60 protein-coding genes and 1 pseudogene (1 of these 61 running past the window's edge) are annotated in these 55313 nt (G+C 67.8%); 26 read left to right on the forward strand and 35 right to left on the reverse strand.

Going from position 1 to position 55313, the window contains the following annotated elements:
• The 4 genes and pseudogenes from GU927_RS04245 to GU927_RS04260 all read right to left on the reverse strand — a co-directional run.
• A pseudogene (locus tag GU927_RS04245) lies at positions 1–407 on the reverse strand (efflux RND transporter periplasmic adaptor subunit); the annotation flags it as partial.
• 145 nt (positions 408–552) lie between these two features.
• The gene (moaB, locus tag GU927_RS04250; protein WP_161761131.1) at positions 553–1095 is read right to left on the reverse strand and encodes a molybdenum cofactor biosynthesis protein B; all 543 of its coding nucleotides are present in this window, start codon (positions 1093–1095) and stop codon (positions 553–555) included.
• 5 nt (positions 1096–1100) lie between these two features.
• On the reverse strand, positions 1101–1730 hold the full coding sequence (locus GU927_RS04255) for a LysE family translocator (RefSeq protein ID WP_161761132.1): 630 nt from the start codon (positions 1728–1730) through the stop codon (positions 1101–1103).
• Positions 1730–2587, reverse strand: coding sequence for a uracil-DNA glycosylase (locus GU927_RS04260; RefSeq protein WP_161761133.1), 858 nt, complete (start codon positions 2585–2587; stop codon positions 1730–1732). The genes GU927_RS04255 and GU927_RS04260 overlap by 1 nt, the downstream gene beginning before the upstream one ends.
• Positions 2588–2909: 322 nt before the next feature.
• On the opposite strand from GU927_RS04260, the gene GU927_RS04265 reads away from it, so the two are divergent.
• The 6 genes from GU927_RS04265 to GU927_RS04290 all read left to right on the forward strand — a co-directional run bounded on the left by GU927_RS04265 (position 2910) and on the right by GU927_RS04290 (position 7290).
• On the forward strand, positions 2910–3872 hold the full coding sequence (locus GU927_RS04265; RefSeq protein ID WP_161761134.1) for an aspartate carbamoyltransferase catalytic subunit: 963 nt from the start codon (positions 2910–2912) through the stop codon (positions 3870–3872).
• Positions 3869–4381, forward strand: a complete 513-nt coding sequence (locus GU927_RS04270) for a hypothetical protein (RefSeq protein WP_161761135.1) — start codon at positions 3869–3871, stop codon at positions 4379–4381. Before GU927_RS04265 ends, GU927_RS04270 begins: the two co-directional genes overlap by 4 nt.
• Positions 4382–4493: 112 nt before the next feature.
• Positions 4494–4877, forward strand: coding sequence for a hypothetical protein (locus tag GU927_RS04275; protein WP_161761136.1), 384 nt, complete (start codon positions 4494–4496; stop codon positions 4875–4877).
• Entirely contained in the window at positions 4874–6145 is a 1272-nt protein-coding gene (pyrC, locus tag GU927_RS04280) for a dihydroorotase (RefSeq protein WP_161761137.1), read from the forward strand. Before GU927_RS04275 ends, pyrC begins: the two co-directional genes overlap by 4 nt.
• On the forward strand, positions 6142–6768 hold the full coding sequence (gene plsY, locus GU927_RS04285; protein ID WP_394357657.1) for a glycerol-3-phosphate 1-O-acyltransferase PlsY: 627 nt from the start codon (positions 6142–6144) through the stop codon (positions 6766–6768). The genes pyrC and plsY overlap by 4 nt, the downstream gene beginning before the upstream one ends.
• A 156-nt stretch (positions 6769–6924) precedes the next feature.
• Positions 6925–7290, forward strand: a complete 366-nt coding sequence (locus GU927_RS04290) for a DUF805 domain-containing protein (protein ID WP_161761138.1) — start codon at positions 6925–6927, stop codon at positions 7288–7290.
• A 92-nt stretch (positions 7291–7382) separates the two neighbouring features.
• On the opposite strand, the gene GU927_RS04295 is transcribed toward GU927_RS04290, so the two are convergent.
• The 3 genes from GU927_RS04295 to GU927_RS04305 all read right to left on the reverse strand — a co-directional run bounded on the left by GU927_RS04295 (position 7383) and on the right by GU927_RS04305 (position 10085).
• Entirely contained in the window at positions 7383–8729 is a 1347-nt protein-coding gene (locus GU927_RS04295) for a glutamate--cysteine ligase (RefSeq protein WP_161761139.1), read from the reverse strand.
• Between the two features lie 91 nt (positions 8730–8820).
• Entirely contained in the window at positions 8821–9390 is a 570-nt protein-coding gene (locus GU927_RS04300; protein ID WP_161761140.1) for a hypothetical protein, read from the reverse strand.
• Positions 9360–10085, reverse strand: coding sequence for a 16S rRNA (uracil(1498)-N(3))-methyltransferase (locus GU927_RS04305; protein WP_161761443.1), 726 nt, complete (start codon positions 10083–10085; stop codon positions 9360–9362). The genes GU927_RS04300 and GU927_RS04305 overlap by 31 nt, the downstream gene beginning before the upstream one ends.
• Positions 10086–10094: 9 nt before the next feature.
• On the opposite strand from GU927_RS04305, the gene ubiA reads away from it, so the two are divergent.
• The 3 genes from ubiA to GU927_RS04320 all read left to right on the forward strand — a co-directional run bounded on the left by ubiA (position 10095) and on the right by GU927_RS04320 (position 14070).
• Positions 10095–11072 carry a 4-hydroxybenzoate octaprenyltransferase gene (gene ubiA / locus GU927_RS04310; RefSeq protein ID WP_161761141.1) on the forward strand — a complete coding sequence of 326 codons (978 nt, stop codon included), beginning with the start codon at positions 10095–10097 and terminating at the stop codon, positions 11070–11072.
• 107 nt (positions 11073–11179) lie between these two features.
• Complete coding sequence (locus GU927_RS04315; protein ID WP_161761142.1) at positions 11180–13717, forward strand: OmpA family protein; 2538 nt, start codon at positions 11180–11182, stop codon at positions 13715–13717.
• Positions 13718–13740: 23 nt separating this feature from the next.
• Positions 13741–14070 (forward strand): hypothetical protein, encoded by a 330-nt coding sequence (locus GU927_RS04320; RefSeq protein ID WP_161761143.1) that lies wholly within the window; start codon positions 13741–13743, stop codon positions 14068–14070.
• Between the two features lie 156 nt (positions 14071–14226).
• Here GU927_RS04320 and GU927_RS04325 read toward each other — a convergent pair whose 3' ends face one another.
• Entirely contained in the window at positions 14227–15036 is an 810-nt protein-coding gene (locus tag GU927_RS04325) for an alpha/beta hydrolase (protein ID WP_161761144.1), read from the reverse strand.
• 120 nt (positions 15037–15156) lie between these two features.
• On the opposite strand from GU927_RS04325, the gene GU927_RS04330 reads away from it, so the two are divergent.
• On the forward strand, positions 15157–16635 hold the full coding sequence (locus GU927_RS04330; protein ID WP_161761145.1) for an NAD-dependent succinate-semialdehyde dehydrogenase: 1479 nt from the start codon (positions 15157–15159) through the stop codon (positions 16633–16635).
• 530 nt (positions 16636–17165) lie between these two features.
• A complete protein-coding gene (locus GU927_RS04335) occupies positions 17166–17672 on the forward strand; it encodes a peptidoglycan-binding protein (protein ID WP_161761146.1) in 507 nt (168 codons plus the stop codon).
• 80 nt (positions 17673–17752) lie between these two features.
• On the opposite strand, the gene GU927_RS04340 is transcribed toward GU927_RS04335, so the two are convergent.
• The 6 genes from GU927_RS04340 to GU927_RS04365 form a co-directional block, all read right to left on the reverse strand.
• Positions 17753–18229, reverse strand: coding sequence for an Hsp20 family protein (locus tag GU927_RS04340; RefSeq protein WP_161761147.1), 477 nt, complete (start codon positions 18227–18229; stop codon positions 17753–17755).
• A gap of 137 nt (positions 18230–18366) precedes the next feature.
• Positions 18367–19158 carry a trypsin-like serine peptidase gene (locus tag GU927_RS04345; protein ID WP_161761148.1) on the reverse strand — a complete coding sequence of 264 codons (792 nt, stop codon included), beginning with the start codon at positions 19156–19158 and terminating at the stop codon, positions 18367–18369.
• An 89-nt stretch (positions 19159–19247) separates the two neighbouring features.
• A complete protein-coding gene (glcF, locus tag GU927_RS04350; RefSeq protein WP_161761149.1) occupies positions 19248–20534 on the reverse strand; it encodes a glycolate oxidase subunit GlcF in 1287 nt (428 codons plus the stop codon).
• Between the two features lie 9 nt (positions 20535–20543).
• Complete coding sequence (locus GU927_RS04355; RefSeq protein ID WP_161761150.1) at positions 20544–20855, reverse strand: hypothetical protein; 312 nt, start codon at positions 20853–20855, stop codon at positions 20544–20546.
• A 28-nt stretch (positions 20856–20883) separates the two neighbouring features.
• A complete protein-coding gene (locus tag GU927_RS04360; protein ID WP_161761151.1) occupies positions 20884–21975 on the reverse strand; it encodes an FAD-binding protein in 1092 nt (363 codons plus the stop codon).
• A 96-nt stretch (positions 21976–22071) separates the two neighbouring features.
• The gene (locus GU927_RS04365) at positions 22072–23505 is read right to left on the reverse strand and encodes an FAD-linked oxidase C-terminal domain-containing protein (RefSeq protein ID WP_161761152.1); all 1434 of its coding nucleotides are present in this window, start codon (positions 23503–23505) and stop codon (positions 22072–22074) included.
• Between the two features lie 89 nt (positions 23506–23594).
• Here GU927_RS04365 and GU927_RS04370 point away from each other — a divergent pair, with 89 nt between their 5' ends.
• Positions 23595–24278: a DUF599 domain-containing protein gene (locus GU927_RS04370; protein WP_161761153.1), complete on the forward strand. Its 684-nt coding sequence runs from the start codon at positions 23595–23597 to the stop codon at positions 24276–24278.
• On the opposite strand, the gene GU927_RS04375 is transcribed toward GU927_RS04370, so the two are convergent.
• The 4 genes from GU927_RS04375 to GU927_RS04390 are packed head-to-tail and all read right to left on the reverse strand — an operon-like array spanning position 24262 to position 31008.
• Entirely contained in the window at positions 24262–26340 is a 2079-nt protein-coding gene (locus GU927_RS04375; RefSeq protein ID WP_161761154.1) for a DUF7408 domain-containing protein, read from the reverse strand. The genes GU927_RS04370 and GU927_RS04375 overlap by 17 nt on opposite strands.
• A complete protein-coding gene (locus GU927_RS04380; protein WP_161761155.1) occupies positions 26337–29138 on the reverse strand; it encodes a DUF4159 domain-containing protein in 2802 nt (933 codons plus the stop codon). The genes GU927_RS04375 and GU927_RS04380 overlap by 4 nt, the downstream gene beginning before the upstream one ends.
• A complete protein-coding gene (locus GU927_RS04385) occupies positions 29138–30007 on the reverse strand; it encodes a DUF58 domain-containing protein (protein ID WP_161761156.1) in 870 nt (289 codons plus the stop codon). Before GU927_RS04385 ends, GU927_RS04380 begins: the two co-directional genes overlap by 1 nt.
• On the reverse strand, positions 30004–31008 hold the full coding sequence (locus GU927_RS04390; RefSeq protein ID WP_161761157.1) for an AAA family ATPase: 1005 nt from the start codon (positions 31006–31008) through the stop codon (positions 30004–30006). Before GU927_RS04390 ends, GU927_RS04385 begins: the two co-directional genes overlap by 4 nt.
• Positions 31009–31091: 83 nt before the next feature.
• On the opposite strand from GU927_RS04390, the gene GU927_RS04395 reads away from it, so the two are divergent.
• The 6 genes from GU927_RS04395 to GU927_RS04420 all read left to right on the forward strand — a co-directional run bounded on the left by GU927_RS04395 (position 31092) and on the right by GU927_RS04420 (position 36883).
• Positions 31092–31667, forward strand: a complete 576-nt coding sequence (locus GU927_RS04395) for a DUF1285 domain-containing protein (protein WP_161761158.1) — start codon at positions 31092–31094, stop codon at positions 31665–31667.
• Positions 31668–32444, forward strand: coding sequence for a hydroxypyruvate isomerase family protein (locus GU927_RS04400; RefSeq protein WP_161761159.1), 777 nt, complete (start codon positions 31668–31670; stop codon positions 32442–32444). It begins immediately after the preceding gene.
• Positions 32445–32518: 74 nt separating this feature from the next.
• Positions 32519–32704: a zinc-finger domain-containing protein gene (locus GU927_RS04405; RefSeq protein WP_161761160.1), complete on the forward strand. Its 186-nt coding sequence runs from the start codon at positions 32519–32521 to the stop codon at positions 32702–32704.
• 300 nt (positions 32705–33004) lie between these two features.
• Entirely contained in the window at positions 33005–33430 is a 426-nt protein-coding gene (locus GU927_RS04410; protein ID WP_161761161.1) for a GNAT family N-acetyltransferase, read from the forward strand.
• A gap of 55 nt (positions 33431–33485) precedes the next feature.
• Complete coding sequence (polA, locus tag GU927_RS04415) at positions 33486–36323, forward strand: DNA polymerase I (RefSeq protein WP_161761162.1); 2838 nt, start codon at positions 33486–33488, stop codon at positions 36321–36323.
• A complete protein-coding gene (locus tag GU927_RS04420; protein WP_161761163.1) occupies positions 36320–36883 on the forward strand; it encodes a YdeI/OmpD-associated family protein in 564 nt (187 codons plus the stop codon). The genes polA and GU927_RS04420 overlap by 4 nt, the downstream gene beginning before the upstream one ends.
• A gap of 43 nt (positions 36884–36926) precedes the next feature.
• Here GU927_RS04420 and GU927_RS04425 read toward each other — a convergent pair whose 3' ends face one another.
• Positions 36927–37745, reverse strand: coding sequence for a sulfotransferase family protein (locus tag GU927_RS04425; protein ID WP_161761164.1), 819 nt, complete (start codon positions 37743–37745; stop codon positions 36927–36929).
• Positions 37746–37890: 145 nt separating this feature from the next.
• Between GU927_RS04425 and GU927_RS04430 the strand changes: the two genes are divergently transcribed.
• On the forward strand, positions 37891–39468 hold the full coding sequence (locus GU927_RS04430; RefSeq protein WP_161761165.1) for a DUF5928 domain-containing protein: 1578 nt from the start codon (positions 37891–37893) through the stop codon (positions 39466–39468).
• 5 nt (positions 39469–39473) lie between these two features.
• Positions 39474–39854 carry an HIT domain-containing protein gene (locus GU927_RS04435; protein WP_161761166.1) on the forward strand — a complete coding sequence of 127 codons (381 nt, stop codon included), beginning with the start codon at positions 39474–39476 and terminating at the stop codon, positions 39852–39854.
• Positions 39855–39933: 79 nt separating this feature from the next.
• Here the strand turns inward: GU927_RS04435 and GU927_RS04440 are convergent, their stop codons facing one another.
• Together GU927_RS04440 and nth are read right to left on the reverse strand one after the other, a co-directional pair.
• The gene (locus tag GU927_RS04440; protein ID WP_161761167.1) at positions 39934–40917 is read right to left on the reverse strand and encodes an adenosine kinase; all 984 of its coding nucleotides are present in this window, start codon (positions 40915–40917) and stop codon (positions 39934–39936) included.
• Positions 40914–41558, reverse strand: a complete 645-nt coding sequence (gene nth / locus GU927_RS04445) for an endonuclease III (RefSeq protein ID WP_161761168.1) — start codon at positions 41556–41558, stop codon at positions 40914–40916. The genes GU927_RS04440 and nth overlap by 4 nt, the downstream gene beginning before the upstream one ends.
• A gap of 105 nt (positions 41559–41663) precedes the next feature.
• On the opposite strand from nth, the gene GU927_RS04450 reads away from it, so the two are divergent.
• From GU927_RS04450 to GU927_RS04460, 3 genes are all read left to right on the forward strand, one after another.
• Positions 41664–42497, forward strand: coding sequence for a methylated-DNA--[protein]-cysteine S-methyltransferase (locus GU927_RS04450; RefSeq protein ID WP_161761169.1), 834 nt, complete (start codon positions 41664–41666; stop codon positions 42495–42497).
• Positions 42498–42606: 109 nt separating this feature from the next.
• Positions 42607–43269, forward strand: a complete 663-nt coding sequence (locus GU927_RS04455; protein ID WP_161761170.1) for an OmpA family protein — start codon at positions 42607–42609, stop codon at positions 43267–43269.
• Positions 43270–43373: 104 nt separating this feature from the next.
• Entirely contained in the window at positions 43374–44141 is a 768-nt protein-coding gene (locus GU927_RS04460) for an FCD domain-containing protein (protein WP_161761171.1), read from the forward strand.
• A 59-nt stretch (positions 44142–44200) separates the two neighbouring features.
• Here GU927_RS04460 and GU927_RS04465 read toward each other — a convergent pair whose 3' ends face one another.
• From GU927_RS04465 to GU927_RS04485, 5 genes are all read right to left on the reverse strand, one after another.
• The gene (locus tag GU927_RS04465) at positions 44201–44755 is read right to left on the reverse strand and encodes a F0F1 ATP synthase subunit B (protein ID WP_161761172.1); all 555 of its coding nucleotides are present in this window, start codon (positions 44753–44755) and stop codon (positions 44201–44203) included.
• 4 nt (positions 44756–44759) lie between these two features.
• The gene (locus GU927_RS04470; protein ID WP_161761173.1) at positions 44760–45326 is read right to left on the reverse strand and encodes a F0F1 ATP synthase subunit B'; all 567 of its coding nucleotides are present in this window, start codon (positions 45324–45326) and stop codon (positions 44760–44762) included.
• Between the two features lie 83 nt (positions 45327–45409).
• A complete protein-coding gene (locus GU927_RS04475; protein ID WP_161761174.1) occupies positions 45410–45646 on the reverse strand; it encodes a F0F1 ATP synthase subunit C in 237 nt (78 codons plus the stop codon).
• A gap of 47 nt (positions 45647–45693) precedes the next feature.
• On the reverse strand, positions 45694–46446 hold the full coding sequence (locus GU927_RS04480; RefSeq protein ID WP_232489124.1) for a F0F1 ATP synthase subunit A: 753 nt from the start codon (positions 46444–46446) through the stop codon (positions 45694–45696).
• Between the two features lies 1 nt (position 46447).
• On the reverse strand, positions 46448–46780 hold the full coding sequence (locus GU927_RS04485; RefSeq protein ID WP_161761175.1) for an AtpZ/AtpI family protein: 333 nt from the start codon (positions 46778–46780) through the stop codon (positions 46448–46450).
• 218 nt (positions 46781–46998) lie between these two features.
• Between GU927_RS04485 and GU927_RS04490 the strand changes: the two genes are divergently transcribed.
• Positions 46999–47346, forward strand: coding sequence for an ArsR/SmtB family transcription factor (locus GU927_RS04490; RefSeq protein WP_161761176.1), 348 nt, complete (start codon positions 46999–47001; stop codon positions 47344–47346).
• A 74-nt stretch (positions 47347–47420) separates the two neighbouring features.
• Here GU927_RS04490 and GU927_RS04495 read toward each other — a convergent pair whose 3' ends face one another.
• Positions 47421–48941, reverse strand: coding sequence for a malonate--CoA ligase (locus GU927_RS04495; protein ID WP_161761177.1), 1521 nt, complete (start codon positions 48939–48941; stop codon positions 47421–47423).
• A gap of 166 nt (positions 48942–49107) precedes the next feature.
• Here GU927_RS04495 and GU927_RS04500 point away from each other — a divergent pair, with 166 nt between their 5' ends.
• Positions 49108–49299, forward strand: a complete 192-nt coding sequence (locus tag GU927_RS04500) for a hypothetical protein (protein ID WP_161761178.1) — start codon at positions 49108–49110, stop codon at positions 49297–49299.
• Here GU927_RS04500 and GU927_RS04505 read toward each other — a convergent pair.
• From GU927_RS04505 to ffh, 8 genes are all read right to left on the reverse strand, one after another.
• Positions 49268–50077, reverse strand: coding sequence for a division plane positioning ATPase MipZ (locus GU927_RS04505; RefSeq protein WP_161761179.1), 810 nt, complete (start codon positions 50075–50077; stop codon positions 49268–49270). The genes GU927_RS04500 and GU927_RS04505 overlap by 32 nt on opposite strands.
• Positions 50078–50246: 169 nt before the next feature.
• The gene (gene rpmE / locus GU927_RS04510) at positions 50247–50468 is read right to left on the reverse strand and encodes a 50S ribosomal protein L31 (protein ID WP_161761180.1); all 222 of its coding nucleotides are present in this window, start codon (positions 50466–50468) and stop codon (positions 50247–50249) included.
• Positions 50469–50480: 12 nt separating this feature from the next.
• Entirely contained in the window at positions 50481–50855 is a 375-nt protein-coding gene (gene rplS / locus GU927_RS04515; RefSeq protein ID WP_161761181.1) for a 50S ribosomal protein L19, read from the reverse strand.
• 299 nt (positions 50856–51154) lie between these two features.
• Complete coding sequence (gene trmD, locus GU927_RS04520) at positions 51155–51949, reverse strand: tRNA (guanosine(37)-N1)-methyltransferase TrmD (RefSeq protein WP_161761182.1); 795 nt, start codon at positions 51947–51949, stop codon at positions 51155–51157.
• Positions 51946–52452 carry a ribosome maturation factor RimM gene (gene rimM / locus GU927_RS04525; protein ID WP_161761183.1) on the reverse strand — a complete coding sequence of 169 codons (507 nt, stop codon included), beginning with the start codon at positions 52450–52452 and terminating at the stop codon, positions 51946–51948. Before rimM ends, trmD begins: the two co-directional genes overlap by 4 nt.
• A gap of 98 nt (positions 52453–52550) precedes the next feature.
• Complete coding sequence (rpsP, locus tag GU927_RS04530; protein WP_161761184.1) at positions 52551–52904, reverse strand: 30S ribosomal protein S16; 354 nt, start codon at positions 52902–52904, stop codon at positions 52551–52553.
• A 46-nt stretch (positions 52905–52950) separates the two neighbouring features.
• The gene (locus GU927_RS04535; protein WP_161761185.1) at positions 52951–53250 is read right to left on the reverse strand and encodes a chorismate mutase; all 300 of its coding nucleotides are present in this window, start codon (positions 53248–53250) and stop codon (positions 52951–52953) included.
• Positions 53251–53257: 7 nt separating this feature from the next.
• Positions 53258–54754 carry a signal recognition particle protein gene (gene ffh / locus GU927_RS04540; protein WP_161761186.1) on the reverse strand — a complete coding sequence of 499 codons (1497 nt, stop codon included), beginning with the start codon at positions 54752–54754 and terminating at the stop codon, positions 53258–53260.
• A gap of 331 nt (positions 54755–55085) precedes the next feature.
• Between ffh and GU927_RS04545 the strand changes: the two genes are divergently transcribed.
• Positions 55086–55313: the 5' portion of a LysR family transcriptional regulator gene (locus GU927_RS04545; RefSeq protein ID WP_161761187.1), read on the forward strand. Its footprint extends 657 nt past the window's final position; the window shows 228 of its 885 coding nt (coding positions 1–228); its start codon is at positions 55086–55088; its stop codon lies off the right edge, out of view.

Raw genomic sequence — 55313 nt, forward strand, 5'->3', positions numbered from 1 at the left:
GCCTCGCGCGCGCCCGCCTCGGCCTCGGCCAGCGCCGCCGCCGCCAGATCGCGCGCCGCCGTCGCCTCGGCAGGGTCCAGACGGACCAGCACCTCGCCCGCCGCCACCTCGGCCCCGTCGGCAAAACCGGGCGACAGCTCCGCCACACGCCCCCCCACCGGCGCGCGCAGCTCCAGCCGCCGCACCGCCCGCACCTCGCCATAGGCGACCAGTTCGGGCACCACGCGGCCCGCCGTGACGGTGACGACATTGGCCGAGATGACGCGCTCTTCCGCGGGCATCGCCGGACCGCCACCCGCCATCCGCGCCTGCAGCGCCGCCACGATCACCCAGACCGCCGCCGCCAGCAGCGCCAGCGTCAGGGCCGCAAGGAACAGCCCGCCCATCGCGCGCCCGAAAAACCGCATCAAGACTCCTTCCGCCCGCAAGGCTGCACCAAACCTAGCCCTGCGCGGCCCGTCCGCCAATGACGGCTGCGTGAAACCGCGCCAGAGCATATCGAGAGGGTGGCGACCGCCCCGCCCCTGCGCGCCGACCGGACCGCCGCCCCCGCTACTTCCGCCGCTTGTGCTCTTCCAGCCGCGGGAAGATCTCCACGAAATTGCAGGGCCGGTGCCGGTAATCCAGCTGCCACACCAGTATCTCGTCCCACGCATCCCGGCAGGCCCCCGGACTGCCCGGCAGCGCGAAAAGATACGTCCCCCCCGCCACGCCGCCACAGGCCCGCGATTGCACCGCACTCGTCCCGATCTTCTGCATCGACACGATGGTGAACACTGTCCCGAAGGCCTCGATCTCTTTTTCGTAGACGTCGCGATGCGCCTCCACCGTCACGTCCCGCCCCGTCAGCCCCGTGCCCCCCGTGGTCAGGATCACGTCCACCTCCGGGTCTGCGATCCACGCCCGCAGCCGCGCCGCGATCTCGGCCCGTTCGTCCCGCACGATCCCGCGGGCGGCCAGCACATGCCCCGCCGCCGTCAACCGCTCCACCAGCGTATCCCCCGACCTGTCCTCTGCCGCCGTCCGCGTATCGCTGACCGTCAGCACCGCGACCCTGACCGGGATGAAGTCCTTCGTCTCGTCGATCCGCCCCATCTGCCTCACCCCTTCGACATCAGCGCCAGCCGCACCGCCAGCCCCGCAAAGATCACCGCGCCCACGCGCCCCAGCCAGCGCGCAAAGACCGCCGATCCCGCCAGCCGCTGCCCCGCCCCGCCCGCAAAGACCGCCACCACGCCATTCACCACGAACCCGCCCAGCGAAAACACCAGCCCCAGCACAAGGAACTGCGGCAGCACCGCGCGCGACGGGTCTACGAACTGCGGCAGGAAAGCCAGGATGAACAGGATCACCTTCGGGTTCAGCAGGTTCACCATCAACCCGTCGACGAACACCCGCCCCAGCGACCGCGCCGCCACATCCCCCCGCGCCGCCATCGGCCCCGCGCGCAGCGACTGCACCGCCAGCCACAAAAGATAGGCCACGCCGCCCCAGCGGATCACGTCGAAGGCCACCGGATGCGCCGCGACCAGCGCCCCCAGCCCCAGCCCCGCGATCACCGTATGGACCATACCCCCCACGGCGATCCCCGCATTGGCCGCCATCCCCGCCCGCGGCCCGCCCTTCAACCCCTGCGCCAGCGTGAACATCATGTCCGCCCCCGGCGTCAGGTTCAGCGCCAGCCCCGCAGGGATGAACGCCAGAAGGACCCAAGGATCGACCGGAAACATCACCCGAGCCTCGCCCTGATCTCCAAGAGGTCCGCCCAGGCCTCGCGCTTGGCCGCCGGATTGCGCAGCAGATAGGCCGGATGCGTCATCGGCATCACGGGCCGCCCCAGCGCCTGCGCCCACGTCCCCCGCAACCGCAGGATGCCCTTCGCCCCCAGCAGCGCCGAACAGGGCGTATTGCCCATCAGGACGATCACCTCGGGCGCGGCCAGTTCGATATGCCGCTCCACGAAGGGCCGCATCATCGCGATCTCCTCGGGCGAGGGGTCACGGTTCCCCGGCGGCCGCCACGGCATGACATTGGTGATGTAAAGTGCGCGCTCCAGATCGGGGCTTTCCCGCGACAGCCCGATCGCCGCGAACATCCGGTCCAGAAGCTGCCCCGCCGCGCCCACGAAGGGTCGCCCCTCCAGATCCTCGTCCCGCCCCGGCGCCTCGCCCAGAACCAGAACCCGCGCGCCCGCCCGCCCGTCGGCAAAGACAAGGTTGCGCGCCCCGCGCTTCAATTCGCAATGCTCGTAGCCCGCCATCGCCTCGCGCAGCGCCTCGAGCGTGCCCGCCCCCGCCGCCCGCGCCACCGCCTCGGCCACGGCGGCATCGGCCATGGCCGCCGCCCGCTCTGCCGCGCTGATCTGGGGGACATAGGGCGCAGGTTCGGCCCGCGCCCCCCGCTGCGGCTCGGCCCCCGCAGGGGCAACCTGCGCCACCCCCTGCCATGCCGCCCGCTCGGGCAGGTCATAGGCGTTGACCGGCTCCTCGCCGATCACCTCGGCCAGCCCCATCTCGACCTGCCACTGCAACGCCGCCAGCGCGGCCTGCCATCCCTCGGGGGTCGAAGTGTCGAACGCGATTCCCATACCCGCCAAACTAGGCCGCAGGGCAACCCCGTGCCACAGGCAATTTGCGCGCGGGTCGCCCTTCCCTTTTCCCCCACGCAACGGTCAGGTCAGGCCCGTGGCCCCAAGCCACGGGCCGCGCACGACCCGCCCCCTCGGGTCGTGCGCCACGGGCGCCCGCCCCGGCGGATCATGCGCGCCCCTACCGGCGGTCACGCGAAACGCTCCACAGGAGCCTTTCGCGCGCCCTCGCACCCAGAGACGCGCGCAAGCCCCCACCCCGCCGCTTGCCCGAACCCCCGCCCCCCGCTACAAGCCCTCCAAACCCCGAAGGAGGAACCCGATGACCTTCCGCGCCCGCCACCTCCTCGGCATCGAACATCTGGCACCGCTGGAAATCACCACCGTCCTCGACCTTGCCGACCGCTATGTCGACCTCAACCGCCGGACCGTGAAACAGTCCGACGTGCTTGCGGGCATGACGCAGATCAACATGTTCTTCGAAAACTCCACCCGCACGCAGGCCAGCTTCGAACTCGCGGGCAAACGGCTCGGCGCGGATGTGATGAACATGTCCGTCGCCCAGTCCTCGGTGAAAAAGGGCGAGACGCTGATCGACACCGCCATGACGCTGAACGCCATGCACCCCGACCTTCTGGTCGTCCGCCACGGCGCATCGGGTGCGGTCAACCTGCTCGCCTCCAAGGTCAACTGCGCCGTCCTGAACGCGGGCGACGGCCGCCACGAACACCCCACGCAGGCGCTGCTCGACGCGCTGACCATCCGCCGCGCCAAGGGCCGCATCCAGCGCCTGACCGTCGCCATCTGCGGCGACATCGCCCATTCCCGCGTCGCGCGGTCGAACCTCATCCTTCTGGGCAAGATGGAAAACCGCATCCGCCTGATCGGCCCGCCGACGCTCATGCCCGCAGGCATCGGGGAATTCGGGGTCGAGGTCTATGACGACATGAAAAAGGGCCTCGAAGGCGCGGATGTCGTCATGATGCTCCGGCTGCAGAAGGAACGCATGGACGGCGGCTTCATCCCGTCCGAACGCGAATACTACCACCGCTACGGGCTGGACGCCGACAAGCTCTCGCACGCCAAGCCCGATGCCATCGTCATGCATCCCGGCCCCATGAACCGCGGCGTGGAAATCGACGGCGACCTTGCCGACGACATCAACCGTTCGGTGATCCAGGACCAGGTCGAAATGGGCGTCGCCGTCCGCATGGCCTGCATGGACCTTCTGGCCCGCAACCTGCGCGCCGAACGCGGCCGCAAGATCGCCGGAGAGATGGTGTGACCCCCACCCCCTTCGCCGATATCCTCCACCCCGGCGAAACCCTGCTCTGGCAGGGGCGGATCGGCTTCAACCTCACCTCCTCCCCCCTCCTCACCGCCCTCCTCCTCGCGCTGACCGCCTATGTCACCGCCTCGCTCTGGATCCTCCAGTCCGAGGCCGCCTTCTGCGCCACGGCCCCCGGTCAGGCGGGCTGCGGCTTCCTCTACCGCCTGCTGCCGCCCACCGCCCTGATCCTGACCGCCTTCCAGTGCTTCGACATGCTGGAACGCCGCGCCCTGACCTCGGGCCGCGCGCAGGGTGCGATCCTGCTGACCGACCGCCGCCTGATCCGCGTCTCCGACTGGCCCCGCCGCCGCCTCCGCAGCTTCGACCACGGCGCCACCGCCCCGCGCCGCGGCATCGGCGGCGTCATCCGCTTCGGCACCTTCGGCGGCAGCGTGATCCTGTCGCCCGAAGACGCGGCCACCCTCCGCGACCTGATGCGCACCCCCCGAAAGCGCCCCGCATGACCCCCGATCCCGACCGCAAACCCACCAAGGACGAGATGCGCGCAGGCGGCAAGGTCGCGGCGCTGGTCCTCATCTTCCTCGCCCTCTTCACCATCCTCTTCGTGGTGACGGCATGACGGTCGACTTCCGCCCCGACCCCGCCACCTACTGGCGCGCCCATGCCATCATGGCCCTCGTGGGCGGCGTCGCTGCCGGGATCGTCCTGATCCTGCTCGGCAATCCCGACCCTTGGGTGGGGCCCGTCGCGGCGCTCCTCGCCATTGCCATCCGCGCCGCCTATGTCAAATCCGAAGCCATGGCCGAGGTGTGGACGCTGACCCCCACCCACCTCACCGGCCCCGCAGGCCGTTCCATCCCCCGCGCGCAGATCGCCCTCGTCCGCCCCTTCCTCGGCGCGGTGCAGATCGTCACCACCACGGGCGACAAGCACCTCATCCGCTACCTCCCCGATCCCGCCGCCGCCGCGCGCGCGATCCATACCGGACCCCGCACATGACCACGCTGCACCTGACCAACGCCCGCCTCATCGACCCCGAGGCAGGCACCATCACCCAAGGCTCCGTCACGCTGGCCAAAGGCGTCATCGCCGCCATCAACGGGCCAAAGCCAAAAGCCGCAACAGAGATCGACTGCGGCAACCACCACCTCGCCCCCGGCATCGTGGACATCGGCGTCAAGATCGGCGAACCCGGCGAACGCCACCGCGAATCCTTCCGCTCCGCGGGCCTCGCGGCGGCGGCAGGCGGCGTCACCACCCTCATCGCCCGCCCCGACACCGCCCCCGCCATCGACACGCCCGAAACGCTGGAATTCGTCACCCGCCGCGCGGCCGAGGCGTCGCCCGTCCGCATCCGCCACATGGCCGCCCTGACCAAGGGCCGCGAAGGGCGCGAGATGACGGAAATCGGCTTCCTCCTCGACGCGGGCGCCATCGCCTTCACCGATGCCTTCGCCGTGACACAGGACGCCAAGGTGCTCTCCCGCGCCTTCACCTATGCCCGCTCCTTAGGTGCCCTCGTGATCGGCCACCCGCAAGACCCCGGCCTCTCCAAAGGCGCCGCCGCCACCTCCGGCAAATTCGCCTCGCTGCGCGGCCTGCCCGCCGTGTCGCCCATCGCCGAACGCATGGGGCTGGAACGCGACCTCGCCCTCGTCGAAATGACCGGCGTGCGCTACCACGCCGACCAGATCACCACCGCCCGCAGCCTCCCCGCCCTCCAAAGCGCCAAATCCGCAGGCCTCGACGTCACCGCCGGCACCTCCATCCACCACCTCACGCTGAACGAGATCGACCTCGGCGATTACCGCACCTTCTTCAAGCTGACCCCGCCGCTCCGCTCCGAGGAAGACCGCCTCGCCATGGTCGAAGCCGTCGCCAACGGCACCATCGACTGCATCTCCTCAATGCACACCCCCGCCGACGAGGAATCCAAACGCCTGCCCTTCGAGGACGCCGCCGCAGGCGCGGTCGCGCTGGAAACCCTCCTCCCCGCCGCGATGCGCCTTTACCATGCAGGCCATATCGACCTGCCCACCCTCTTCCGCGCCCTCTCCACCAACCCCGCGAAACGCCTCGGCCTGCCGCAGGGCCGCTTGGCCCAAGGCGCCCCCGCCGACCTCGTCCTCTTCGATCCCGATGCGCCCTTCCTGATGGACCGCTTCAAGCTGCGCTCGAAATCCAAGAACACCCCGTTTGACGGGCAGCGGATGGAAGGTAAGGTCCTCGCCACCTTCGTGAACGGAACACAGGTCCACAGCGCATGACGATCTTCCTGCCCGAATTCACCTCGCCGCCCCTGATGCTCGCCCTCGTGGCCGCGCTGGCCTATCTTCTGGGCTCCATCCCCTTCGGCGTGGTCATCACCCGCGCCATGGGCCTTGGCGATTTGCGGCAGATCGGGTCGGGCAATATCGGCGCGACCAACGTCCTGCGGACGGGCAACAAACCCGCCGCCGCCGCCACCCTGATCCTCGACGCAGGCAAGGGCGGCATCGCCGTCCTCATCGCCCGCGCCACGCTGGGCGAGGATGCGGCACAGGTCGCCGCGCTCGCCTCCTTCCTCGGCCACCTCTACCCCGTCTGGCTGGGGTTCAAGGGCGGCAAGGGCGTTGCCACCTTCCTCGGCATCCTTCTGGCGCTGGTCTGGCCCGTGGGCCTGATCGCCTGCGCCACATGGGCCGTCACGGCGGCCATCACCCGCATCTCCTCGGCCTCGGCCCTTGCCGCCGCGGCCCTGACGCCCGGCTATCTGGCCTTTCTCGACCATTCCGATGCGGTCCTTCTGACGCTGCTTCTGGCCATCCTCGTCTGGGTCCGCCACGCCGCGAATATCCGCCGCCTGCGCGACGGCACCGAACCGCGGATCGGCCGGAAAAAGGGCGTCTGAGCGCCCATCCTCCCCTTTGCGCCGCACGCCGCGGATGGGCGGCGGCCTGCGCCCTCACTCGACGGTTGATCTCTGCGGCAAGGTGATTCACCCTGCTACCGCCGCCTTCCCCCATATTCGGAAGGGCAGGCCAACAATGGAACAGAGGGAACCGGAATGAACATGATCGAGGCCGTCAAGGCCGTCTTCTCGAAATACGCCACCTTCGAAGGCCGCGCGCAGCGGTCGGAATACTGGTGGTTCGTGCTGTTCAACCTGATCGTCAGCATCCTCCTGAACATCCTCGCCCCCGGCCATGGGCAGGGCATGGGCGGCGGTCTGCTCGGCATGATCTGGTCGCTCGCGACGCTGCTGCCCTCGCTCGCCGTCGGCGCGCGGCGCCTGCATGACACCGACCGCTCGGGCTGGTGGCTGCTGATCGGGCTGGTGCCTCTGGTCGGGCTGATCGTGCTGATCGTCTTCTTCGCCTCGCGCGGGACCACGGGTTCCAACCGCTTCGGTCCCGACCCGCTGGCCGCCTGACCAACGCGTAGGGCGGGGTTTACCCCGCCTTACCCGCCCGTGCGCGGCGTATGTACAGCTGTCTGCACAGCCTGCGGTACAACCGGCGGCCCTTACAGACTCGCCGCCTCGTAGATGCGGCCCAGCTCCCCGCCCCATTCGCCGCGATACAGCGACAGCCAGCGATCGGCCTGCGTGACACCGGTCTCCACCGTCTCGACCAGCGGCGCGAGATAGCGCTCCTCGCCCAGTCCCCGCCCCGCCAGCCCCGCCTGCGACAGCGCCACGGCAGCCCGCGCAAGGTCGGAAATCCGCACCCCCCCCGCACGCCCCGCCATCCCCTCGACCGAGGCCGCGACCCGCAGCCCCTCGCGCGTCTCGGCATCCAGACCCTTGACCAGATCCCATGCCGCATCCAGCACCGTCTGGTCATACATCAGCCCGACCCAGAACGCAGGCAGCGCCTGGATATGCGCGGCATCCCCGCAATCGGCCCCGCGCATCTCGATATAGCGCTTCACGCGGGCCTCGGGGAAAACGGTCGTCATATGGTCCGCCCAGTCCGAAAGCGTCGGCTTCTCGCCGGGCAGCGCGGGCAGCTCGCCCTTCAGGAAATCGCGGAAGGACTGGCCCAAGGCATTGATATACTTGCCGTCCCGATAGACGAAATACATCGGCACATCCAGAACCCAGTCGACATAGCGCTGGAAGCCGAACCCGTCCTCGAAGGCGAAGGGCAGCATCCCCGTCCGGCTGGCATCCAGATCGCGCCAGATCCGCGACCGCCACGACCGGTGCCCGTTCACCTTGCCCTCGAAGAAGGGCGACGAGGCAAAGAGCGCCGTCGCAACAGGCTGCAACGCCAGCGCCACCCGCATCTTCTTCACCATGTCCGCTTCGGACGCATAGTCCAGATTCACCTGCACCGTGCAGGTGCGGTACATCATCTGCGTGCCATGCGTGCCCACGCGGCCCATGTAATCGGTCATCAGCCGGTAGCGCCCCTTGGGCATCACCGGCATCTCGGCATGGCTCCATTCCGGCGCGGCCCCGATCCCCATGAACCCGATGCCCAGCGGCTCGGCCAGACGGCGCACCTCGTCCAGATGGTTGTAAAGCTCGGCCTCGCCCGCCTTCAGGTCGGCGACCACCGCCCCCGACAATTCGAACTGCCCGCCCGGTTCAAGGCTGATATTCGCCCCGTTCCGCGTCATCCCGATGACATTGCCACCCTCGCGCACGGGCGCCCATCCGAACCGCGATTCCAGTCCCGCGAAAAGCGCGCTGATCGACCGCTCTCCGGCATAGGGCAGGGGCTGGCGGCTGTCGGTCAGATAGCCGAACTTCTCGTGCTCGGTCCCGATGCGCCAGTCGGACTTGGGCTTGCAGCCGGATTCCATGAAGGCCGCAAGCTGGTCGAAGCTCTCGATCGGCCCGCCGCCGGACTGGGGAATGGACATCGCAAGGGGCTCCGGTTCACGTTCGTCAAGGCCACGACTCGTGCTTTGACTGCACGGTCAAGTCAAGGGGCCGAAACCGTCCGGACGGCGGTCATACAGCCGAAACGCCCCGCCCCGCACGCCGCCAGATCACCTGCACCGCCCCGCCCAAGGCCACCGCGCGCCCCGTTGCGGCCCCCTGCGGCTCCAGCGCGGCCAGCAGCGCGGCGACATCCATCCCCGGCAGCGCGGCAAAGACATCGAACAGCGCCTCGGCCCCCGCCGCATCGACGGGGACCAGCAGCGCCTGACCGTCCGCCTGCTTCATCCGCCACAACCGCCGCCCCCGCAGGGTGACTAGCCGCAGCTCCACCAGTTCCGGCCCGCTGACGAAACCGCCAAGCTCGGGCCCCATGTAGGAAATTTGCCCCTCGTCCACCTCGACGATCCCCGGCGCGTCGGCCCCTTGGGCAAAGCGCAGCCGCCGCCACGCCTGCACGCCAAGCCCCGCCCCCACCGCAGCGATGCACAGGCCCACGGGAACCAGCAGATAGCCCCCCTGCGCCGCGACCCAGAGGCCCAGAGCCGCGACCAGCCCCGCCGCGATCCCCTCGCGGCCCCGCCACAGCGCCGCCCGCGCGCCCTCGCGGATCACCGCCAATCCCCCAAGCTCGCCTGCCACAGCGCCAGCGCCGCCACCGCCGCAGTATCCGCCCGCAGGATGCGCGGCCCAAGGCTGACGGGCAGCACCGCAGGCATCGCCCGCAACTTCGCCTTCTCGCCCTCCGAAAACCCGCCCTCGGGTCCGATCAGGATGGCCCAAGGCCCCGCCTCCGCGCCGGAAAGCCCCGCCTGCGCGCCCACCAGCGACTCGTCGCACCACAGGATGCGCCGCCCCGCGGGCCAGCCCACCAGCAACCGGTCCAGCGCCATCAGATCGGCCACCTCGGGCACGAAGGTGCCGCCGCATTGCTCGGCCGCCTCCACTGCATGGGCCTGCAGCCGGTCCTGCCGGATGCGCTCGGAATTGGTGTGGCGCGTCTGGACCGGCACGATCCGCCGCGCCCCCATCTCCACCGCCTTTTCCACGATGAAATCGGTCCGCGCCTTCTTGATCGGCGCGAAGAGCAGCCACAGGTCCGGCGGCATCAACAGCGCCCGCGTCTGCACGTCACAGACCAGCACGCCGCCGCGCTTGCCCGCCTCGGCCACTTCGGCCCGCCATTCCCCGTCGCGCCCGTTGAACAGCGCGACAGGCGCGCCCTTGCCAAGACGCATCACCGAAAACAGGTAATGCGCCTGATCGGCGGTCAGGGCCACGGCTTGCCCCGGGGCAAGCGGCTGATCTACATACAGTCGAACCTTCGCTTCCATGATCGGCACCCTATGACCCAAGCGCCCCGAATTCCAGAGGCACCGCCCGCCTCGGGCACCGTCGCGGACGCCCCGCGCGGCAACTGGGTCGACACGCTCGCCCCCGCCGCCACGCGGCCCTATCTGCGCCTGTCGCGGGCCGACCGGCCCATAGGGACGTGGCTCCTGCTCATCCCCTGCCTCTGGGCCATCGCGCTGGCCGCCGCCGCGACGGGCGGCTTCACCCTGCTGGACCTGTGGCTGGCCACGTCCTCGGCGCTGGGGGCCTTCCTGATGCGGGGCGCGGGCTGCACATGGAACGACATCACTGACCGCGACTTCGACGCTGCAGTGGCGCGCACCCGTTCGCGCCCCATCCCCTCGGGTCAGGTCACGGTCAGGCAGGCGCTGGTCTGGATGGTGACACAGGCGCTCATCGCCGCGCTGATCCTGTTCACCTACCACCCGCTTGCCATCGCCTTGGGCGTGGGCTCGCTGGCGCTGGTCGCGCTCTACCCCTTTGCCAAACGATTCACATGGTGGCCGCAGGCCTTTCTCGGCCTTGCCTTCAACTGGGGCGCGCTGCTCCTCTGGGCCGCGCATTCCGGCAGCCTGACAGCTGCGCCGGTCTTCCTCTATGCGGCGGGTTTTGTCTGGACGCTCTTCTACGACACGATCTACGCCCATCAGGACAAGGAGGACGACGCCCTGATCGGCGTGCGCTCCACCGCGCGGCTCTTCGGGCGCAACACCGCGCGCTGGCTTGCGGGCTTCCTCGTCGCCACCGTCACGCTGATGGCCGCCGCCGTGATCGCGGCCCTTCTGCCGCTGGAAAATCCCCTGCCGCTGCTGATCGGGCTGGCGGGCACATGGGCGATGGGCTGGCACATGCTCTGGCAGATGCGCCGCCTCGACATCGACGATCCCGCCAATTGCCTCCGCCTCTTCCGCTCCAACCGCGACGCGGGGCTGATTGCTGCGCTGTTTCTTGCCGCAGCGGCGCTGGTTTGATTGATCCCTGCCCCACCGGGCCGTAAGAGGCTGGGGCGCATGGCACGGGCGCGGGATTCCCCCCGCCCGCCCGGCCATGTACGGACTGCAACGACGAAAGCCCCAGAATGCGTCTGCCCACGCTGCACCTGCCTGCCCTTCGCCTGCCCGCACTGCGCCTGCCCTTCCGCACGGGCGGCGGGACGGGCGGACCGGCGGGTCCGCGCCTGCCGAACGGCGCGCTGATGCTGCTGGCCTTCACCGCCGCGGGCTGTCTTGCCGTCTTCATCGCCTGGACCGCCGTGCAGGTGATCGAACGCCGCTCGCTCAAGGCCGTGAACTACGTTCTGGCCAATGCCGGCATCACCTGGGTCGAACCCGCCGCCGACGGGATGCTGGTCACCCTGCGCGGCACCGCCCCGAACGAGGCCGCCCGCTTCCGCGCCGTCAACCTTGCCGGATCGGTGATCGACAGCGGCCGCGTCCGTGACGAGCTTGACGTCACCCCCGTCCGCCAGATCGAAGCCCCCCGCTTCTCGGTCGAGATGCTTCGCAATGACGATGGCATCCAGCTCATCGGCCTTCTGCCCGAGGGCACGGACGAGACCGCGCTCACCACACTCGCCCAAACCCTAGCCACCGAAGGGCAAGGCGGCGCCACCATCCCCGTGGCCGACATGCTGGAGACCGCCGCCTACACGCCCCCGGCCGCATGGCAACCGGCCTTCGACTTCGGCCTTGCCGCGCTGAAACTGCTGCCGCGCTCGAAGATTTCCGTCGCCGCCGACCGCGTCACCGTCACCGCCATCGCCACGGGCGAGGCCGAAAAGCGCAGCCTTGAATCCGAACTGTCCCGCCTGCGCCCGCAGGGCCTTGCGGTCGCCATCGACATTTCGGCCCCGCGCCCCGTGCTGACCCCCTTCACCCTGCGTTTCGTCAAGGATGCCGAAGGCGCGCGCTTCGACGCCTGCTCGGCCGATACCGATACCGCCCGGAACCGCATCCTTGCGGCTGCCGTGGCCGCAGGGGTCGAAGGCAAGGCTGGCTGCACCGTCGGTCTGGGTGTCCCCACCCCCCGCTGGGCCGAAGCGGTCGAGGCCGGCATCCGTGCCGTGGCCGCAATCGGCGCGGGCACGATCACCTTTTCGGATGCCGATATCTCGTTCATCGCCGCCGAAGGCACCGATCAGGCCGCCTTCGACCGCGCGGTGGGCGAACTCAAGGCCGCGCTCCCGCCCGTCTTCTCGCTCGACGCCATCCTGACCCGCTCTGCGGCCTCGGCCGCCGCCGGCCCTGCGGAATTCACTGCCCGCCTCTCTGCCGAAGGCAAGGTCGAACTGCGCGGCCGCATCACCGACGACATGCAGCGCGCCGCCGTCGACAGCTTCTCCAAGGCCTATTTCGGCGTGGGCAAGGTCTACAACGCCACCCGCCTCGACCCCGAACTGCCCGACGGTTGGCCCGTCCGCGTCTTGGCCGGACTCGAGGCGCTGGCGCAGCTCGACGAAGGCGCGCTTCTGGTGCGCGAGGATACGGTGGAAATCTCGGGCACAACCGGATCGCAGAACGCGCGCGGCCGGATCAGCCAGATCCTGTCGGACAAGCTGGGACAGGGCCAGACCTTCAAGGTCGCCGTCCGCTATGACGAGGCGCTCGATCCCCTCGCCGCCCTGCCCACGCCCGAGGAATGCCTTGCCACGCTCGATGCGATCCTTGCCGAACAGAAGATCACCTTCCCCCCCGGCTCGGCGGAAATCGACGCAGCCACCAGCCAGCTGATGACCCGCATCGCGGATGCGCTGAACGAATGCACCGCGCTGCCGCTGGAAATTTCCGGCCATACCGACGCGCAGGGCTCGGAAGAGGGCAACCGCGCCCTCTCGCAGGCACGGGCCGAGGCGGTGCTGCTCGCCCTGCAGGGTCGCAGGGTCGAGGTATCCCTGATGCGCGCCGTGGGCTATGGCGAAACCCGCCCCATCGCCGACAACGAAACCGAGGAAGGGCGCGAGGCAAACCGCCGGATCGAATTCACCCTGATCGGCGCACCTGCCGCGACGGCCGCTTCCGGCACGGCCACGGCCGTGGCCCCTGCGGATGCCGCCGCCACTCCGGCCGCAGGGTCCGGCACCACCCTCGCCGCACCCGCCGCTCCCGCCGACGGGGCGGCCTGCATCGGCCGGATCACCGATCTGCTCAAGGGCGACAAGATCACCTTCGACCCCGGCTCGGACGATATCGCCTCCGGCTCCTCCGGCCTGATCGACGCTCTCGCCGCCCTCTTGAAACAATGCCCCGGCACCCCGATCGAGGTCGCAGGCCATACCGACAGCCAGGGCACCTCGCGCAACAACACCACCCTTTCCGAAGACCGTGCCAAGGCAGTGCTCGTCGCGCTGGCCGAACGCGGGGTGGATGTCTCCACGCTCAAGGCCACAGGCTATGGCGAGGACAAGCCCATCGCCGACAATGACAGCGAAGAGGGCCGCGAATCGAACCGGCGGATCGAATTCACCCTGATCGGCGCACCCGCAGCGGCCACCGCCGCCCCCGCCACCAGCGGTACGACGGCAACGGACGGCCCCGATTTCTCCTCCGACACCAGCCCGTCCATCGCGCCGCAGGAAAAGACCTTGCGTCCGCAGCGCCGCCCCGCGAATAACGGCTAGCGCATCCTTACCGACTCAGGGCCATGAACCGTCAGGAATTCATCACCGCCACCGCGATCATCCTGCTTCTGGCCTTCGCGCTGGGTTGGTTCACCTACTGGCTTCTGCACCGCTTCACCCGCGTCGCGGGCGGCGACGTGTCCGAGATGGACAACCTCGCCCAGGCCCTGCACGAGGCCGAGGAGACCCGCGATCAGGCCCTGATCTATCTGGAAGAGCGCGAGGCGGAACTGATGAACCAGATCGCCCAGACCGAGGCCGAGTTGCGCGCCGCCATGGAAGGCCTGCGCGACGCGCGCCACGAGGCCGAAGAGATGCGCGCCTATATCGAACGGATGCACGCCGCGAACTGACGGGGCGGTCTCGCCCCCCATGCCCTCGCGCAACGGCAAGTGTCGGCCCATGGCCCATGCCACGGGCCGCGCACGACACTCCCGGCGCGGCCACGGGCCGCGCGTTCGGCGGGGAAATCGTCCGCTGGACGATTTCTTGTCCCGCCTCACCCCGCCTCACCCCAACCCGCCCAGACAGGCCTCCACCAGACCAGACCCCGCCTCTGCCAGACCCTCGACCACATCGAAATGGTGCCGCCCCGCCTCAACGGTCCACGGAGAATCCCATTCCTCCGACAGCACCCGCGCCTGCCACAGGAAGGCAGGCCGCTCCTGCCCGCCCACCCAGACATGGCACCCCACCCCCTCGCGCCGCGCCAACCGCGCGGGGCTTTCCGCCGCACACTCCGCCGGATCCAGCCGCAGCGCATCCTGCATCTCCGTCTCCATCAACGGGGCCAACTCGGCCAAGGGTGACACCGGCACCACCCGCCGCAGGCGCGGCACCGCCATATCCGCACAGGCCATCCGCGCCGCCAGATGCCCCCCCGCCGAATGGCCCGTCACCACCACGGGCACATCCGGCACCGCCTCGGCCGCCGCCGCACAGGCCCGCGCGATTTCCGCCGTGATCGCCGAAATCCGCGCCTCAGGGGCCAGCGTGTAGGACGGCACCGCACAGGCCCATCCCCGCGCCACCGCGCCTCCCGCCAGATGCGACCACGTCCCGCGCCCGAAGGCCATCCAATAGCCGCCATGCACAAAGACCAGCAGTCCCCGCGCCGCCCCTTCGGGCAGGAACAGGTCGAACCGTTGGCGCTCCCCGCCGCCATAGGCCAGCCCCAGCCGCGCCCGTGGCCCCAGCGACTCGCGGAACGCCGCCGCAGCCGCCTCCCATCGCGGCGGGAACCCCTCCGCCCCCGCGATGAAGGCCCCGTTGGCATAGGCCCGATCCGTCGCGTTGCGCCATTCCCGCCCTGCCGCCATTAGAAACTACCCCGATTTGATCAAAATTCTTCCGCCGCAGCCGGAATCTGCCCTGCCGGAACTGGACAAGAACCCCCTCGCGGATGCATCCATCCTTAACCCGTTTTCCCGGAGGCCCACATGCTCGATTCCGTCACCAATCTCGCGTCGCTCCTGAAGGACCCGACGCTTCTGGCAACCAAGGCCTATGTCGCCGGCCAATGGATCGACGCCGACGATGGCACCACCTTCGAGGTGACGAACCCCGCCCGCGGCGACGTGATCTGCACGCTCCCCAACCTTGGCCGCGCCGAAACCGCCCGCGCCATCGCCGCCGCCGAAGTGGCGATGAAGGACTGGGCCGCCCGCACCGGCAAGGAACGCGCCGCCGTCCTGCGCAAATGGTTCGACCTGATGATGGCCAATCAGGACGATCTGGGCAAAATCCTGACCGCCGAAATGGGCAAGCCGCTGGCCGAGGCGAAGGGCGAGGTCGCCTATGGCGCCTCCTTCATCGAATGGTTCGCCGAAGAGGCCAAGCGCGTCTATGGCGAAACCATCCCCGGCCACCAGCGCGACAAGCGCATCACGGTGATCAAGCAGCCCATCGGTGTCGTCGGCTCCATCACCCCGTGGAACTTCCCCAACGCGATGATCGCGCGCAAGGTCGGCCCGGCGCTGGCCGCAGGCTGCGGCTTCGTCGCGCGCCCTGCCGCGGAAACGCCGCTCTCGGCGCTGGCCATGGCCGTGCTGGGCGAACGCGCGGGGCTGCCTGCAGGCATCTTCTCGGTCATCACCTCCATCCGCTCCTCCGACATCGGCAAGGAATTCTGCGAAAACCACGCCGTGCGGAAACTGACCTTCACGGGGTCCACCGAAGTGGGCCGCATCCTGCTGCGTCAGGCGGCGGATCAGGTGATGAAATGCTCGATGGAACTGGGCGGCAACGCGCCCTTCATCGTCTTCGACGACGCCGATCTGGATGCCGCCGTGGCCGGTGCCATGGTGTCCAAATTCCGCAACAACGGCCAGACCTGCGTCTGCGCCAACCGCATCTATGTGCAGGCGGGCGTCTATGACGCCTTCGCCAAGAAACTGGCCGAGGCGGTGGCAAAGACCAAGGTGGGCGATGGCCTGTCCGAAGACGTGACCTTCGGCCCGCTCATCAACGACAAGGCGGTCGCCAAGGTCGAGGAACATATCGCCGACGCGCTGGCCAAGGGCGCGCGCATCGAAACCGGCGGCAAGCGCCACGCGCTGGGCGGGTCGTTCTTCGAACCCACGATCATGACGGGCGTCACCACCGACATGCTGGTGACGAACGAGGAAACCTTCGGCCCCCTCGCGCCCCTCTTCAAGTTCGAGACGGAAGAAGAAGTGATCGCGCTGGCCAATGCCACAATCTTCGGCCTTGCCTCCTATTTCTACGCCCGCGACATCGGCCGCATCACCCGCGTGCAAGAGGCGCTGGAATACGGCATGGTCGGCGTGAACACGGGCCTCATCTCGACCGAGGTCGCGCCCTTCGGCGGGGTCAAACAGTCCGGCCTTGGCCGCGAAGGCTCGCGCCACGGGATGGAGGACTATCTGGAGATGAAATACATCTGCCTGAGCGTCTGACGCCCCCCGACACCGTCACGAAGCGCGCCCGTGGCCCCCGCTGCGGGCGCGTTTTCCATTCCGGAACCAGAGCGCAACGGCAGACCATCGCCCGTGGCCAAAGCCACGGGCGGCGGCCGTCCCGCCCCCCCGGGGCGGCCGCACGGGGTCCGTGCAGCCACCCCGGCGTGACGGCCACCACCCTACCGTTGCACGCCACCCCTTGAACTTGCCTGCAATCATGCGACGGTTGTTCCGGCACAAACCGGACATCTTGCGTCATGCTGAAACGAACCACCCTCCTCCTCGCAGCCCTCGCCACCCTCACCGCCTGCGGCGGCGTCCCCCTCGTCCCCTTCATTTGACGCGGGCGGTTCCGCCATCTCCTTGCGACCAAAGCCTTTTCCGCGCCCCTAAACCCATGGCCTAGTCCCATGGTCAGCCCCGCTATCCCATAACAACCCCGCGCTTTTGCCTAGCACGGCGCGGGCTGCCACATCGGTCCCAAGGCATCACGCCGAACGACGCTGCAACCCGAAAGGACCGATGCAATGCTGCCCACCATCCGCACCGCGACCACCGCCGCCATCGCGGCCCTCTCCATCGCCGCCACCGCCGCCGCCCCCGTGCAGGCCGGCCAGCGCGAGCGGGACTTCCTCAAGGGCGTCGCCGCCACCGTCATCGTGGGCAGCGTCCTGCAAAGCATGAACAACCGCGCCGCAGCCCAGCCGCGCTATGTCACGCAGCAGCCGCGCTACGTGGCCCCCCAGCCGCAATACTACGTTCCCCCGCGCGAACCCGCCTATTACGCGCCGCCCGCTCAGCATGGCCTCTCGACCTCGGCCGCCGCACAGGCGTTCAAGAGCTACAGCCCCACCGAACGCCGCGCGATCCAGCGCGAACTGGCCCGCGCGGGCTATTACTCCGGCTCCATCGACGGGGTCTTCGGACCGGCCACCTATCGCGCCGTGGCCGCCTACGCCGCCGACCGCGGGCTGAACGCCCGCATCGACAGCGCCTCGGGCGCCTACACGGTCTATGACAGCCTGATCTACTGATCCCCGTCCCCAAGGGCCGTCATGGAAGAAGGGGCGCCTGGCAGGGCGCCCCTTCTGTCATTCCATCAAGACCGAAACCGTCAGTGCGTCGCGTCCTGCGCCTTCGCCTCCAGCACCGGCGCGGCCTTGGGCGCGGCGGAGGCGATCTCGATCCGGCGGGGCTTCAGCGCCTCGGGCGTCTCGCGCACCAGATCGATATGCAGCATCCCGTGCTCATGCGCGGCCCCCGTCACGCGGACATGGTCCGCCAGCGCGAAGCGGCGTTCGAAGGCGCGGGTGGCAATGCCACGATGCAGATAGGTCTTTGCCCCATCCTCCGGCGCCTTGCGCGCGGTCACCAGCAGGGTGCCATCCTTCACCTCGACACCCAGCTCATCCGGCGTGAATCCGGCAACGGCGATCGAGATGCGATAGGCATCCTCGGCGGTCTTTTCGATGTTGTAGGGCGGATAGGTCGGCTGTGCGACGTCGCTGGTCAGCACGCGATCCATCAGGTCGGCAATCCGGTCGAAACCGACGGTTGCACGGTAAAGCGGGGCGAAATCAAGGTTCCGCATGGGTCATCCTCCATCGAGCGATGCTATGGTTAATGCCCTCCGGTCCGGACGGGCAGGAAACGCACCGGCCCCGACTGGGCACCGGCACCTCCCTGATCTGGGAAAGGCGGCGCGGGCTTTCAAGACCCAAGCAGGGGTCAGGGCGCGACCTTCACGAACTTCGCCCCTCCGGACGAGCCCGACAGGACCCGCACCCCCGGCGTCTCGCGGGGCGCATCGGCCGCCATCGCATCGCGCAGCGCGGCCAGCGGCTCCATCAGCGGCACGGCCAGCGCCACCGCCTTCCCCTCCACCTGCGCCTTGGCCGAGACGACGGAGACGATCCGCACCACCCCGTCCGTCATGGCAAAGACCGGCGCGCCGCTTGCCCCGAATTCCACCGCACAGCCCAGAACCATCAGGTTCGACCGCTGCGCCATGATCCCGCAGACCTCTTGCAGCGACGGCGCCTCGGACCGGTCCATGGCATAGGACACAATCCCCACCTCGGCCCCCATCCCGGGCGACCAGTCGGGAACAAAGGGCACCACCTGCGGCAGGCGGATCGGCTGGTCCAGCCGCAACAGCGCCAGATCGCTGCCCACATTCGCCAGATCCTCGCCGGGCGCAAAGACATAGGCCGGATGCGCCAGCGCCTGCGTCACGTTGCGATAGGCTTCCGCCCGCCCGTTGCGCCAGCCCGCCAGAAAGCGGAGCTCTCCCGCCTCCAGCCGTGCGCCCGTTTCCTTGTCATACAGGCAATGCGCCGCCGTCAGCACCAGATCATCCGCGATGAGCGACCCCGTGCAGAACCCCCGATCCCCCAGCTCGATCCGCCCCACGGCCTCCCACCCCTTGCCTTGATCCTGCGTCTGGAGCGACCGGATCGACGGCCCCTCGGCCAAGGCCGGGGCGGCAAGAAGCGACAGGAAAAGGACAGCCAGACGCATGGGGATATCCGTTCAGGGGCAGCTCCGGTTAACCCCTCTTTCCGGCATAAGTTTGGCACGCCCCCGCAGGATGGGCAATATTGCCCGTCCTACGACGCCAGCGCCGCGGGCGTCGGCCCCCCCGTCGCCCAGTCCAAGAGTTCCACCGTATGCACGACCGGCACGCCCGTCCCCGACCCGATCTGCATCATGCAGCCGATATTGCCCGCGGAAATCACATCCGGCGCCTTCGCCTCCAGCGTCCGCACCTTGCGCGCCTTCAACTCGCGCGAAATCTCGGGCTGGAGCAGGTTGTACGTCCCCGCCGACCCGCAGCACAGATGGCTGTCGGCAGGTTCCACCACCTCGAACCCCACGCGCCTGAGCAGGTCCTTCGGCGCGGTCTTGATCTGCTGGCCGTGCTGCAACGAACAGGCCGCGTGATAGGCGACGCGCATCCCCTTGGCCGCGCCCTCGGGCAGGCCGATCCGCTGCAGGAGTTCGGAAATGTCGCAGGCCAGCCCCGCGACCCGCGCCGCATCCGCCGCGACGGGATCGTTGCGGAACATATGCCCGTAATCCTTCACCGTCGTCCCGCAACCGCTGGTATTGATGACGATAGCATCCAGCCCCTCGCCATCCATCTCGGCCACGAAGGCGCGGATATTGGCCGCCGCAAAGCCATGCGCCTCGCCCTCGCGCCCCATGTGATGGGTCAGCGCCCCGCAGCAGCCCATGCCCTTGGGCACAACCACCTCGCAACCCAGCCGCCGCAAGAGGCGGATGGTGGCATCGTTGATGTCCGTATTCAGCGCCTTCTGCGCGCAACCCGTCATCAGCGCCACCCGCATCTTCCGCGTGCCCTCGGGGGCAAAGCTCTGCGGATCGTCATTGCGACTGACGGGCGGCACGCGCTTGGGCACCATGTCCAGCATCGCCTGCACCCGCGCATCGGGGATCAGCCGCGCAAAGGGCCTGCCCATCTTCGCCAGCGCGATGGCGATGCGGAACCGTATCGGATAGGGCAGCACCTTCGCCAGCACAAACCGCAGGGCGCGGTCCGTCAGGGGCCGCCGATAGGTCGCCTCGACATGCGCGCGGGCATGGTCGATCAGATGCATGTAATGCACACCCGACGGGCAGGTCGTCATGCAGGACAGGCAGGACAGGCAGCGATCCAGATGCTTCACCGTCCGCGCATCCGCCGCGCGCCCGCTTTCCAGCATCTCCTTGATCAGGTAGATGCGCCCCCTCGGGCTGTCCAGCTCGTCCCCCAGCACCTGATAGGTGGGGCAGGTCGCCGTGCAGAACCCGCAATGCACGCAGGACCGCAAGATCTCGTTCGACCGCGCCAGCGCGGGAACCTTCAACTGCTCGTCGGTAAAGAACGTCTGCATCGGATCCCCTCAGAGCAGCATCATGAACAGGGCCAGCGCCGACATGGCCAGACCCGCAGCCAGAGCAGGCCAGGCCCAGCGGCCCGCCCCGACCGGCAGCAGCCGTCGCAGCCCCTGCGCCAGCGCGGCCAAGGCCACGGGCGCGGCCCCCAGTATCACCATCAGCCGCGAGAAACCCTCGTCCGCGGCCGGATCACTGGTCAGCCAGACCACCCCGAGGGCGGCGGCCGCCAGCGCGATCCCGATCCCCGCCCGCGCCGGAGGCAACAGGCAAAGCGACACATAGACCGCCAGCGGATATGCAAGAAAGATCAACGCCACCTTTGCCGCTCCTGTCCGTTCCCACCCATCAGGCCGCGCCCATCAAGCCACGATTGAAGACGCCCTTGGGATCGAACTTCGCCCTGAGCCCCGCCGAAATCGCCGCCACCGCCGCAGGCTCGGGCTGAAAGGCCGGCACCGGTCCCAAGCCGCGCATCCGCGTCGCATGCCCGTCAAAGGCCCCCAGCCGCGCCCGCAGGTCCACACCCGCCCCGACCAGCAGCCAGACCAGACCGCCACCCCAGTCGTAAAGCACCGCCTCCGTCCCCGCCCGCGCGACCAGCGCAGGCGCCTCGGACGGCTTCACCGACAGCCGCCACACATCCCCCGTCCTCCCGTGGAACGGTGCCACATCCCGCACAGCCTGCCAGACGTCACCCGCGACCTCTTCCACCGGACCGAACCGCCCCAGCACGCGGCGCAACTCCCCCGCGCGATAGCGCACGGATGTCTCGAACCCCTCGACCCGCAGGAACGTCCCCCGCCCCGGCCAATGCGCCGCCCCCGTCACGTCAAAGGGCGACCCCAGCGCCGCCGCCATCGCCGCGACCGCCTGCCCGTCGTCCAGCCCCCCCACGCACAGCGTCGCCCCCGCCTCGGGCGCGGGCAGAACCTTGAAGGCCACCTCGGTCAGCACGCCCAGCGTGCCATGCGACCCCGCCATCAGCTTCACAAGGTCGATGCCCGTGACATTCTTCATCACCCGCCCGCCATTGCGGACCACCGTCCCCGTCCCGTCGACAAAGCGCACCCCGATCAGGCTGTCGCGGCAGGCCCCCGCCTGCACCCGCCGCGGCCCGCTGGCATTCACCGCCACCACGCCGCCGATGGTCGACTCCCCCTCGCGCCCCAGAAGTCCCCGCATATCCGGCGGATCGAAGGGCAGGCGCTGCCCCTCGGCCGCCAGCATCCCCTCCACCTCGGCCAAGGGCGTCCCCGCCCCCACCACCAGCGTAAGCGCGCCGGGCTCGTAAAGCCGCACGCCGGACAGACCGCCCGTCTCCAGCACCTCGCCCGCCGCCGGAACCCCGATCCCCCGCGTCCCGCCCCCGCGCAGGACCAAGGGCGCATTCGCCCCCCGCACGATCTCGGCCAGTTCCGCCTCATTTTCCGGACGCATCAAAGATCCGCCCGCAGAAGACCAGCAACAATCCTCATTTTCCGTCCCCAAATATCCCACGGGGGTCCGGGGGTGTGAAACCCCCGGTCCGCAATCTCAAGCCGCGCGCCGCGAGGCAGTCACATACAGCGGAAACACCTTCGCCGGATTGAGCAGCCAGCCCGGATCGAACACGTCCTTCACCCTGAGCTGCGCCTCCATGTCCGCGTCGGAAAACTGCACGCTCATCAGATCGCGCTTTTCGACGCCCACCCCGTGCTCGCCGGTCAGGCAGCCGCCCACTTCAACGCACAGCTTCAGGATATCCGCGCCCAGCGCCTCGGCCTTTTCCAGCTCGCCGGGCTGGTTGGCGTTGAAGATGATCAGCGGGTGCATATTGCCATCCCCCGCATGGAAAACGTTCGCCACCCGCAGCCCGTAGCTTTCCGTCAACTCCCCGATCCGGCGCAGCACGAAGGCCAGCTCGGACACCGGAATCGTGCCGTCCAGACAGATGTAATCCCCCATCTGCCCCATCGCGCCGAAGGCCGATTTCCGGCCCAGCCAGATGCGCTTGGCCTGATCCTCGGTCTCGGCCTCGCGATAGGCGACGGGGTCGTGGCGCAGCGCGATCTCCTTTATCCGCGCCAGTTGTTCGTCGATCTCGGCGGGGCTGCCCTCCACCTCGACGATCAGCAGCGCCTCGCAATCGGGATAGCCCGCCTTGGCGAAGGCTTCCGTCGCCTCGATGCAGGGGCGGTCCATGAATTCGATCGCCACGGGCAAGAGCCCGCCCTTGATGATGTCGGCCACGCAGGCCCCCGCCACCTCGTTCGAGGCAAAGCCCATCAGCACGGGCCGCGCCCCCTCGGGCTTGGGCAGGATCCGCAGCCAGGCCTCCGTCACCACGCCCAACTGCCCCTCGCTCCCGCAGATCACGCCCAGAAGGTCCAGCCCCCCCGCATCCATGAACGGCCCGCCGATCCGCAGCACCTCGCCCGTCATGGTGACAAGGGTCACGCCCAGCAGGTTGTTCGTGGTGACACCGTATTTCAGGCAATGCGCGCCCCCGGAATTCATCCCGATATTGCCCGCGATGGCACAGGCCAGCTGGCTGGACGGATCGGGGGCATAGAAGAACCCCTCCGCCTCCACCGCGCCCGTCACAGACAGGTTCGTCCGCCCCGTCTGCACATGGATGAAGCGGTTGGCATAATCCGTCTCGATCACCCCGTTCATCCGCGCCACGCCGATCACCACCGCATCCGGCGTAGGCAGCGACCCGCCCGCCAGCGACGTGCCCGCCCCGCGCGGGATGACCTTCACCCCCTCCTCGTGACAGGCCCGCATCACCGCCGCGACCTCTTCGGTCGTGCGCGGCAGCACCACCGCCATGGGCAGGCAGCGATAGGCCGTCAGGGCGTCGCATTCATAGGCCCGCGTCTCGGCCGGATCGGATATCAGGGCATCGGCGGGCAGCACGGCGGCCAGCCGCGCCAGAATCCGGTCGCGCCGCGCAAGGATGGCGGGATCGGGCTGGGGCATCTCCATCGCGGTCTCCTCCCGTGAATTGGTAAAAAGTTATAACCAATTTCTCCGGCTGACAACCCGTTCCGTCATGCTATCCCTTGGCCATGAACATGATCGACCATCTCGGCGCCCTGACGGCCCCCGATTTCCTTGCCGTTCTGGCGGTTCTGGCCCTGTGGGCGGTCTCGGGCTGGGTGATCGAGCATCCGCCCGCGCGCCGTCCGTCGGTCAGCCTGATCATGCAGGACTACCGCCGCGACTGGATGCGCCAGTTCGTGACGCGCCAGCCGCGAATCTTCGACGCCACGCTGATCGATTCCCTGCGTCAGGGCACGGCCTTCTTCGCCTCGGCCAGCATGATCGCCATCGGCGGGGGCGTGGCGCTGATCGGCAATTCCGACCGCCTGCGCGGACTGGCGCAGGATCTGACGCTTGCCGCCGACACGATGCAGGTGGAGCTGAAGATCATCCTCGCGCTGGCCTTCCTTGCCAATGCGCTGCTGAAATTCGTCTGGGCGCACCGCCTGTTCGGCTATTGCTCGATCCTGATGGCCGCCGTCCCGAATGATGCGGCCGACCCGACCGCCACCCCCCGCGCGGCACAGGCGGCCGAGATCAACATCACCGCGGCCAAGAATTTCAACCGCGGTCTGCGGTCGATCTACTATGCCCTCGCCGCGCTCGGCTGGCTTTTCGGTCCGGCGGGTCTGGTCCTTGCGGGGCTTGCCTCTACCACTGTGCTTTTGCGCCGCGAATTCGCCTCGCAGTCGCGCGACGTCATGCTGTCCCGCTGACCCGCCGCCCGCCGCGCCGCCCTTCCAGCAGCCACGCCGCCACCGCCAGCGCCGCCGCCAGCAAAAGCCACGCCCATGCCGGCAGCACCGGCGCCACGCTGACATCCTCGGTCACATAGGCGCCGCGCGGGGTGATCCCGATCCAGCCGCGCCCCGCCGCGGGCCGCCCCTCGCGCACAAGGCGGATGTCGGGCGCGCCCTCCTCCACCCGCAGCACGCCGCCATTGGTCGCCGCGACCGCCTCCGCCATCACCTCGCCCGTGGCGATGGTCGCCTCGAACTCGCGCGGGGCGGACGGGCCCACCGCCACCACCCGCACCAGATCGCCCTGTTCCAGCCGGTAAAGCCCCACCACCGGCGCCTGCCAGACCGTCTCGAACTTCCCCGGCCCCGCCTCGGGCATCGGCAGCACCACCTCGGCCCCGTCCGGCCCCGTGACCGTCACATCGCCCGGCGGCCCCTCGGCCACGGTCCGCCGCGTGATGGTCAAGGCCTGCCCCCTGGCGGTGGCGGTCAGCGCCTCTTCCTCAAGCTCCGGCTCTTTCAGCATCCAGTGCGCCAGCCGCCGCAAGAGCTCCAGTTGCGGACCGCCGCCCTCGAACCCGCGCCCCCAGAGCCAGGCGTGATCCGACGCCAGCACCGCCACGCGCCCCTCGCCCACGCGGTCCAGCACCAGAAGCGGCCGCCCGTCTGCGCCCTGCATCACCACCTGCCCCGCACGCGGGGAAACCTCCACCTGCCGGAACCAGCGGCCCCAGCCCCCCTCGGGCGCCAGCGCCTCCAGCCCCTCGGTCACCGGATGGCGGCGGCCCAGATCCGTCAGCTCCGGCACGAAGGCCCGCTCGATCACCCGTGCCGTCGGCTCCACCGGCAACACCTCGGCGAGGGGAGAGCGCCAGAGCGAATCGACCGCCCCGAATTCCGGCCCCGCCGCGACCAGCACCGTCCCGCCATTGCTCACATAATTCGCCACGTTCTCCAGATAGGACATCGGCAGGATGCCCCGCATCCGGTAGCGGTCGAAGATGATCAGATCGAATTCCTCGATCTTCTCCACGAACAGCTCGCGCGTAGGGAAGGCGATCAGCGACAGCTCCGTCACCGGAATCCCGTCCTGCTTTTCCGGCGGGCGCAGGATGGTGAAATGCACAAGGTCCACCGACGCATCCGATTTCAGAAGGTTGCGCCAGACCCGTTCGCCCGCATGCGGCTCGCCCGACACCAGCAGGACGCGCAGCCGGTCGCGCACGCCGTTCATCTGCACCACGGCGGCGTTGTTGCGCTCGGTCAGCTCACCCTCCACGGCGGGGGTGGCGAATTGCAGCACGTTCATCCCGCCATGCGGCAGAACCACCGGCAGGTCCAGATCCTGCCCCACCGGCACGCGATAGGTCTGCGGCGCGCCACCATCCACGGTGATCGTCAGATCCGCCTCTTCGGCCCCCGGCGCGGCCCCCTGATCCTCGATCCGCAGGGTCAGCGTGACCTCCTCGCCCAGAATGGCAAAGGCGGGCGCGTTCTTCACCACCAGCCGCCGGTCCCAATCCGCCTCGCGCCCCGTCATCAGCAGATGCAGCGGCGCGGGCAGCGCGGGGACCAGCCCCATGTCATGCACCTGCCCGTCCGAAATCAGGATCGCCCCCGCCACCCGCGCGCGCGGCTCTTCCGACAGCGCCTCGGCCAGCGCGGTCATGGCCAGCGAGCCGGCATCCTCCGGCCCGTCCCCGAACCGCACCACGCGCAGCTCGGTATTCTCCATCCCTGCGACCTTGGCCTCGATCGCGGCCACCGCCTCGGCCGTCTGCGCCGCACGGTCACCCAGTCGCTGGCTGGAACTTTCATCCACCACCAGCAGCACGATATCCGACAGCGGCGCCCGCTCCTCCTCCTGCAAGGACGGGTTCGCCAGCGCCGCCAGCAGCGCGCAGGCCGTCAGCCCGCGCAGCCACCACCCCGCCAGCCCCCGCCACAGCGCCAGCGCCACAAAGGCCACGGCCAGCCCCGCCAGAACCCACAGCACCACCACCGGCACCAGCGGCGCAAGGATCACGCTGGCCGTCATTGCCCCAGCCTTTCCAGAAGGGCAGGCACATGCACCTGATCGGATTTGTAATTCCCCGTCAGCACATGCATCACCAGATTGATCCCGAACCGGTTGGCCATCTCGCGCTGCCGCTCGCCCGCAAAACCGCGCCCCACGGGGAACATCGGCACGCCCATCCCGTCCACCGCCCAGGCCGAGGCCCAGTCGTTGCCCCCAATCACCACCGGAGTCACCCCGTCATTCAGGTTGCGGAAGGGCATCCCCTCGCGCTGCTCGGCATCGGGGGGCGCGGCCTCCACCCAGACCGGCGCGCCACCGAAACGGCCGGGGAAATCCTGCAGCAGATAGAAGGTGCGCGTCAGCACATGGTCCTGCGGCACCGGCTCCAGCGGCGGGATGTCCAGCCCCGCCGCGATCCGCTGCAGATGCGCGGCCTCTGCCGAACTGCCGCCTGCCCCCGCTACATCCGCATCCCGCGTGTCGAACAGGATCATCCCCCCCGTCCGCAGAAACTCGTTCAACTTGCGATAGGCATTGGCAGAGGGCAGCGATTGCCCCGTCGTGACGGGCCAGTAGAGAAAGGGAAAGAACGCCAGTTCATCCCGCTCGATATCCACGCCCACGGGCGCCTCCGGCTCGATCGCCGTGCGCTCCCACAGCCGCTCGCCCAAGCCCCGCAAACCCGCCTCGGCCACCTCGTCCACCCGTGCATCGCCGGTCAGCACATGGCCCAGAACCACCGCCGTCGTCGCCTCCAGCGCCAGCGCCTCCACCGCCGGATCGACCGGCGCGCGCCCTGCCACCTCCTGCGCCCACACATCGCCCGCACCCGCCAGCAGCGCGGCCAGCAGCACCGCCGCCGCCCCCGCCCTCGACCGCGCCCCGACCAGCCGCCCCGACAGCCACAGCGACGCCAGCACATCCACCATCAGCGCGACCAGCGCCACCGTCAGGAACCAGCCCTTCAGCACCCGCTCCGGCACGGCTTCCAACCCCTCGATCACCGTCCCCGCCGGCCACGCCGCAGGGACAAGGTCCATTCCCGCCGTCACGGCATTCAACGCCACCCGCCGCTCCGCCCCCGCATAAAGTCCGGGCTGCATCGCCACCGACGGCCCCGCGCCAAGCGCATCGGCCAGCGCCGCGCCCGCGACCCCCGCCACCTCGCCCGCATCGGCAGGCACGCCATAGGCATCCAGCACCACCTCGGGCACCCAGACCTGCCCCTCCAGATCGCCCGCCTCGGGTGTCACGGGTCGTGTCGACACCGCCAGCCGTTCCAGCATCTGCACGAACAACCCCGACAGCGGCAGGTTCGACCATTCCGCATTGGCAGTCACATGCACCAGAACCACCTGCCCCTGCCCCACCTCCTTGCGCGTTACAAGCGGCGTGCCATCCTCCAGCGCGGCAATCGTCCGTTCGGCCAGATCGGGGTCGGGCTGGGCCAGCACCTGCTCGCGCACCGCAATCTCCTCCGGCACGGCCAGCCCGTGGAAGGGCGACCCCTCGGGGAAAGGGGCCAGCGTCTTTGGCTCGCCCCAGCTCATCGCGCCGCCCACCGTCCGCCCGCCCTCGCGCAGCCTGACCGGCAACAGCGGGTCTTCGGACAGGCGCGACACCTCTGACGCCGCCAGCCGCGGCCCCGCAAAGCGCAACAGAAGCCCACCGTCATCCAGCCAGCCCAGCACCGCGTCCTGCTCCTCCTGCGTCAGCGCCGCCACATCGGCCAGCACGACGACATCCGGCCCCGCCTGCAACACATCCATCAGCGACCCGTCCACCAGATCCGCAACAGGCTCCAGCGCCTGTCGCAGGTAATGCGTGGGCGACAGCAGTTGCAGCCCCTCTTCCGCATCATCACGTCCGCCGATCAGCGCCACCTTGCGCCGCTTCAGGCTGTCATCCGCAAGACTGACCGCCCCCGCCGACCGCAGCCCCTCGACCTCGAACCGCGTGATCCGGTTTCGCAATTCGGGCGGCAGCGCCAGCGCCAGTTCCGCCCGCCCGTCCCCCGCGCCAAAGCGCAGCGCACCGCGCGCCAGTTCCCGCTCGATCCCCGCAGGGTCCGGCCCGCGCGCGATCACCGCCAGATCCAGCGCCGCCCCCGCCGGCAACCTCTGTGCCGTCAGTTGCACTGCCCCCTCGGCAAAGACCGCAGGCGCCAGCGCCACCACCGGACGCGGGCTTTCGAACACCGTCACCGCCCCCCGCGCCGCCAGCGCATCGAACAGCGCCCCGCGCCCCGCATGGTCCAACCCGTCCGACAGCCAATAGGTGTCGAACGCCCCCGCGGGCAGCGCGCGCGCCCATCCCGCCATGTCCGGCAACCACGCCTGCGGGGCCAGCGCCGCGACACGCCCCCCCACGGCATCCGCCGTCCGGAAGACCACCGCCTCGGGCGCATCGGTCAGCCGCACCACCGCAACCGCCCGCCCGTCGCGCCCCGCCTCGTCCACCAGAGCGACCGCCCGCTCCACCCGCCGCGGCCAGTCCCGCGCATCGGCCCAGCCGCCATCCATGACCACCAGAAGCGGCCCCGTCCCCGCCTCGCGCTGCACGGGGTTCAGCACCGGCCCCGCAAAGCCCGCGATCACCGCCGCCACCGCCAGCATCCGCAGCGCCAGCAACCACCACGGCGTGCGGTCCGTCTCGGATTCCTCGTCCTTCAACCCGAGCAGCAGCGCGACGCCGGGAAACCGCCGCCGGATCGGCGCGGGCGGCACCGCCCGCAGGATCAGCCACAGCACGGGCAAGGCCACCAGCCCCCACAGCAGCAGGGGCGCGGTAAATCCGACGGGGCCAAGCATGAACATCACCGCCCCCCTTCCAGCGCGCGATAGAGCCACAGCAGCGCCGGTTGCGCCGCCTGTCCCGTGTGATGGGTCGTGTAATGCCACCCCACCGCACGGGCCAGCATGGCCAGCCGGTCCTTCCGCTCTTCCAGCCGCGCCAGATAGCGCGCCCTCAGATCGCCGGCCCGCAGCGTCTCGTGCCGCACGGTCCCGCCCATGGATTCAAAAATCGTCCGCCCGTCGAAGGGAAACTCCTCCTCGGCGGGGTCCAGCACCTGCACCAGCGCCCCCCGTGCCCCCAGATCCGACGCGCGGCCCAGCGCCGCCTCGACCCCCGCAAGATCGCCCATGAAATCCGACAGGAATACCGCGCGCCCGTGGCTTGCGATTCCGCCCGCATCGGGCACGCCGTAATCCGCCCCGTCCTCGGCCAGCCCGTCCAGCAGGCGCAGAAGCTGCCCCCGCCCGGGGCGCGGCGGCACACCGCCGCCCGCCAGCCCGACCCGCTCCCCCCCGCGCAACAAAAGCACCGCCACCGCCATCGCCAGAAGCCGCGCGCGATCACCCTTCGTCACCCGCCCCTTCGCGCCCGAAAAGGCCATCGACCGCGCCGGATCGACCCACAGCGTCACCGACTGCGCCGCCTGCCATTCGCGTTCCCGCACAAAGGTCGCATCCGACCGCGCCGACCGCCGCCAATCCACCATCCGCGCGGAATCCCCCGCATGGGTGGGCCGGTACTGCCAGAACTCGTCTCCCTGCCCCGCCCGCCTGCGACCGTGCTCGCCCAGCATGATCGTGGATGCCAGCAACTCCGCCTCCGCCAGCAAGGGCGGCAGCGAAGCGCCCAGCGTTTCCGCCCGCGTCCGAAGATCGGTCAGATCCGTCACGCCGCCGCCTCGAGACCCAGCACCCGCTGCGCCGTCCGGTCGATGATGCCCGCAAGGCTTTCCCCCCGCGCCCGCGCCGCAAAGGATAGCGCCATCCGGTGCGTCAGCACCGGCCGCGCCAGTGCCGCCACATCCGCCACCGAAGGCGCCAGCCGCCCGTCAAGCAGCGCCCGCGCCCTGACCGTCAGCATCAAAGCCTGCGCCGCCCGCGGCCCCGGCCCCCAGCTTAGGGAATCCGCCAGTTCGCGCCCCTCGGGCTCCCCCGGACGGCAGGCCCGCACAAGGTCCAGAATGGCCTCCACCACCTGATCCCCCACCGGCATCCGCCTGAGCACGCCCTGCGCCGCGATCAGCTCTTCGGCAGAAAACACCTGATGCGCCTCCGCCTCCTCGGCCCCCGTGGTGGCGATCAGGATATCCCGCTCGGTCGCCCGCGTCGGATATTCCACATCGACCTGCACGAGGAACCGGTCCAACTGCGCCTCGGGCAGGGGATAGGTCCCCTCCTGCTCGATCGGGTTCTGCGTCGCCAGCACATGGAACGGCCGCCCCAGCGGGCGATGCTCGCCCGCAATCGTCACCTCGCGCTCCTGCATCGCCTGCAAGAGCGCCGACTGCGTCCGCGGCGACGCGCGGTTGATCTCGTCCGCCATCAAGAGCTGGCAGAAGACCGGCCCCTCGATGAAGCGGAACGCGCGGCTGCCATCCGCCGCCGTCTCCAGCACCTCGGACCCCAGAATGTCGGCAGGCATCAGGTCCGGCGTGAACTGCACGCGGTTCCCCTTCAGGCCCATGACAGTGGACAGCGTATCGACCAGCCGCGTCTTGCCCAGCCCCGGCAGACCGACCAGCAGCGCATGCCCCCCGCAGAGCATCGAGGCCAGCACAAGGTCCACCACCCGCTCCTGCCCGATGAAGCGGCGGTTGATCGATGCCTTGGCGGAACCCAGCCGCGCCCCCAGCTCTTCGATACGCGCGACGAGTTCGGGTCCTTCGGCCATGACAATGCTCCTCAAGCGGCTATATGGTCCATTAGACCCAACTATCCCGCGCGGCACAAATGACAAAACAGACCGGGGCACAAATGATCGTGAAACCATCCGCCGAAGGACTGGCCGCCTCGGCACAGGCCGCGACGCAGAAAGGCCCGCCCCCCGTCCACCTGTGGAACCCGCCCTTCTGCGGCGACATCGACATGCGGATCGCCCGCGACGGGACATGGTTCTATCAGGGCACCCCAATCGGCCGCCCCGCGCTGGTCAAACTCTTCTCCGGCATCCTGAAACGCGAGGGCGACCGCTACTTCCTCGTCACCCCCGTGGAAAAGGTGGGCATCACCGTGGACGACGCCCCCTTCGTCGCGGTGGATTTCGACGTGACGGGCGACGGCGCCGACCAGCGCCTCACCTTCACCACGCAGGTGGGCGACAGCGTGACCCTCGACGATGACCACCCCCTGCGGGTCGACCGCGATCCCGCCACGGGCGAGCCTGCCCCCTACCTCCACATCCGGCGGGATCTGTGGGCCCTGATCGACCGCAAATCCTTCTATCGCCTCGTCGATCTGTGCAAACACGATCAGTTTCAGGGAAAAGACTGGTTTGGTATCCGGTCATCGGGCAGGTTCTTCCCGATGATTCCCTCGGAAGACCTCACCTGAATGCCCCGTTTCGCCGCGAATGTGACGATGCTCTTCACCGAAGTCCCGATGCTCGCCCGCCCCGATCTGGCGCGCGAGGCGGGATTTGACGGGGTCGAGGCGCTGTTTCCCTACGACCATCCGGTGAAGGACTGGCAAAGCGCGCTGGCGGGCCTGCCGCTCGCGCTTCTCAACACCCATCCGGGCGACTGGGGCGCGGGCGACCGCGGCCACGCCGCCGTCCCCGGCGCGGAAGAGACGTTCCGCACCTCCTTCCTGCGCGCCCTCGACCTTGCCGGCCAGCTTGGCGCGTCGCGCATCCACGTCATGGCCGGCGTCGCCCGCGGCGAACAGGCCGAGGCGACCTATCGCGACAACCTCGCCTGGGCCGCCGCACAGGCGCCCGACCTGCAGCTGACGATCGAACCGCTGAACCCCGACGACATGCCGGGCTATTTTCTCAACGATTTCGATCAGGCCGCGCGGATCGTCGACGACCTTGCCCTGCCCAATCTGGGCATCCAGTTCGACCTGTGGCACGCGGCGCGCATCCATGGCGACGCCGATGCCGTCTGGGCGCGCCACAAGGCCCGCGTGAACCACATCCAGATCGCGGGCTTTCCGAACCGCAACGAACCCGGCGGCGGCGGCTTCGACCTGACGGGGCTATGCACCGAGCTTGACGCGACCGGCTACGACGGCTGGGTCAGCGCCGAATACCTGCCCGCCCGCGCGACGGTGCACGGGCTCATGTGGCTCAACGCGCTCAAGGGGCGGGCGCGTCTGATCGGGGCGTGACGCCACAGCCGCCCCCCCTTGCCCCCCGCGCGCCAGCGGATAGAATGGCGGCGCTTGAAGGAAAGGTAGCCCAAATGCCCATCGACGCCCCCGAAACCGAAGTCGTCACCATATGGAAAGTGGCCTGCGACGGGGGCGAAGGCGCGCTTGGCCATCCCCGCGTCTGGCTGACGATTCCGCAGGACACCGGCTGGGTCGAATGCGGCTATTGCGACAAGCGCTACGTCATCGACCGCGACCACGCCCACGACGACCACTGACGAAGAAATTTCTGGCGAAATTTCCTCTCCCGATCCTTCTCGCGAAGGATCGCCCCAGCCCGATTTTTCGCCAGAAAAATCGCCTCCAAGAATTTTCGCCAGAAAATTCTTGCCCCCGCTTGACGCAAGCCCCGCGCCGGTGCAGCGTGACGCCATGCTGAACCGTATCGCCACCGCCTCGTATTACTTTACCGACGCTTCATAGGCGGCCGGTCAGCGTTTCTTGCACAAACCAGACCAGATAGGCCGCCCCTGCGGGTGGTCGGTCAAACTCTCTCGCAGCGGCGGCGGGAGATGACCATGAAAACCGAAATCCGCGCCGAAATCCGCCTCGCCACCCCCGACGACCTGCCCGCGCTGCACGCCCTGTCGCAGCAGCTCGCCGCCCATCTGGGCGACGCCCCGCGCAGCGCCGAAACCCTGCACCGCGACGCCTTCATCCTGCCCGGCACCCGCGTTCTCGTCGCGCGGCAGGCGGGCGAAACCGTGGGCTACGTCCTGATGCGCCTGACCCGCGATCCGCTGACATGGCGCATGGGATACGAGATCACAGACCTCTTCGTGGACCATCCCCACCGCAACCGCGGCATGGGCCGCCGCCTGATCGGTGCCGCCCGCCTCCTGGCCCAGGCCGAAGGCCGCGCCACCCTTGCCATCACCCCCGGCATGGCCGCGCTCACCGCCCATCTCGGCGCCGCCCGCGCCCTGCCTCTGGCACTGGCCTGACGGGGGGGATCATGCGATACCTCCCCCCGACTCCACGCGACAAGGGATGCACCAGATGGGCTTCGGCAAGGGCTGCCACCTCCACCTGATCGACGGCTCGGCCTATATCTTCCGCGCCTATCACGCGCTGCCGCCGCTCACCCGCAAATCCGACGGCCTGCCCATCGGGGCGGTCGCGGGTTTCTGCAACATCCTCTTCCGCTATCTCGAAGGCAACAAGGGCCCCGACGCCCCGAACGGCGCGCCCACCCATGTCGCCGTCATCTTCGACCATTCGTCCGAGACGTTCCGCAACGCCATCTACCCGCTCTACAAGGCCAATCGCCCCGAACTGCCCGAAGACCTGCGCCCGCAATTCCCCCTGACCCGCGACGCCACCCGCGCCTTCAACATTGCCTGCATCGAAACCGAAGGGTTCGAGGCCGACGACATCATCGCCACGCTGGCACGTCAGGCGACCGAGGCAGGCGGCGACGTCACCATCATCTCCTCCGACAAGGACCTGATGCAGCTCGTCGGCCCCGGCGTGATGATGTTCGACCCTATGAAATCCCGCGCCATCGGCCCCGATGAGGTGTTCGAGAAATTCGGCGTCGGCCCCGACCGCGTGGTCGATGTCCAATCCCTCGCCGGAGACAGCGTCGACAACGTCCCCGGCGCCCCCGGTATCGGCATCAAGACCGCCGCCCTGCTGATCCAGGAATATGGCGACCTCGAATCCCTCCTCACCCGCGCCCACGAAATCAAACAGCCCAAACGCCGCGAAGCCCTCATCGAAAACGCCGACCAGATCCGCATCTCGCGCCAGCTCGTCCAGCTCAAGGCCGACACGCCGCTGGACGTGACCCTCGACGACCTCGAAGTCCGCCCGCCGGAACCCGACACGATCATGGACTTCCTCAACCGGATGGAATTCCGCACCCTCACCCGCCGCGTGGCCGACAGCCTGAAGATCGCCCCCCCCGCCCCCCTGCCCGAAGGCAAGGGAACCGAAGTCAACCACCCCGACCAACCCGAAGCCCCGCCCCTCCCCTTCCCCTTCGACGCCTACGACTCCATCACCACGATGGATGCCCTGCACGCATGGGTGCAGGCGATCCGCGACCGGGGCATCGTCGCGGTGGACACCGAAACCACCTCGCTCGACGAAATGCGCGCCGAACTGGTGGGAATCTCGCTCTCCACCGACCCTGCGAAGGCCTGCTACATCCCCCTCACCCACCGCTCCGGCACGGATGACCTCTTCGGCTCCTCGCAGCTCGCCCCCGGCCAACTGCCGATGGGCGACGTGCTCGCCGCCCTGAAACCCGTCCTCGAAGACCCCGCGATCCTCAAGATCGGCCAGAACATGAAATATGACTGGAAGATCTTCGCCCGCCACGGCATCCGCATCGCGCCCTTCGATGACACGATGCTCATGTCCTCCGCCCTCTACGCGGGCCTCCACGCCCATAGCATGGACACGCTGTCGGAAACCTATCTGGACCACCTGCCCATCCCGATCAAATCGCTCCTCGGCACCGGCAAACAGGCCGTCACCTTCGACCGCACCCCCATCGCCGACGCCGTGAAATACGCGGCCGAAGACGCCGACATCACCTACCGCCTCTGGGCCCGCTTCAAACCCCAACTCCACCGCGCGGCCGTCACCACCGTCTACGAAACCCTCGAACGCCCCCTCGTGCCCGTGCTGGCCGAAATGGAAATGGCGGGCGTGCAGGTGGACCGCGACACCCTCTCGCGCATGTCCAACGCCTTCGCGCAAAAGATGGCAGGACTGGAGGCCGAGATTCAGGACATCGCAGGCGAACCCTTCAACGTGGGCTCGCCCAAGCAACTGGGCGAAATCCTCTTCGACCGGATGCAGGTGCCGGGCGGCGAAAAGGGCAAGACCGGCGCCTATGCCACGGGCGCCGACATCCTCGAAGACATCACCACCCTGAACGACACCCACCCGCAGGCCGCGCGCCTTGCCGCCCTCGTCCTCGACTGGCGGCAGATCGCGAAACTGAAATCCACCTATACCGACGCGCTGCAGGACCACATCCACCCCGAAACGGGCCGCGTCCACACCTCCTATTCCATCACCGGGGCCGTCACCGGCCGCCTCTCCTCCACCGACCCGAACCTGCAGAACATCCCCGTCCGCACCGAAGAAGGCCGCCGCATCCGCGAAGCCTTCGTCGCCCCCGGGGGCCGCCTCCTCGTCTCGCTCGACTACTCCCAGATCGAGTTGCGTATCCTCGCCCACATCGCGGACATCCCCGAACTGCAACAGGCCTTCCGCGACGGGCTGGACATCCACGCCCTGACGGCGTCCGAAATGTTCAACGTCCCCCTCGACCAGATGACCCCCGACATCCGCCGCAAGGCCAAGGCGATCAACTTCGGCGTGATCTACGGCATCTCGGGCTTCGGCCTCGCCCGCAATCTGCGCATCCCAAGGGCCGAGGCCCAAGGTTTCATCGACCGCTACTTCCAGCGCTTCCCCGGCATCAAGGGCTACATGGACACCACCATCAAGGACGCGCAGGCCAAGGGCTACGTCACCACCCTCTTCGGGCGCAAGATCAACACCCCCGAAATCAACGCCAAGGGCCCGACCGCAGGCTTTGCCAAACGCGCCGCCATCAACGCGCCGATCCAGGGAACGGCGGCAGACGTCATCCGCCGCGCCATGATCCGCATGCCCGCCGCCATCGCGGACCTGCCCGCACGGATGCTGCTGCAGGTCCATGACGAACTCCTGTTCGAGGTGGACGAAGACGCCGCCCCCACCCTCGCCGCCCGCGCCAAGGCGGTGATGGAATCCGCCGCCCACCCCGCTGTCCATTTCAAGGTGCCGCTCATCGTCGAGGCAGGCTCGGGCCGCACATGGGCGGACGCCCATTGAAACCGCCCGCCCCCCTGACCTTCGCCACGCCCGAGGAATGGAACTTCTGGCTCTCCATGCGCCATGACAAGGCGGCCGAGGCATGGCTGCGCCTTGCCCGCAAATCCACCGGCACCGCCTCCATCGACTGGGAACAGGCCTTGGAAGAGGCGCTGGTCTGGGGCTGGGTCGATGCCCAGAAGAAACCCGACGGCCCCGACCACATGCTCCACCGCTTCACCCCCCGCCGCCCTGCCAGCCCATGGACGGCCAAATCCCGCGCCACGGCAGAAAGGCTCATCGCGGGCGGCTGGATGGAAGCCCCCGGCCTTGCCGAAGTCGCCCGCGCCCAAGGTGACGGCCGCTGGGACGCCGCCTATGCGGCGGAAAAGCCCAGCGAGATTCCCGACGACTTCCTCACCGCCCTCGCCGCCGCCCCCGCAGCCGCCCAGACCGCCTTCGCCGCCCTGCCCGCCAAACCCCGCGCCGCACTTGCCTTCCGTCTTGCCACCGCCAAAACGCCCAAGGCCCGCGCCCGCCGCATCGCGGATTTCATCGCGTCACTCGCAGACGGCCCGTGACCGCCCCCCGCGGCACAGCCGATTTACGTAATTTACGTAAACCTCAATCGCCCAATTTGGCGTGGACCTCGTCAAGATCGATCTCGCCCTTGGGCATCTTGTTGGCCGGATTGTCGAAATCATATTTGAACAGCTGGAAATCGCGCTTGTAGATCTCCCAGACCAGATGGCGCGACAGATCGTCGAAATAATCCTCGACCGGATGCAGCCGCTTTGGCCCGTGGCCCTCGCTTTCATTGAACTTCGGGATCGCCTTCAGATCGACGGGATGGCGCGTGGCGATATTGTCCAGCACGACCTGCATCCCCGCATCGAACCGCTCGGTAAAGAAGATGTGGTCATACCGCCCCCCGTTCACGATGAAGGTCGAGATATGCCCCGACATCGCCGACCAGTGGATGTCCGGCTCCATCGGCTTGCGAAATCGGATGGTATCGCGCGCGAACAGAAGAAAGCGGCGGAAGGACGCGATCTGGTCGAACTCCTGCCTGCCGTCATCACCGCCGACCTGTACCCCGTATTTCTGCACCAGCATCGGCACGAGATTGCCGCGATAGCGTTTGCCGTTCCTCTGGATGCCGCAGATCTTGTCGAAGAACGAGGACAGGATGCGGGTATAGGGATTGCGGACACAGGTGAAGGCAAAGGACTTGTGCGCCTTGACGTTCGCCTCGATCAGGGGCTGGCTTTCCTCCTGCGCCCATTTGTGCAGGCCCGCCGTGCTGTCATGGATGTCGCCCTCGAAAAAGCGGCCATGGTCGGAATAGAACATGATCTGCCCGATGGACGAACAGGCGCATTTCGGCACCACGCGATAGACCACGCTCTCGCTTTCCGTCATCCATGTGCCGGGAAACCCCATAACTCGTGCCTCCAAATACCGGGCGTTCTTGCGTGCCCTTGGCCCAATGGGCACAAAAAAGCAAAGAAAACCCGTTCATTCAATGTCCGTTGATGCTATTTGTCCCCTCAGTGACACTTAGTCCACCGTAAGTTCCAAGGGTCGAATGGCAAAGATCGCCTATATCCTGCTGTGCCACAAAGACCCCGATGGCATCATCGCCCAGGCCGAGCGGCTCACCGCAGCCGGTGACTTCGTGTCGATCCATTTCGACGCCCGCGCCCCGCGCGAGGCCTTTGACCGCATCCGCACGGCGCTGGCCGCCAATGGCTCCGTCACCTTCGCCCGTCGCCGCATCAAATGCGGCTGGGGCGAGTGGAGCCTGGTCGAGGCCACGCTTCACGCCACGCAGGCGGCGGTCGCCGCCTTTCCCTATGCCACGCATTTCTACATGCTGTCCGGCGACTGCATGCCGATCAAATCGGCCGAATTCGTCCATGCCTTCCTCGACAGGGACGAGGTCGACTACATCGAAAGCTTCGATTTCTTCACCTCGGACTGGATCAAGACCGGCATCAAGGAAGAACGGCTGATCTATCGCCACTGGTTCAACGAACGCACCCACAAGCGGCTATTCTACGGCTCGATGCAGGTGCAGGAACGGCTGGGTCTGGCGCGTCAGGTTCCCGCCGACCTCCAGATGCAGATCGGCAGCCAGTGGTGGTGCCTGCGCCGCCGCACGGTCGAGTCGGTGCTCGACTTCTGTGCAAGGCGCAAGGATGTCATGCGCTTCTTCCGCACCACATGGATTCCGGACGAGACATTCTTCCAGACCCTCGTCCGCCACCTCGTGCCCGAGGCCGAGATCCGCTCGCGCACGCTGACATTCCTGATGTTCACCGACTACGGAATGCCGGTGACCTTCTACAACGACCATTACGACCTGCTCCTGTCGCAGGACTATCTCTTCGCGCGCAAGATCTCCTCCGACGCGCGCGAACTGCGGGCGCGTCTGGGCACGCTCTACGCCGCCAAGGGCGTGCAGTTTGCCATCTCGAACGAAGGGCGCAGCCTTTTCCGTTTCCTCACGGGACGGGGCCGCGTCGGACGCCGCTTCGCCCCGCGCTTCTGGGAACGCGAAGCCTCCCTCGGGCGCGAACGGACGCTGATGATGGTGACCTGCAAGAAATGGCACGTCGCCAAACGGCTGGTCGAACGCGTGCGCGACGTCACCAACCTTCCGGCGATGGACTATCTCTTCAACGAGGCATCGACACCCCTGCCCGATCTGGGCGGCATCCAGACCACGCTTGAAAAACGCACCCGTCACCGCCGCGCGCTTGTGCGGATGCTGTTTGACTACTGGCAGTCGGACCAGCTTCTCTTCTGCATCGATCCGGCCAACGTGGACCTGATGCAGGATTTCTACAACGACAAGGCCGTGGTGCGCCTGCTCGAAATCGAATGCGACTTCACCGACGACTACCTGATCGGCCATGCGCGGCGCGTGGGTCTTGCGGGTGACCGCACGCCCAAGGAAACCATCGACCGGCTTCTGCCCACGATCCGCTATGACGTAAGGTTCGAAAGCGACCGCATCAGGGACGCCAACTTTCCGCATTTCCACCGCATCAGGGAAAGCGCCAGCGTGGACGAAAACACCGTGCCACTTGCGGAATTCCTTGATATCCCCATGGAAAAGGCGCGCGAGATCGCGGCCACCGGACATCTTTTCGTGGATTGACAGACATGCCCCACAGCTATGACCCGACCAACATCTTCGCCCGTATCCTGCGCGGCGAGATCCCGAACAAAACCCTGATCGAGACCGATCACACCTTGGCCTTTCACGACATAAACCCGCAGGCCCCCCACCATGTTCTGGTGATTCCGAAGGGTGCCTATATCACTTTCGATCATTTCTGCGCCGAAGCGACCGAGGCAGAGATCGTCGATTTCTACCGGACCGCAGCCTCGGTCTGCGCCATGCTCGGGGTCAGTCTCGGCGATGGCGGGGCGGGCTATCGCGGCATCACCAATGCGGGCGGCGATGGCGGGCAGGAAGTGCCCCATTACCACCTGCATATCGTGGGCGGCGCGCCACTGGGCCGGATGCTCTCGCGCGGCTGAGGCCTCCATCCCCTCACGGACGCCCCTGACGGACGCCCATGACGGACCCGTCCGGGGCGGAACCCGCCGCCCCGACTGGTCAGACCAGCCCTTCCTTGCGGAACAGTGCCTTCAGGTCCGTCTCGGGCCGTGCGCCGAAATGGCTGATGACCTCGGCCGCCGCAACGCAGCCCATGCGCCCGCAGACCGCCAGCCCCTGCCCCGTCGCCAGCCCGTAAAGGAACCCCGCCGCGAACTGGTCGCCCGCGCCGGTCGCATCCACCGGCACCACGCGGTTCACCGGCACCGTCACCATCTCGTCCCCGCGGACCAGAATGACCTCGTCCCCGGACCGCGTGCAGACCACCACGCCCGCATCCGCCGCCGCCTGCTCCAGCGCGCTGGACAGGTCGGTCTGATAGAGCGAGGACCACTCGTGCTCGTTCCCGATGACGTAGTCGAGTTCCTTCACCAGCCGCCGGAAATCGTCGCGGTGGCGGTCCACGCAGAACGGGTCCGACAGCGCGATCCCCGCCTTGCCGCCCGCGTTGCGGCACAGCTTTGCCGCGCGTTCGAAGGCCTGCTTCCCCTTCGGCTTGTCGTAAAGATAGCCTTCAAGGAACAAGAGCACCGCCTCGCCCGCCACGGCATCGGACACATCCTCCGGCCCCAGCTCGGACGAGATCCCCAGATAGGTGTTCATCGACCGCTCGCCATCGGGCGAGACAAAGATCATCGACCGCGACGTGGGCAGCTCGCCCCCTGCCACCGGCGGGTTGGGAAAGGCCGTGCCGCTGTCGCCCATCGTCTTGGCATAGAACCGCCCCAGCGCATCGTCATGCACCCGCCCGATGAAGGCCGTCCGCAGGCCAAGGTTCCCCAGCCCCGCGATGGTATTGGCCACCGACCCGCCCGGCGCCTGCACGCGGTCCTTCATCGCAGCATAAAGCAGCTCGCCCCGCTCGCGCTCGACCAGCTGCATGATGCCCTTCTCGATCCCCATCATCTCGATGAAGCTGTCATCTCCTTGCGTGAACACATCGACGATGGCATTGCCGATGCCGACGACATCATAGGTCTTCATTCGGTCTTTTCCTCATACAGACAAAGATCGCGGATCGGGCAGATGCCGCATTTGGGTTTGCGCGCGACGCAGATATAGCGGCCGTGCAGGATCAGCCAGTGATGCGCGTGCAGTTGGAATTCGGCGGGAACATTGTCCTCGATCGCCCGCTCCACCGCCGTCTCGTCCTTTCCGGGCGCGATGCCGGTGCGGTTGCCGACGCGGAAGATATGCGTATCCACCGCCTGCGCGGGCTGGCGGAACCACATGTTCAAGACGACATTCGCCGTCTTGCGCCCCACCCCCGGCAGCGATTGCAGCGCCGCGCGCGACGACGGCACCTCGCCCCCGAACTCGTCGATCAGGATGCGGCACAGCTTGATGACGTTCTTCGCCTTGTTGCGGTAAAGGCCGATCGTCTTGATGCGCTCGGTCAACCCCTCCTCGCCCAAGGCCAGCATCTTGTCGGGCGTATCCGCCACGGCGAACAGCCCCCGCGTCGCCTTGTTCACCCCCGCATCCGTCGCCTGCGCCGACAGCGCCACCGCGACCAGCAGGGTAAAGGCGTTCACATGCTCCAACTCCCCCTTCGGCTCCGCCTCCAGCGCGTGGAAGCGGGTGAAGATCTCCTTCATCTGGGCATAGGGAAGCTGCTTGACCATGCGAAGCCCATAAGCGAGGCGATCCCGCCAAACAAGGCGGATCAAGCAGAAAACGGGTCGCCTGTGGCCGTCCGCGCCCATAGATTGGCCGGCAAGGAGGCCCCCATGACCGACCAATCCCCCGCCTACCATTTCGCCGTCATCGCCCGCGCGCTGCGCTTGATCGACGAGGCGGGCCCCACCTTGACGCTCGATGACCTTGCCGCGCGGATGGACATGTCGCCCGCGCATTTCCAGCGCACCTTTTCCGCCTGGGTCGGCATCTCGCCCAAACGCTACCAGCAGTACCTGACGCTGGACCACGCCCGCCGGATGCTGGCCGAACGCTTCACCACGCTGGAAACCGCGCTTGCCACCGGCCTGTCGGGCACGGGCCGCCTGCACGACCTGTTCCTCACATGGGAGGCGATGACCCCGGGCGATTTCGCCAAGGGCGGCGAGGGGCTGACCATCCGCCACGGCTGGTTCGACAGCCCCTTCGGCCCCGCCATCGTCATGGGCACCGACCGCGGCATCTGCGGCATGGGCTTCGCGGCCGAGATGGGGGCCGATGCCGCCTTCGACGACCTGATCCGCCGCTGGCCCAAGGCCCGCTTCACCGAAGACCCCGCCGACCTGCGGACTTGGGCCGATGCCGCCTTCGGCACCTCAGGCACCGCACCCCTGCACCTGATCGGCGCGCCCTTCCAGATCAAGGTCTGGGAGGCGCTGATGCGGATCCCCACCGGTCACGTCACCACCTATTCGGAAATCGCGGGCACCATCGGCAATCCCCGCGCCGTCCGCGCCGTGGGCACCGCCGTAGGCCGCAACCCGATCAGCTTCCTCATCCCCTGCCACCGCGCACTGCGCCGCGACGGCAGCCTTGGCGGCTATCACTGGGGCCTGCCAGTGAAACGCGCGATCCTCGCATGGGAATCCGCGCGCACCGGAATGTGATGCGCGGATTGTTGCCGCAAGGGGGGCGGTCCTATCCAGCCCGCCGCCGCCTTGGTATAATAGGGACCAGAGCCCGCAACAGGGCCTTCCACCATCGAGGCGGCAGCAAATGACCTTCAAGACACCCCTGATCCTTTCCACCCTCGGCATCCTTGCCCTGACGGCCTGCGTCCCGGCGGATCCCTACGGTGCCGCCCCCGCAGGGCAGCCGATGGGCCCCCGCACCCAGTCCGGCGCGCTGATCGGCGCCATGGCGGGCGGCCTGATCGGGTCGCAATCCGATGACGACCGCCTTCTGAAAACCGCCGTCGGCGCGGGCATCGGTGCCATCGTCGGCGGGGCCATCGGCGCGACGCTCGACCAGCAGGCGGCGGAACTGCGCGGCATCAACGGCCAGTTCAACGTCACCAACATGGGCGACTACCTCGTCGTCAACATGCCGCAGGACGTGCTGTTCACCGTCGACAGCGCCGCGCTGCGCCCCGACCTGACGCGCGACATCAAGGCCGTGGCGCAGAACCTGCTGCGCTATCCCAACAGCCAGATCCAGATCGTGGGCCATACCGACAACACCGGTTCCGCCAGCTACAATCAGGACCTATCGCAGCGCCGCGCCGTGTCGGTCGCCAACGTCCTGCGCGAAAGCGGCGTCCCGAACGGCCGCATCGCCGCCTTCGGCCGGGGCGAGGATCAGCCCGTCGCCTCGAACCTCACCCCCGAAGGCCGCGCCCAGAACCGCCGCGTGGAAATCATCATCCGCCCGACGGCCTGACATTCCGCACCACCGCATCCAAAGGCCGGGCACCCTGCCCGGCCTTTTCCATTGTGCAAACCCGCATCTGGTCATAACTTCCGACCAATTGTTGCGAGGTTGCCATGCCCTTCGAGAAAGCCCAGACCGAAAAGCTTTCCCACTCCATCGTCCGCCAGATCGAACTGCTGATCCTGCGCGGCATCCTGCGGCCCGGCGAACGCCTGCCTTCAGAACGCGAACTTTCCGAAAAGATGGACGTCTCGCGCCCCTCCCTGCGCGAGGCAATCGCGGACCTGCAGGAACGCGGCCTCGTCAGCGCGCGCCCCAATGCGGGCATCTACGTGGCCGAGGTGCTGGGCTCCGCCTTCTCGCCCGCCCTCGTCGACCTCTTCTCCCGCCATGAAGAGGCGGTGCGCGACTACCTCTCCTTCCGGCGCGACATGGAGGGGCTCGCCGCCGAACGCGCGGCGCGTCTCGCCTCGGACACCGACCTAGCCGTGATCGACGAGATCTTCCGCAAGATGGAAGCCGCCCATTCCAAACGCGACCCGTCCGACGAATCCCAACTCGACGCGCAATTCCACATGGCCATCATCGAGGCGGGGCATAACGTCATCATGCTGCACATGATGCGCTCGATGTTCGACCTGCTGCGTCAGGGCGTGTTCTACAACCGCCAGATCCTGTTCAAGGTCCGCACCACGCGCGAGGCGCTTCTGGACCAGCACCGCGCCATCAACACCGCGATCCAGTCCCGCGACCCCGCCGCCGCCCGCGCCGCGATCGAGGCGCATCTGGGCTTTGTCGAAGTGGCCTTCGAGGAACAGGCCCGCGCCGCCCGAAACGAAGCCGTGGCCCGCCAGAGGCTGGAACACGAAAAGACGCGCTAGGCCGCAAAATGAAAAAACCCGGCCAGAGGCCGGGTTTCTTCGATCCGCTTTCGGTTCGGTCAGTGCAGCTTTGCTTCGACCTGCGCGATGGCCGCATCGATCGAAGCCGACGCACCCTCCTTGGTCATCTGCTTGGCCAGCACATCGCCCGCCGCCGCGACCGCGACCGAAATCGCCGTCTCGCGCACTTCGCGGATGGCCGAGGCTTCGGCCGAAGCGATCTGCTCCTCCGCCGCCGCCAGACGCCGCGCGATCGAGGCTTTCAGATCCGCCTTGGCCTGCGCCGCCGCGTTCATCGCCTCTTCCTTGGCCGAAGCGACGATGCGCTCGGACTGCTCCTGCACGTCCTTCTGCTTCTTCTCATAGGACGCCAGCACCGCCTTGGCCTCGTCCCGCAGCGCGCGGGCCTCTTCCAACTCGGCCTTGATCTGCGCCGCACGGCCATCCAGCAGGGCGCCGATCTTGGCCGGAACCTTGAAGTAAAGCAGCACGCCCACAAAGACGAGGAAGGCAATCGTCACGACAAAGTCGGTATTCCGCAGCGAAAAGAACGGACCGCTCGCCGCAAAGGCGGGGGAACCGATCAGTGCCAGAACCGGCAAAAGCTTTTTCATCGGATCACCCTTTCAGTCGCGCGGTCACGGCAGCGGTCACCGATTTCGCATCGGCCTTGCCACCCAGCGCCGCCACCAGTTCCTTGGCGGTATCCTTCGCCACCTCGGTCACGGCATCCAGAGCACCCGCACGGATTTCCCCGATGCGCTTCTCGGATTCCGAAGCCTTGGCCGCGATTTCGGCATCAGCACGGGCCGTCGCCGCATCCAGATCCTTCTGGATTTCCGCCTTCGCCTCGGCCACGATCTTCGCGGCTTCGGTGCGGGCGCGCGCCAGTGCGTCCTGATAGGCCTTTTCCGCCTCCACGGCCTTGGCCTTCAGCTCTTCAGCCGCGGTCAGGTCGTTGGTGATGGTGCCCTTGCGTTCCGCCAGCACGCCGCCAATCCGCGGCAGGGCGATGCGCGACAGCACGAAATAGATCACGACAAGCGCGACCACCAGCCAGAAGATCTGGTTCGGCATCCAGTCCGCACAGAGCTGCGGCATGCCGATGGCGCTGCCAGTCTCGCTGACGCAGGCACCGAGGTCGGCTGCGCCATGTGCGGCGTCGGCTGTAGATTCAGTTGCCATCTTGTCCTCCGTCGGACCCTTTGAACTTCGAAGGGGCGCCGGACAACCGGCGCACCCCCCTTACGTAAGGATTCGAAGTCGGATCAGACGGCGAACATCAGCAGAAGCGCGACGAGGAACGCAAAGATCCCCAGAGCTTCCGCGAAGGCCAGACCGATGAACAGCGTCGCGGTCTGCGAACCGGCCGCCGACGGGTTGCGCAGGGCGCCCGCCAGGAAGTTGCCGGCCACATGGCCCACGCCGATGGCGGCAGCGCCCGAACCGATGGCGGCGAGGCCGGCACCGATGAACTGACCCATGCTTGCGATATCGCCTTCCATGATTTTCTCCTTACGATGGAATGCTTGAGTTGGTAGTTGACCGCGCGTCAGTGGCCCGGATGCAGCGCATCCTTCAGATAGACGCAGGTCAGGATGGTAAAGACGTAGGCCTGGATGAAGGCGACCAGCACCTCCAGCCCGTAGATCGCGACGATGGCCGCGATCGACACCGGCGAGATCGCGGCGATGGCTGCGAAGCCCGCGAAAACCTTGATCACGGCGTGACCGGCCATGATGTTGCCCGCAAGACGGATCGAATGGCTGACGGGGCGGACGAAGTACGAAATCACCTCGATCACCGCGATGATCGGGCGCAGGATCAGCGGCGCATCCGACATCCAGAACAGACCGAGGAAATGCGCGCCATGCTTGTAAAAACCCAGCAGCGTGACCGCGAAGAACACGCCAAAGCCCAGAACCGCCGTCACCGCGATATGCGAGGTGGGGGTAAAGGACATCGGCAGCAGGCCGAGATAGTTGGTGAAGATGATGAAGACGAAGAGCGTGAAGATCTTCGGGAAGTACTTCACCCCGTCATGGCCGCAGATATCCTCGACCATCTTGTAGATGAAGCCATAGGCCAGCTCGGCCACCGACTGGATGCGCGACGGGATCACCGCACGGCCGCGCGTGCCCAGCACGAACAGCCCGATCACGCAGAGCACCGCCAGACCCATCCACAGCGTCACATTGGTGGGCGTGTACCATTCGATCGGGCCGTGTCCGAACAGCGGCTTCACGATGAACTGGTCCATCGGGTGGAACACCAGACCGCCTTCGCTGTGCGCTTCTTCCGCCACGTCAGTCTTCCTCTCGCTCGGTGGACGCCGCCACCTTCCGTTCCTGCACTTCTTTCGCCGACCGCAGCATGGTTTTGATCCCCGCCGCAAAGCCCGCCAATATGAACAGCACCAGAAACAGCGGCATGGTCCCCAAAAGCGAGTCCAGCCCGTATCCGATGCCGAAGCCGATCCCCAGACCGGCCACAAGCTCGATCACCATCCGCCACGCGAGTTGCGCCTGCGAATACTGATCCTCCTGATGGCGTTTCCGCGGCCCTTCGACCGCGCCCTTCGCCTTGGCCAGCTTCTCCTCCAGCGCCGCAAGACGCGCGCGATCGGGTTCTTCAGCCATGACGGGGTGCCCCCAGAACAGTCGGGCGGAACGTACGGAGCGCACCCCCCCGAGTCAAGCGACGAAATGGCACGTCCAGCGACGGCCAACCCCTTGATTTTCCAACATGTTCAAATGCAGCATCCCGCATCGTTTTCCCCTTCGCACCGCATCCGGCGCCATTTGCCATATTCAACCGAACGGTTGACGATCCATCCCGATCCCGCCAAACACGCCATATGTCCACGCCCGCCCCCCATCCGCTCGACACGGTCTTCGCCGCGCTGGCCGATCCCACGCGGCGCGCGATCCTGACCATGCTGCTCGAGGATGACATGGCCGTCACCGATGTGGCCGAACCCTTCGCCATGTCGCTGGCCGCAATCTCCAAACACCTCGCCGTGCTGGCCGAGGCGGGCCTGATCACGCAGGAAAAGCGCGGGCGCGTGAAATGGTGCAAACTGGAACCCGACGCGCTGCGCGCCGCCTCGGTCTGGATGCAGGGCTTCGGACAATTCGATCCCGTCGACCTCGACGCCTTCGAACGCTTCCTCGAAACCGAACTGGGCGACGGGGGCGTTTCCTGACGCAGGAAACGCGCCGGAATTTGACGCAAATTCCGGCCCCGATTTTTGCGTCAAAAATCGTCGCGAAATCTGCGTCAGATTTCGCCCTGTCCCGCGAACCACCCCTTGTAGCTCTCGCGCAAGACGTTCTTCTGCACCTTGCCCATGGTGTTGCGCGGCAAAGCCTCCACCACCACCGCCGCCTTTGGCTGCTTGAACCGCGCCAACCGATCCGCAATCGCCGCCAGCACCGCCCCCGCCTCCAGCGCCGTGCCCCTCTCGGGCACCAGCACGGCAAAGACCGCCTCGCCGAAATCCGGATGCGGCACGCCGATCACCGCGCTTTCCGCCACCCCCGGCACCTCGTCCAGCAGCAGCTCCACCTCCTTGGGATAGACGTTGTAGCCCCCCGTGATCACCAGATCCTTCGCGCGGCCCACGATATGCACATAGCCGTCCGCATCCCGCTTCCCCAGATCGCCGGTGATGAACCACCCGTCCGGCCGCAACTCCTCGCGCGTCTTTTCGGGCATCTGCCAATAGCCGACAAAGACATTCGGCCCCCGCACCTCGATCATGCCGACCTCGTCCACCGCCGCCTCGCGCCCCTCGACCAGGATCCGCAGCTCCACCCCCGGCAGCGGATGGCCCACCGTCCCCGCCCGCCGCTCGCCCTCATAGGGGTTCGAGGTGTTCATGTTCGTCTCGGTCATGCCATAGCGTTCAAGGATGCGATGCCCCGTCCGCGCCTCCCACGCCTCGTGCGTCTCGGCCAGCAGCGGCGCCGATCCCGACACGAACAGCCGCATATGCCCAACCAGCGCGCGGTCCAGCCCCGCCTCGTCCAGCAGCCGCGTATAGAAGGTCGGCACCCCCATCATCACGCTCGCCCGCGGCAGCGCCGCCAGCACCGCGCCCGCCTCGAACCCCGGCAGCCAGATCATCCGCGCCCCCGCCAGCAGCGCCACGTTCGACGCCACGAACAGCCCGTGCGTATGGAAGATCGGCAGCGCATGCAGCAGCACATCCCCCGCCGTGAACCGCCATTCCCGCACCAGCACCTCGGCATTGGACAGAAGGTTGCGATGGCTCAGCATCGCGCCCTTCGACCGCCCCGTCGTGCCCGAGGTGTAAAGGAACGCCGCCAGATCGTCGGGCCCGCAGGCCGCCACCCGCGCCAGAGGCTCCGCCCCGTCGGCCAGATCCGACAGGCTCCCCCGCCCCGCCGCATCCAGCGTCAGAAGCCGCGCCCCGTTCCGCTCGGCCACAGGGGCCAGCGCCGCTGCCGTCCCGCTGTCACAGACAAAGATGCGCGGCGTGGCATTGCCAAGGAAATACTCCACCTCCGCCGCCGTATAAGCCGTGTTCAGCGGCAGGAACACCGCGCCCAGCGCCACCGCCGCGCCATAGATCGCCAGCGCCTCGGGCGTCTTGGCCACCTGCACCGCGATCCGGTCGCCCTTGCCAAGGCCCAGCGCCGCCAGCGCCCCCGCCTGCCGCAGCACCAGCCGCAAAAAGGCATCCCCCGTCACCTCGCGCCCGTCGCGCAGGATCAGGAGCGGAGTCTCGCGCCCCGCCAGCGGGGCGAACAGCGCATCGTAAAGCATGTTGGTCATGGGGCCATCCTCGGTCTGCCCGACAGTCTTGCCGCACAGTCTTGCCGCACCGTCTTGCCACGCCCCGCCCTGCCGAGGAAAGACCCCGCGCGCGCCCAACTCCTGCCCGTTTTCCCCGCAACCTTAACGGCAGTTAACTCGCCCATCCGGGGAAGGAAGTCGCACCATGCAATTCGGCCTCGCCATTCTGGCCCGCATCGGCCTGCTCGCGCACAAATCCGCGCAGGTGGACCCGCAATTCGACCTGCGCCTGCAACGCCTCGGCGCGCGCGAACAGCTGCGCGCGGCGCAGACCGGCCCGATCAAGGGCGCGGCACGGACGGCGGTCAGAAATCCACCCGAACCCCGGGCAGTCTGAGCTCGGTCATCAGGTCGCGCACTTCCTGCCGCGCCGCGATATTGGACAAGTTCAGCTGGTCCACCCCCGTGTCGCGCAGGTCAAGCAGCGTCAGCCCCCGCGGGAACAGCTCGCGGAAGATCACCCGTTCCGAAAATCCCGGCGCCACGCGGAACCCGATCCGCTTGGACAGTTCCTCCAGCGCGGCACCCACCTTTTTCTTGTTGTGCATCTGCTGCGCGCCCAGACGGTTACGCAGCACGATCCAGTCGATGGGCTTCAGCCCCGCCTGCGCCCGCAACTGCCGCGCGTTCCACACCATCTCGGAATAGATCGACGGCCCCTTCACCTTGCCCGTCTCGGGGTCCACCCGCGCCAGCAGGTCGAAATCCACGAAACTGTCGTTCAGCGGCGTGACCAGCGTATCGGCCAGCGAATGCGCCACCTGGCTCAGCCGCGTATGCGACCCCGGGCAGTCGATCACGATGAAATCCGCCTCGCGCTCCATCTCGGCAATCGCCGCCGCCAGCCGCGCGTCAAAGGCATTCTCGCCGGGCTGCAACGCCTCGGGCGCGATCTCGGGCAGGTCGCGGTATTCGGGGCTGGGCAGGGACAGCCCCGCGCGGGCCAGATAGGCGCGGCGGTTCTCGACATAGCGGCCAAAGCTCTTCTGCCGCAGGTCAAGGTCCAGCGCCCCCACGCGGAATCCCAGCCGCGCCAGCGCCGTGCCGACATGCATGCAGGTGGTCGATTTCCCTGACCCGCCCTTCTCGTTCCCCACGACGATGATATGCGCCATCCGACATCCCCCAAGGCAACCGACACATCCCGCGCGGCAGAACGCGGGTCGCGAGACTGCGAAAGACCCGACTTGGCGGATTTCCGCAAGCCCCTTCGGCCCTCCCCGCAAACGGAAAGCGCCGCCCCGTGGGGGCGGCGCATCCGTTTGCCGTCGCAGTCGCGGGCGATCAGAAGCCCAGACCGGCGTACTTGTTCTTGAACTTCGACACGCGGCCGCCGGTGTCCATCAGCTTGGCCGACTGGCCGGTCCATGCCGGATGCGCCAGCGGGTCGATGTCCAGCGCCATCTGCTCGCCTTCCTTGCCCCAGGTGGTGCGGGTCTGGAAGGTGGTGCCGTCGGTCATCTTGACCGTGATCATGTGATAGTCGGGGTGGATGCCCTTTTTCATCGGTCCGGCTCCTTACTCGGCTTTTTCTTTGTAGTTCGACACTTCGGCGATACGGGCCGACTTGCCGCGACGCGAACGCAGGTAATACAGCTTCGCACGGCGCACGCGGCCACGACGCACGACCTCGATCGAGTCGATGTTCGTGGAATACAGCGGGAACACACGCTCCACGCCTTCGCCGAAGGAAATCTTGCGGACGGTGAACGAGGCCGAGATGGTCATCCCGCCCTTGCGGCCGATGCAGACGCCTTCATACATCTGCACGCGCGAGCGCGAGCCTTCGGTCACCTTGTAGCCGACACGGATGGTGTCGCCGGCCTTGAAATCCGGAATGGTCTTGTTCAGGGCGGCGATCTGTTCCGCCTCGATCTGCGCGATCAGGTTCATGCGCAATCCTTTCTGTCGCTCACGGTTTGCCCGTGAAGGTGATGCCGCCCCAGAGCTCTCGGTCCTTGATCGGGTCCGCCTTACGGCGCCCGCCAGAGATGCAGGCCTGCTTTTCATGCCGCCTCCCCTGCCCTGTCGCCTGCGAAGGAATGCAGAAGGCAAAGGGAATCGCGCCCGGATGGCGAAACCGCCCCGGACGGGCGCGTATAGGGGCGAAAGGGGCAGATGGTCAAGCGGGAAAGGGCGGGGTTCCCCCGTTCGCCTCGGGCCGACCTGTAGGATGGGCAATACGGCCCATTCTACCGCCGCCGCTTCTCCCACAGATCAGGCCGCCGTTCCTGCGTCAGACGCTCCCGCTCGGCCCGCCGCCACTTCTCGATCTCGCCGTGATGGCCCGACATCAGGACGGGCGGGATCTCCCGCCCCTCCCAGACCGCGGGGCGCGTGTATTGCGGATGCTCCAGAAGCCCGTCCGAGAAACTCTCCTCCTCGGTGCTCGCCGCATTGCCCAGAACGTCGGGCAACAGCCGCACGGTGGCGTCGATCATCGCCTGCGCCGCGATCTCGCCCCCTGTCAGGACGAAGTCGCCCAGCGACACCTCCTGCACCTCCCAGTGGTCCAGCACCCGCTGGTCCACCCCCTCGAACCGGCCGCACAGGATCGTCACCCCCTCGGCCGCGGCCCAGTCCCGCGCCATGGCCTGATCGAACCGCCGCCCGCGCGGCGACAGATAGACCACCGGCCACCGCCCCCGATCCGCAGGCGCGCCCACCGCCGCCTGCCGCAGCGCGCGGTGCACGATGTCGGCGCGCAGCACCATCCCCGCGCCCCCGCCCGCCGGGGTATCATCGACATTCCGATGCTTGCCCTCGCCAAAGACGCGCAGATCCAGCGTCTCCAGCCGCCACAACCCCTGATCCAGCGCCTTGCCCGTCAGCGACAGGCCCAGCACGCCCGGAAACGCCTCGGGAAACAGCGTGACGATCTTCGCCGCCCATGCCCCCTTGACCACGCGCGGCTCTTCCATCAGGTCGCGCGGTTGCAGGCTGACCTGCACCTTCAGCCGCCCATGCGATTTGGGCGCCCCGGTCATTCCAGCCCCTCGGGCAGATCGGCCACGACCTTGCCCGCCGCCAGATCGACCGTCGGCACATTGGCCAGCGTGAAGGGCAGCAGCAGCGCCGATTTCCGCCCCGGCGCAAAGATTTCAAGGATATCCCCCGCGCCATGGTTGTAGATCGCGCGGATCGTGCCCACCACCGCGCCGCCCGTGTCCTGCACGGTCAGCCCGATCAGGTCGGCATGGTAGAATTCGTCATCCGGCAGCGACGGCAGACGGTCGCGGTCGGCATAAAGCTGCACGCCCTTCAGCGCGTCAGCCTGTTCCTTGGTGGCCACCCCCGACAGGCGCACCCCGACCCCGCCCGACACGTTCGAACGCGTCAGCCGCACATCGAAGGACCGCGACCCGTCCTCGGTCCACAGCGGGCCATAATCGGCAATCGCAAGCGGGTCAGAGCAGAAACTCTTCAGGCGCACCTCGCCCTGCACGCCGAAGGAACCGGCGATGGCACCGACGCAGACGCGGTCCGTCATGGGTCTCTCCCCCAAGGTTGCGGCAGGGCCACGCCGACGCGGCCCTGCCGGATGGTCTGTACGGGGCCACGCCCGAGGCATGGCCCTGCCAGAGGATCTTATTCCTCGGCGGGGGCCGCGTTGCGGGCGGCCTTCTTGGCGGCGCGCTCGGCCATCTGCTTGCCCGGGACGGCGGATTTCGGGTTGTTGCGGACCTTCTTCTCCACCACGCCCGCCGCTTCCAGCATGCGCGCGATCCGGTCGGTCGGCTGCGCGCCCTGACCCAGCCAATGCTTGATCCGGTCAATATCCATCTTCACGCGGTTCTCGTCATCCTTGGCCAGCAGCGGGTTGTAGGTGCCCAGCTTCTCCAGAAAGCGGCCATCGCGCGGCATGCGCGAGTCGGCGGCGACGATGGAGTAGTAGGGGCGCTTCTTCGAACCACCACGGGCCAGACGGATTTTCGTTGCCATGTCGTATCTCCTTTGAATGGCGTTGTTTGCAGGGGCGCACAGGCCCCTACTGGGATTGCAGTTTCTCGTGATGCCTGATGACTTCGCTGATGATGAAGTTCAGGAATTTCTTCGCCAGATCGGGGTCCAGATCGGCCTCCTTGGCCAACTGGTCCAGCCGCGCCATCTGCCGCGCCTCGCGGTCGGGGTCGCTGGGCGGCAGGTCATGCGCCGCCTTCAACTGCCCCACGGCCTGCGTATGCTTGAACCGTTCGGCCAGCGTATAGACGAGGATCGCATCCAGCCGGTCGATGGACTGGCGATGCTCCTTCAGGATCTCGGCGGCACGCTGGGCGGCGTCGGTCATGGCAGCCTCACTTCTTCTTCATAAGGCCGGACAGCCCCGCAGGCAGTTGCATCCCCCGCGGCATCCCCGGGAAACCCCCGCCCTGCCCCAGACCCTGCCGCATCCCCTTCGCCGCTTCTTCCAGCTGCTCGGGCGTCATCTTGCTGGGGTCGGGCATCCCGCCCTTGCCCAGCATCTGGCGCATGGCCTGCTTCATCATGCCGCCCTTGCCCATCTTCTTCATCATCTCGGCCATCTGCTTGTGCTGCTTCAGCAGACGGTTCAGATCGGCCACGTCCAGCCCCGCCCCCGCCGCGATCCGCTTCTTCCGGCTCGCCTGCAACAGGTCGGGATTGGCCCGCTCCTTCTTGGTCATCGACTGGATCAGCGCGATCTGCCGCTTCAGCATCTTGTCGTCCAGACCCGCCTCGGCCGCCGCAGCCTGCATCTTGCCCATGCCGGGAAGCATCCCCATCAGGCCCTGCATCCCGCCCATCTTGATCATCTGCTCAAGCTGCATCTTCAGGTCGTTCATGTTGAACAGACCCTTGGCAAATCGCTTGGCCATCCGCTCGGCCTGCTCGGCCTCGAAGGTCTCCTGCGCCTTCTCGACCAGGGCCACGATATCGCCCATCCCAAGGATGCGGCCCGCCACGCGCTCGGCCTCGAAGGTCTCCAGCGCGTCCATCTTCTCGCCCAGACCGACGAAGCGGATGGGCTTTCCGGTGATCGCCCGCATCGACAGCGCCGCACCGCCGCGCCCGTCGCCATCCATCCGCGTCAGCACGACGCCCGAAATCCCGACCTTGCCGTCGAACTCGGTCGCCACGTTCACCGCGTCTTGACCGGTCAGGCCGTCGACGACCAGCAGCACCTCGCGCGGCTGGGCGATGTCGCGCACCGCCTGCACCTCGTCCATCAGGACTTCGTCGATATGCAGACGCCCCGCGGTATCAAGGAACAGGACGTCATAGCCGCCAAGGCTCGCCTGCGTCTTGGCGCGCTTGGCAATCTGCACCGCCGTCTCGCCCTTGACGATGGGCAGGCTGTCCACCCCGATCTGCGCGCCCAGAATCGCCAACTGCTCCATCGCCGCCGGACGGTTGGTGTCGAGCGACGCCAGCAGGACCTTCTTCCCGTTCCGCTCCTTCAACCGCTTGGCCAGCTTTGCCGTGGTCGTGGTCTTGCCCGACCCCTGCAAACCCACCATCAGCACCGCCGCGGGTGGATTGTCGATCTTCAGCGCATCCGCAGGCCCCTCGCCCTGCAGCACGCGGATCAGCTCGTCATGCACGATCTTGACGACCATCTGGCCCGGCGTGATCGACTTCGTCACCGCCGCGCCCGTCGCCTTGTCCTGCACCCGCTTGATGAAATCGCGCGCCACGGGCAGCGAGACATCCGCCTCCAAGAGCGCCACCCGCACCTCGCGCAGCGCCGCCACCACGTCGGCTTCCGTCAGTGCGCCCGCCTTGGTCAGACGGTCGAACACGCCACCAAGGCGTTCTGACAGGCTCTCGAACATGGCAACCCTCCGGGTTCGTTGCGTCTGTGCCGGATATGGGCATCCGGCGGCGGATGTGAACCGGCGCAAAGCAGGACGGCACCCGTGGGCGCAACGCGCTGACGGATGGCGATCCCCGCAAATGCGACGGGACCGGAAGCATTGGCCTCCGGGGAATTCCAGCGGGCGATACGCCCAAGCGGGGCCAGAGTCAACGCAAACGTCAACGAAGGCGTCAACGCCCGCGTCACCGGATAGGCCCCGCAAACCCCCTTGCATTCCGCCGCGCACCATAGCCACATGACGCAGATGACGGTTCACTGGCGCACAGTCGCGCGGAACGGACAGACCGATGGCCATCGACACCTGGGACGAAATCCGCACCGCCTATCAGGTCGCCCGCCTCGGCACCGTCTCGGGCGCCGCCGAAATCCTTGGCGTCCACCACGCCACCGTCATCCGCCACATCGACGCGCTGGAAAAGCGCCTCGGCACCCGCCTCTTCCAGCGCCACGCCCGCGGCTATACCCCGACCGAGGCCGGGGCCGACCTCCTCGCCGTGGCCCAGACCACGGACGAG

Origin of the sequence: Paragemmobacter amnigenus (assembly GCF_009908265.2) — a bacterium.
Lineage (GTDB): Bacteria > Pseudomonadota > Alphaproteobacteria > Rhodobacterales > Rhodobacteraceae > Paragemmobacter > Paragemmobacter amnigenus.

Coding starts and splice junctions, on each gene's coding strand:
- GU927_RS04380 (WP_161761155.1), bottom strand. CDS start 29,138: ATGTTCATGCTTGGCCCCGTCGGATTTACCGCGCCCCTGCTGCTGTGG.
- GU927_RS04440 (WP_161761167.1), bottom strand. CDS start 40,917: ATGAAGACCTATGATGTCGTCGGCATCGGCAATGCCATCGTCGATGTG.
- GU927_RS04325 (WP_161761144.1), bottom strand. CDS start 15,036: ATGGCGGCAGGGCGGGAATGGCGCAACGCGACGGATCGGGCCTATGCC.
- GU927_RS04275 (WP_161761136.1), top strand. CDS start 4,494: ATGACGGTCGACTTCCGCCCCGACCCCGCCACCTACTGGCGCGCCCAT.
- GU927_RS04290 (WP_161761138.1), top strand. CDS start 6,925: ATGAACATGATCGAGGCCGTCAAGGCCGTCTTCTCGAAATACGCCACC.
- GU927_RS04345 (WP_161761148.1), bottom strand. CDS start 19,158: ATGCGTCTGGCTGTCCTTTTCCTGTCGCTTCTTGCCGCCCCGGCCTTG.
- GU927_RS04335 (WP_161761146.1), top strand. CDS start 17,166: ATGCTGCCCACCATCCGCACCGCGACCACCGCCGCCATCGCGGCCCTC.
- GU927_RS04400 (WP_161761159.1), top strand. CDS start 31,668: ATGCCCCGTTTCGCCGCGAATGTGACGATGCTCTTCACCGAAGTCCCG.
- GU927_RS04485 (WP_161761175.1), bottom strand. CDS start 46,780: ATGGCTGAAGAACCCGATCGCGCGCGTCTTGCGGCGCTGGAGGAGAAG.
- rpmE (WP_161761180.1), bottom strand. CDS start 50,468: ATGAAAAAGGGCATCCACCCCGACTATCACATGATCACGGTCAAGATG.
- GU927_RS04330 (WP_161761145.1), top strand. CDS start 15,157: ATGCTCGATTCCGTCACCAATCTCGCGTCGCTCCTGAAGGACCCGACG.
- GU927_RS04255 (WP_161761132.1), bottom strand. CDS start 1,730: ATGTTTCCGGTCGATCCTTGGGTCCTTCTGGCGTTCATCCCTGCGGGG.
- GU927_RS04425 (WP_161761164.1), bottom strand. CDS start 37,745: ATGGGGTTTCCCGGCACATGGATGACGGAAAGCGAGAGCGTGGTCTAT.
- GU927_RS04410 (WP_161761161.1), top strand. CDS start 33,005: ATGAAAACCGAAATCCGCGCCGAAATCCGCCTCGCCACCCCCGACGAC.
- GU927_RS04370 (WP_161761153.1), top strand. CDS start 23,595: ATGATCGACCATCTCGGCGCCCTGACGGCCCCCGATTTCCTTGCCGTT.
- pyrC (WP_161761137.1), top strand. CDS start 4,874: ATGACCACGCTGCACCTGACCAACGCCCGCCTCATCGACCCCGAGGCA.
- GU927_RS04505 (WP_161761179.1), bottom strand. CDS start 50,077: ATGGCGCATATCATCGTCGTGGGGAACGAGAAGGGCGGGTCAGGGAAA.
- ubiA (WP_161761141.1), top strand. CDS start 10,095: ATGACCCAAGCGCCCCGAATTCCAGAGGCACCGCCCGCCTCGGGCACC.
- GU927_RS04390 (WP_161761157.1), bottom strand. CDS start 31,008: ATGGCCGAAGGACCCGAACTCGTCGCGCGTATCGAAGAGCTGGGGGCG.
- GU927_RS04460 (WP_161761171.1), top strand. CDS start 43,374: ATGCCCTTCGAGAAAGCCCAGACCGAAAAGCTTTCCCACTCCATCGTC.
- rplS (WP_161761181.1), bottom strand. CDS start 50,855: ATGAACCTGATCGCGCAGATCGAGGCGGAACAGATCGCCGCCCTGAAC.
- GU927_RS04295 (WP_161761139.1), bottom strand. CDS start 8,729: ATGTCCATTCCCCAGTCCGGCGGCGGGCCGATCGAGAGCTTCGACCAG.
- GU927_RS04375 (WP_161761154.1), bottom strand. CDS start 26,340: ATGACGGCCAGCGTGATCCTTGCGCCGCTGGTGCCGGTGGTGGTGCTG.
- GU927_RS04435 (WP_161761166.1), top strand. CDS start 39,474: ATGCCCCACAGCTATGACCCGACCAACATCTTCGCCCGTATCCTGCGC.
- polA (WP_161761162.1), top strand. CDS start 33,486: ATGGGCTTCGGCAAGGGCTGCCACCTCCACCTGATCGACGGCTCGGCC.
- plsY (WP_394357657.1), top strand. CDS start 6,142: ATGACGATCTTCCTGCCCGAATTCACCTCGCCGCCCCTGATGCTCGCC.
- ffh (WP_161761186.1), bottom strand. CDS start 54,754: ATGTTCGAGAGCCTGTCAGAACGCCTTGGTGGCGTGTTCGACCGTCTG.
- rpsP (WP_161761184.1), bottom strand. CDS start 52,904: ATGGCAACGAAAATCCGTCTGGCCCGTGGTGGTTCGAAGAAGCGCCCC.
- trmD (WP_161761182.1), bottom strand. CDS start 51,949: ATGACCGGGGCGCCCAAATCGCATGGGCGGCTGAAGGTGCAGGTCAGC.
- GU927_RS04500 (WP_161761178.1), top strand. CDS start 49,108: ATGCAATTCGGCCTCGCCATTCTGGCCCGCATCGGCCTGCTCGCGCAC.
- GU927_RS04260 (WP_161761133.1), bottom strand. CDS start 2,587: ATGGGAATCGCGTTCGACACTTCGACCCCCGAGGGATGGCAGGCCGCG.
- GU927_RS04315 (WP_161761142.1), top strand. CDS start 11,180: ATGCGTCTGCCCACGCTGCACCTGCCTGCCCTTCGCCTGCCCGCACTG.
- GU927_RS04495 (WP_161761177.1), bottom strand. CDS start 48,941: ATGACCAACATGCTTTACGATGCGCTGTTCGCCCCGCTGGCGGGGCGC.
- GU927_RS04455 (WP_161761170.1), top strand. CDS start 42,607: ATGACCTTCAAGACACCCCTGATCCTTTCCACCCTCGGCATCCTTGCC.
- GU927_RS04405 (WP_161761160.1), top strand. CDS start 32,519: ATGCCCATCGACGCCCCCGAAACCGAAGTCGTCACCATATGGAAAGTG.
- GU927_RS04450 (WP_161761169.1), top strand. CDS start 41,664: ATGACCGACCAATCCCCCGCCTACCATTTCGCCGTCATCGCCCGCGCG.
- nth (WP_161761168.1), bottom strand. CDS start 41,558: ATGGTCAAGCAGCTTCCCTATGCCCAGATGAAGGAGATCTTCACCCGC.
- rimM (WP_161761183.1), bottom strand. CDS start 52,452: ATGACGGACCGCGTCTGCGTCGGTGCCATCGCCGGTTCCTTCGGCGTG.
- GU927_RS04395 (WP_161761158.1), top strand. CDS start 31,092: ATGATCGTGAAACCATCCGCCGAAGGACTGGCCGCCTCGGCACAGGCC.
- GU927_RS04475 (WP_161761174.1), bottom strand. CDS start 45,646: ATGGAAGGCGATATCGCAAGCATGGGTCAGTTCATCGGTGCCGGCCTC.
- GU927_RS04430 (WP_161761165.1), top strand. CDS start 37,891: ATGGCAAAGATCGCCTATATCCTGCTGTGCCACAAAGACCCCGATGGC.
- GU927_RS04320 (WP_161761143.1), top strand. CDS start 13,741: ATGAACCGTCAGGAATTCATCACCGCCACCGCGATCATCCTGCTTCTG.
- GU927_RS04265 (WP_161761134.1), top strand. CDS start 2,910: ATGACCTTCCGCGCCCGCCACCTCCTCGGCATCGAACATCTGGCACCG.
- GU927_RS04365 (WP_161761152.1), bottom strand. CDS start 23,505: ATGGAGATGCCCCAGCCCGATCCCGCCATCCTTGCGCGGCGCGACCGG.
- moaB (WP_161761131.1), bottom strand. CDS start 1,095: ATGGGGCGGATCGACGAGACGAAGGACTTCATCCCGGTCAGGGTCGCG.
- GU927_RS04465 (WP_161761172.1), bottom strand. CDS start 44,755: ATGAAAAAGCTTTTGCCGGTTCTGGCACTGATCGGTTCCCCCGCCTTT.
- GU927_RS04470 (WP_161761173.1), bottom strand. CDS start 45,326: ATGGCAACTGAATCTACAGCCGACGCCGCACATGGCGCAGCCGACCTC.
- GU927_RS04490 (WP_161761176.1), top strand. CDS start 46,999: ATGTCCACGCCCGCCCCCCATCCGCTCGACACGGTCTTCGCCGCGCTG.
- GU927_RS04535 (WP_161761185.1), bottom strand. CDS start 53,250: ATGACCGACGCCGCCCAGCGTGCCGCCGAGATCCTGAAGGAGCATCGC.
- glcF (WP_161761149.1), bottom strand. CDS start 20,534: ATGCAGACGTTCTTTACCGACGAGCAGTTGAAGGTTCCCGCGCTGGCG.
- GU927_RS04340 (WP_161761147.1), bottom strand. CDS start 18,229: ATGCGGAACCTTGATTTCGCCCCGCTTTACCGTGCAACCGTCGGTTTC.
- GU927_RS04360 (WP_161761151.1), bottom strand. CDS start 21,975: ATGCGTCCGGAAAATGAGGCGGAACTGGCCGAGATCGTGCGGGGGGCG.